We start from the raw sequence: 57,671 nt of genomic DNA on the forward strand, positions 1-57,671 counted from the left end.
TTTGTCAATCACACTAACCTAATCCCGCACGATATAACTAATGTTATGCGCCTCGAGGAAATCCTTGACCGGCGTATCATACACTTCTTTGAAAAATGACGAACTGTCCGCATCTTCCTTAGGCGGTGTCATCACAAATGCATTTTGACGATCAGAACGATTCAATGCAACATAAGCTCGTTCCCCTGACGCTTTATCTTTCAAATCAGAATGGAAAATTTCAAACATCTGGCGCATTTCCAACCGCAATTGACGTTCACTCAATACGCTTGTGACCGTTGTGAATGCCGTACTATTCAATGCTGGTAGACCCCAGTCAGTCAGTTGTGCGTCAAACGCCTTGTACAAACGAACCAGTGCCCGACGGACCTCAAACGGTGTATTGATTTTTTTAGCCATCATCACATCGTACAGCTTTTTAGCAGCTGCATAGGTCTTCGGAAAATTGGTACCTAATTCCTTTTCATGCTTACTGATGCCATTCCCGTAAAATACGAGTGCATCCAGTAACACGAGCAAACGTAATGCATTTTGGGCATCATCCTCAGCGCCTGTTTCAGGTTCAGGATCAATCGTCGCAAAAATCCCGTTATAAAATTCATCACTGACTTTGTCGTCAATCAAACCATGACCCGCCAAGGCTGGAAAAATCACTACATGATTCACGATATTGAATAACTGGGTCGACATGGCCATCAGCTGTTCATCCAACTCATCGTCACCAAACGTGAGGTTAAATTCAATCTGAGGAAAACCTTGCAATAACATCAACAAGTGACTCAGTTCATGAGCCGCTGAATACTGGGGTGCAGTAATATCGTCAACCCAGATTAACAGGCGGTCTTTTAACACATGTTGTTCAACCTGATCATCACGAACGTAACCGGCGTGTTTGTCACCGAACTGGACCATTACCGTGCCGGGAAACAGCTCGTTGACTTGGTCCAACAATGTTTGGACCGCTGGCGCTAATTTAATGTCTGCCATGTTTACTCCTTTATTTCTACATAAAATTCATTATTGGTTTCACATTTAATCCCAAATTGTTTAATCCTAAATTACGGTTGGTTACTTTAAGTTTCCGCGTCCGGTTGTCCGCGTTGAAGCCACTGTGTGGACCGGTTCGAGCCCGCAAGTTCATGGTCTCTCACCTCGCCTTGAAGCCTCCAAAACCGAGTCTTCAAGTTCGTCCGTGATGTAAATTCAGCAAAAACCGCTTCATTAACATCACTTTCACAGCTTTTTCAACGCGGACAACCTCCAGCTACAGTAAACAACTTACTTGCAGGTGCCATTAACTATACTCCACAAATTTCGAACATCACCGCGATTCAGTAAAACCACAGCCCGTTACAATCAGCAAATCATCGCCTGTCTGTAATTTAACGTATACATAGCCTGAACACTGTTATATCAACTGAAGGGCGGCGACATTGGAACCAAGTCGTGAAAATGGTGTTAATTCGGCGGGGTTCCGAATTTACAGCATGGACGGTCGCGGAGACTCGGCTTCTCACGAGGCTCAGCGGCGAGGTGAAAGACTTTGATTTTCAGAAGGCTTGAACCGGTCCCACGACGGCGTTCCAATGTCGCCAACCGGAAGCGGAAGCAATCACACAACTACCCTTGCTGATTGAGCTTGGTGACGATTGCTTTGGCTAAGGTAGCGGATGGGTGGGCGTGTGTTTTGAGCGCTTCGACCACCACTGGTACCTGCTCCGGTGTCGCACCTGCTGCGACCGCTAAGTTGCGGTATTGCAGCTGCATATGACCTTGTTGAATACCTTCGCTGACAAGCGCTCTCAGCGCTGCCAGATTTTGGGCCAATCCCAAAGCAACTGCCAGTTGGTTTAGCGTAGCGACATCCTTGACCTGAAGAATCTGCTGATTCAGTTTGGCCAATGGCAATGACGCCGTCGCCCCGCCAACAACACCTAAATGCATCGGCATCGTTAGCGAGCCAACCAACCGATCACCAGCCAATTGCCAACGAGACAGGCCACGATACTGACCGTCTCTGGCTGCGTACGCATGCGCACTGGCTTCAACGGCCCGCCAGTCATTACCGGTCGCCATCACAACGGCGTCGACACCGTTCATTATCCCTTTGTTGTGCGTTGTTGCCCGACTGACATCCAGCTGAGCAATCTGGCTAGCTGCAACGATTCGTTTAGCAACCGTTAGCCCAACCGCCGCATTATGCTTCGCTAAATTGGCGACTGGCACATTTACCGCTGCCGTGACCAAAGTCTGTTGACCATCGTTTGCTAAAATGCTCATCACCGGATGTTGTTCAAGGACATCCTGTAAATGATGGCCGAGAGCCTCCAACATGCTATTCATAATGTTGGCGCCCATGGCCTCACCAGTATCGACAAACAAATCAACGCTGACAAAGCCCTCTCCCAGCGCACGTACGCGCAGTTTGCGAGCACCACCACCGTACTTAACGATGCTTGGATGCGCTTGATTAGCCAGTGACAGCAATTTTGCTTCATTGGGCGTCACAAAACGACTAATTTCGGCCACCGTCACCGTTTGAAAGACAATCTGCCCCATCAGTAAGTTGGTATCCGTCCGTGTTACGATGCCGTCACCGCTGGCAGCCATTTTGCCACCATAACTAGCGGCTGCAATGACAGAGGGCTCTTCCGTTACCATTGGCACCAGATAGTCGTGACCATTCATGCGAATAGTCGCGGCCAATCCTTCTGGCAAATGATAACTCGTCAAGTAGTTTTCTGTCAGCAGGGCATCATCCTCGCTGGCATTATCGGCCAGCATTTGCCGTTGAATCGTCGTTAGGTCGCCTAACTGACTGGCAACTGTCAGACGTTGCTGCCACGTCAAACGACGAAATTGAGCAAGCTGCTCTTTCATGGCTTGTTTCTCATCATCTGTCATGCGATCACCCGTTATACCGTGGGTGCTTGCTGACATACTCGGACACGATGCCCTCACGCACACCACTTTCTGAGAAAATGACCCGGTCTGAATCAAGCAGTTGTAATAATTCAACCAACGGCAACATGCCGCCAACGATAATATCAGCCCGATCATATTCAAGGCCATCGATTGCCTGTCGCTGTTTGTTATTCTTCGAAATCAGTCGGTCAAACGTGTTGAACACCGTTTCTGTTTTCAAACGGTACCCGTGAATATCTTCAACACGGGCCATTTTCTGAGCCTTACGGTTGATTCGTGCCAACGTTCGGTTTGCCCCTCCAAGTAACACAATTGGTAAATGCATCGCCTCGTTCAACCACCAAACATCTTGCAGGCGTTTGCGAACAAATACTTGACCAGAGAACAAATGACCAGCGGTAATGACGTCGCCAAAATGAAATTGTTCAGACAAATTAACGGCGCCAAATGGCACACTAATTAAGTTCTTGGCCCGCCGTTTAGCGACATGAATCAATTCACAGCTGGCACCGCCAGTATCCAAAATGAGACAGTCATCTAATGGCAACGCATTGATGGCGCCTAAGAAATCGTAATAGGCTTCGTCATCCCCCGACAACACTTGAAGAGACAATCCAACCTCGTGTTTCACCCGGTCAAGAAATTCTTTTTGGTTGACCGCTTGACGAACTGCCGCCGTAGTAATCGCCCGAACAGTCAGATTAGGGAGGTTTTCATACACTTTTTTAAAGTTAACCAATGCGGCAATAGTCCGATCCATCGCCACTTTAGTCAACCGTTTTTCAGCACCCATGCCCTCAGAAATACGGGTGTCTTCTTTAATCCGACGAACTTCTTTAAAGGAGCCGTCATCTTCAATCTGAGTGACACCCATTCGGACAGAATTAGAGCCCAAATCGACAATCGCTAAATTTTCCATCCTTGGTTACCTCGTTCTTCATCAAACTTGCTGTCACCATTATACGAGCATGGCTAACGGCTGACTAGCGTTGTGTAAAGTAGTTGATGCCCATCGCGTCACGAACTTCTTGAAGCGTTTTGTTAGCAACTTCATTGGCATGAGCCGAACCATCTTCAAGAACTTTGTAAACGTAGTCCAGATTAGCAGCGTATTCTGCGCGCCGTTTGCGAATCGGTGCTAACGTTGCTTCCAACACTTCGTTTAAGTAACGTTTGATTTTGACGTCACCGAGACCACCGGCTTGGTACTGCGCCTTTAAGTCAGCAACATGGGCCTTGTCTGGGTCAAAAATATCGAGGTAGGTAAAGACAGTATTTCCTTCTACGTGACCAGGATCGCTCACTTTAATATGTTCGGGGTCTGTATACATCGACATGACTTTCTTGGTGACCGTGTCGGCGTCATCCGACAGATAGATCGCGTTGCCGAGTGATTTACTCATCTTCGCGTTACCATCTAAGCCAGGAATCCGGCCTTCCCCCTTTGGTGGGAATACGCCTTCTGGTTCAACCAAAATATCTTTGTGGTAAGCACCGTTAAATGAACGAACAAGCTCCCGTGCCTGTTCCAGCATTGGCTCTTGATCATCACCGACCGGTACCGTTGTTGCCTTGAACGCTGTGATATCAGCCGTTTGACTCACTGGATACGTCAAGAAACCAGCGGGAATACTCTGGCCGAAACCTTTTTGACTGATTTCTGACTTGACGGTTGGGTTTCGTTCCAAACGAGCTAAGCTGACTAAGTTTAAGTAGATCATGGTCAACTCGTTGAGGGCAGGAATCTGCGACTGAACTAAAATCGTCGACTTCTTCGGATCGATGCCAACGGCCAAGTAATCTAGTGTCACTTCTGTCAGACTTTTACGGATTTTTTCTGGGTCACGCGCGTTATCTGTCAACGCCTGCATGTCAGCAATCATAATAAACGTTTCGTAATCACCGGAATTTTGTAACGCAACCCGGTTTCTCAAAGATCCTACATAGTGACCAATGTGCAACTTGCCTGTTGGCCGGTCACCCGTTAAAATTATTTTTTTCTCATTTGCATTTGCCATATTGGTCTCCTTTTTTCGTGCTGACGTTGGAAACAAAAACCGTCCCATGACGCCAACACAAATACTGTATTGTCATCATAGGACGGTTACCCGCGGTGCCACCTATTTTGGATGCGTGGCGCGCAAACGCACACTACATCCCGCTTTATTAATGTCATTTAGTTGATTGACCCTGATAGCTAACTGCCCACTTCGGTCGTGATGACTGGCTCTCAACATCTCAGTCTCGCTGTAGTTAGACCTACTCTACGGTTAGCGTGGTAAAACATGGTCAATAAATTAATTATAACGGCTTTCGTGAAGCCTGTCAAAGCCCAGTCTCACAGTCACACAAACTGTAATTCAACATGATTGACACAAACCTTTTTCGCGCATAAAATGGTTTGCGTTTAGTTACCAACAATTTGGATGCACTTAGGCTTTTAATTCAAACCTTAGGTAAAATGTCTGCGTTCTGTCTGTCAGGGACGCCGTTTCATGGGACCGGACTTAGCCCCCAGAACGGTCTAAGCCCTCGACTTGAAGCCTCATAAACCCGAGTCTTCAAGCTCGTCCCGCAATCCTAAGTGGCCCAATCCGCCACCAAGGATTGCCTTCACGAAACTCTGTCCCTGACCGACTCCACTACTGTTACAGTTGCCCGAGTTCAACACACTGTTACAAGTGCTCACTATTACCACAAAAGGTAATGACGGAACGTCGGCTCAGTGTATTGAGGCAACACAGCGGTCGCTGGAGGGCGATGGCCGTGAAAACCTGCCGTGAAGGTGTTGTTAGTGCGGCGGTTTAGGCCGGATTTACAACACGGACGCGCTTGAAGACGCGGTTTTCGGCTTCAAGGCGAGGTTGAAAGACTCCGATTTTAAGGAGGCTTGATCCGGTCCCACAGCAGTTTTCACCACCACCAACCGGAAGCGGACTTTTAGTTTTAGATTGAACTATTTATTTTCATATGAGGTCTCAGGGCTTCATAAATAGACTTGTCACTGATCACACGGAGGCTAATTATTTGGATAACGAAGAACGACAGCATGAACAGCAGCGTGTAGATCAAGTCATGGACGAGATCAACCGCCAGTTGGTCGACAATCAGCAACAATTTGAACGAGCACACCACGAAACTAGCGCCATTCAGAAAAACTATGCTGAAAACGCATCAGTCAACACGTTTGAAGTTGATGATGCAATGGAAACCAATGCACAGCTGCAACAGCAACGACAATTAGTTTATCTGGCCGTGACTAACGAAGCGACCATTCGTCAACAACTCGACAATTTAAAACAACTCAAAGAATCACCTTATTTCGGACGAATCGACATTCAGGATGCCGGCGAATCCAAACCGGAATCTTTATACATTGGGACGTTTTCACTCACCAACGAAGCTCAGGACTTTGTTGTCTACGATTGGCGGGCACCCATTTCCAGTATTTATTACAACGGTACACTCGGCAAAGTCGCCTACACGACACCAGCTGGCAAACAAACGACAGATTTGAAGAAGAAACGACAATTCACCATTAAAGATGGTCAGATCAAAAACATGTTTGATACCAACGAAACGGTTGGTGACGAAATGTTGCAGGCTGTTTTAGGACAACAAAACGACGAAGTGATGCAAAACATCGTCGCTACCATTCAAAAAGAGCAAAACGATATTATTCGTGACACCCGCTCTGATTTATTGGTCGTTCAAGGAGTAGCCGGATCTGGTAAAACATCGGCCATTCTACAGCGGATCGCCTTTTTGCTCTATCACAGCCGTAACGGCGGTGATAGTGAACTGCAAGCCGATCAAATGATCCTCTTCTCCCCTAACCGTTTGTTCAGTCACTACATTTCAGAAGTGCTCCCTAGTTTAGGGGAACGTAATATGCGCCAGGTCACCCTGGACGATTTTCTCACCCAGCGTTTGCAAGGCCTCAACGTTCAAACGTTATTTGAACGCTATGAATCAGATGCTGACAATACTAATCCAATGTTCCGGGATGTCCGTGACTATCTTGAAAGCACCGCGTTTGTTAAAGCTGTCACGGCTTATTGTAAACATGTGCCGACCCAGGACATTCGATTTAACGACATCCTCCTGGATGGTTCACTCTTCTTCACCAAAGAAGCGATTGCTGCTATTTACGCAGAACAACCAGAGACGATGAGTACGACTGGTAGAATTCTCGCCACCAAAAACAGACTCATTAAAAAGCTCAAACGGCGAATCCGCACAGACTCAAAAGACGACTGGGTCGCCGAAGAACTCGATAATCTGGACACTGAGCACTATCACGATTTGCTAGGTGAACGGGTTGGCCGATTCAAGGAGCTCGACGATGAAGTTGAGTTTGCTTCGCGAGAAATCGTTCGCAAACGCTACGAGCCAGTATATGATGCATTATTCAATAATTACTTTCTCGATGTTTATCGCCAGTACGATCATTTTCTACAAACGGTAACACCCGCAAATGTTGACGCTGATCACTGGGACATGCATGAACAAGATTTCGACACAAACATTGAATATCACCGCATCAGTTTAGATGACGCAGTGCCACTGCTGTATCTGCGAGATCTTATTACCAGCGGCGGTCAAAATCGTAGCATCGCCTATTTATTCATTGATGAAATGCAAGACTATTCGATGACACAAATGTGTTACTTCCGTCACGCATTTCCGAAAGCTAAGTTCACCCTTCTCGGGGATAGCGAGCAGGCCTTGTTCAATCGTATGCAGCGGCCACAAGAACTATTGGACAATCTTGCCCAAGCGTTTAATGCCAAACGGCCAAACTTAATCACGCTGAGCAGAAGCTATCGTTCCACCCTACCAATCACTAATTTCGCTAAAGGGTTGTTGCCAGATGGTGACCAAATTCAAGCGTTCAATCGTCCCGGCGACTTGCCGCGGATTTTATTGCGGTATAATGAACAGGATGCCATCAGTGCCACCAAGGAATTGGTACAAGCAGAACTCGATACGTATGGCACCGTCGCGATTTTGACGAAGGACGTTACCACCGCCCAGCAAGTCTACCGTGAGCTTCACCGTGACTTTCCAATCACCCTGCTAAATGATATGGACCGCACATTGCCCAAAGGGGTCATTGTACTACCCGTTTATTTAGCAAAGGGACTCGAGTTCGACTCCGTCATCGCCTACGATGTTTCAATCAGCAATTACCCAACCGACGATGCCATCGGAATCCTTTACACGATTGCATCACGTGCGATGCACCACTTGTCATTAGTCACCGTTGGTGAAGCAAGTCCTGTCATTAGTCACGTGTCTCCCGAACTACTGTCCATTGAACATGAGTTATAAAATCCGTTTTAACTATTGATGAAATTGTCGTTCCAGAAAGAGGTCTCCCATGAAATTAGACTTTTCCGTTGCCGTCCATAGCCTGCTTTATTTGGACGAAAGTCGGCCACGTAAAATCACGAGTGCTGAGCTCGCCAAGTCACTTCAACTGAATCCGGTGATGATCCGTAACATCTTGTCCGTCTTGCATAAGCAAGGGTACATTGAAGGTTCTGTGGGGAAAAACGGTGGTTACCTTCTTCAACGGCCACTGTCCGATATGAATGTCGGCGAATTGTACGACCTCACCATTCCGCCGACCATCAGTTATGCCCGCTTTATTACCGGCGATTCTAAGGGATTAACCAAAAGTGACACGGATGCGACGGATATTTCAGCAAATATTGGCGAGACCCTCACGGATTTGTTTACCTTGGCGGATACCGATTATCGGAAGTTCTACCATCGCTTTACCATGACCGATCTAAAGAACGATATGCATGACCATGGTTATTTCATCAATCTAGTTAACAAACAGAATTAAACAAAAGCAGCGCCACTAAACTTTCAATCTTAGTTTAGTGGCGCTGCTTTTGGTATTCATATCAATTTTGGTACGTTGCGCTGACCTGAAACGCCCGTCCTTGAAGCCTCAAACGCCGGCAGTACCGCATCGTACTCGTTACACTGCCTTGAAACGCCGTTCCATGAGGACCGGTTTCAACCCGCCAAGAACGCGGTTTTCTACCTCGATTCTGAGCCACAAACCGTCTCAGAAGTCGTCCCACACCACTAAATGGCCAAAACCATGCCATTAAGTGGTGTCGACACGGAACTCTATTTCAAGTCAGCTCCACTCACATAACAGTTAAGAGGTTTTGCCGAATCATCAATGCTTAACTTCATGCTACTAAGCTTCTATGTCAGCTGAAGGGCGTCAACAGTGATACCGAGCCGTGAAAGTGGTGTTAATTCGAATGGGTCACTCGAATTTACAGCACGGACGGTCGCAGAGACTCGGCTCCCCACGAGGCTCTGCGGCGAGGTGAAAGACTGCGGTTTGCAGGCTTGAACCGGTCCCACGGCGAGTGTGTCACTGTTGGAAACCGCAAGCGTCAGTCAGCCTCTACACGCACTGATTATTTGGTTGATGTGGGAACTGCTGTTGAATCGTCCTTGCTCAACGCCCACCGCAACAATAGCGGTGCGGCCAATGTCGAAAAGACGATTACAAAAATCATGTCAACGTAAAGTCCGTTTGCTAACAAGTGGGCATCAAAGCCAATCTGTGCTGTAATTAAAGCCATTTCACCACGGGCAACCATCCCCGTACCAACAACCCGGCTGCCACTTTTTGAGAAGCCAGTTAAACGCGCACCAATCTCACCGCCCCACCATTTAGTGACAACAGCTAAAATTGTCATCAAGACAATAAACGGTAACGACGAAATGAAGTGTGCAAACGTCACGTTCAAACCAATACTAACGAAAAATACTGGTACAAAGAACGCGTTGCTGATTGGTTCAATGTGGTCGTCGATGACCTGCTTAACATGTGTTTGGGCCACGGCAATGCCAGCAAAGAATGCGCCAATCGCCCCGGACAAGCCAACAACCTCGGCTAAGTAGGCCATTCCCAAACAGATAACCACAGCTGTTACCGTGCGGGCAGTCGGAATCAATAGCCGCTCACTAATGCGCATTAGCATCGGCGCAATCCATTTTACGAGCAAGTACGCCGCAACGAAGAAACCAACCTGGAACAAGAATTGAAGCCCCATATTAGTGTTGCCATGCTCGCCTGCGCCACCGCCAATCAGGGCAACCATCAAACTTAGCAACAGCACCCCGATAATATCGTCGGCGACGGCTGCACCAAGGATAGTCGCCCCGGCACGTGTGTCCAATGCGTGAAATTCACGTAACACCACCACAGAAATGCTAACCGACGTGGCAGAGAAAACCACGCCAATAAACAGCGCCTCCGTAAAGTGATAGCCAAACGCAAGGCTAACGCCACCCATTAAGACAACTGGCAGGATAACTCCACACACGGCCACCGCCAGCGCTGGGCGCAGCACCTTTCTTAACTGGGCAAGATTACTCTCAAGCCCAGCCATAAACATCAGTAAAATGACCCCAATGTTAGCAAATACAGATAACGCACTGCTATTTTGGACCCAATTCAAAACACCGGGACCAATAATGATCCCGATGAGGAGTTCGCCAATGACGGCCGGAATGCCGACCCGTGCGGAAAAGTGGCCAGCGATAGTTGTGGCAACAAGTATTAAAATCAGCGTTCCAATAAACGCCATAGGCTGTACTCCTTTACTTTACAAGAGGTAATCAATATCTGAAGCAGGTGATGGGTAAGCCATAATCTGGTTTTCAAAGTCACCAGCCGTGGCATGCTGATTGATTAAAAATGTCAGATAATTAATCATTTCATCGGCAATACTACTCAAGACCGCCGCACCGACAAGTTGCTGTTTGTCATTCAACACAACCGTCACTTTAGCTACTGCATCGTGAATGCGGTTATAGGTGTACCAGTGCGTCATGTCGATTTTCTTCACCGTTAGTGATGACTCTTTGGCCGCAGCCGTCACATCCACACCGACCTTGGCTAACTTCGGCATGCCAAAAACCAGCGTCGGAATGGCTGGATAACTAATTGGTGCATCCGCCTGCTGACCAGTCAACTGTCCGGCTAAGTAGCGTGCATCATAGCCAGCAACTGGGGTTAGCTTAGGTACTGTTCGTTTGGCAACAACATCGCCGAGCGCATAAATATTTGGATTAGTAGTCTGCAAATGATCGTTCACCTGAACCCCATGAGCATCTGCCTCTACGCCGACAGCCGCCAGATTCAGCGTATCAACGTTAGCGACCCGACCTGTTGCACCAATCACGGCATCTGTCGTCAGCTGAAAATCGTGACCATCCGTCAACACCAAACCATCATCGGTTTTATCAATCTGAGCAACATCAACGTTCTCATAAATATGAACGCCAGCCGTCTTTAACTGAGCAACTAAGTCGGCAACTAAATCTGCCGGAAAGGCGCGCAACGGTTTGTCATTGTGCAATACGAGTGAAACGTCAGCACCAGCCGCATTAGCGATGTCAGCCAGCTCAAACGCGATGTAGCCGCCACCGATAAACGTTAGCCGACGTGGTAACTCGCGCATATTTAAAAAGTCAGTACTCGTCCCAACATATTTCGCACCGGGAATATCCAACCGTCGTGGCCGTTCCCCCGTTGCTAAGACCACTTTGTCAGCCGCAACTTCTTCACTACCAACCATGACGTGACCATCATCAGCAAACTGTGCATGGCCCGTAAACGTCGTAATGGCAGCCTGCTTTAGGCCACTCAAAGTGCCACTCGGAATACTGTCAGTATAGGCAAACTTATTGCGCATAAGGTCTGCCCAATTAATCGTCGGGTCGCCGTTCAGTCCTTGACCATTCATATGCTCAGCTGACCGTTTAGCTTCGACAGCAGCTAATAAGATCTTTTTAGGATCACATCCGCGGTTCGGACACGTGCCTCCCCACAGATTTTCTTCTGCAATAGCAACTGTTTGACCAGCCCCCTTAAGGGCGTATGCCAAAGCTAAGCCGCCGGGGCCACCACCAATAATCAATGTTTCAACGTGTGTCATAATCTACCTCCAGTCTTTCAAACATTCGCAACCAAAGTGTACCGATTTTTACGTCGAGACTAAAGTATTATGCTCTGTCTTAATTCTAACTGTGGGTCAAAACAAACTCGTATCAGCGTTGTGTCAATTAACTTAGGCACCCGGATGAACGGCCAAGGTTTTATCCAGTTCACTGACCATGTACTTTTCTTCGGTCGCATCATCCCAGTCTCGCTCCGGAAATAAGATATAGCGATCAAAGAAGTAACTCCCTAAAATAGACAGCAAATAACGAAAAATAATTCGGAACGGCCAGTCAACGAGTTGCCCTCGATCCTGAGCCGCTTTGATAATTGTTTTAAACGAGTTCAAAAAACGCTCTGGGGCGATCGATAAGTACTGCTGACGCAGATCCGCGTTGTATAAAATTTCACTGAGAAACACTTTCAATGCATCTTCGTTGTCTGAGGCAAATTTCATTCGGTTGCGGACAAAGAAAACAAAGAAGTCATGGATGTTATCCGTTTGTTCACGAATGGCCTCACTGGCTAATTCGTTTAACAAATCAGGCACGACCTCACGCACAATTGGATCCAAGGCCTCGCGTAAAATGTTGGCTTTAGACTTAAAGTGTTTGAACATTGTGCCTTCAGACTGATGCGCTGCCTCAGCAATTTGACGCGTACTCGTGTTGGCGTAGCCCTGTTTTGCGAATAATTGGATGCTGACGATCAGAACATCCTTTTGTTTCTGCGTTAAGTTTTTATTTGCGTTCACTAAATCAGGAAATTCATCAAGGATTTTTTTATCTGCCATTATTTCTTCCATCACTTTCCCAAATTCACTACTGCTATCATAGCAGACCTCATGAGCTCCGAAAATGTCATTTTGGTTGGTTAAAGTATTTACACTTCTTGCGAACAGAAACTTGCCGCTCCCGGTTGCCCGTTTTTGAAATCGTCTGTGGGACCGTCTCAAGCCCGCAGTTCACGGTCTTTCGCCTCGACTGGAAGCCACCTAAACCGTGTCTTCCAGACTGTCCTGTGTTGTAAATTCGCAAACCCACCGAATTAACAACACTATCACCGTCGATTTCAACACGGACGCCCTACCGCTCATATCCCAAAATCGTCGAACAAACGTTGCATTATGTGACTGAACCATACAAAGATTAAATCCATGACATTTGAGCCTCAATTGCTAAGGAAAAGTTCACAACTGATGTGGTTAATTTGCAACATTGACCCCGTTATCTTCTGAACATACGCAAGCACAAAAAATATCTAGTGGAGACGGTAAGAGGCAGAGTTCCGTGTCGACAACACTTAATGGCATGAAGTTGGCCATTTAGTGTTGTGGGACGACTTCTGAGACGATTTGTGGCTCAGAATCGAGGTCGAAAACCGCGTTCTTTGCGGGTTGAGACCGATCCCCACGGAACGGCGTCTCTTACAGTCGCAACGGCAAGTTATCATCAATAAAAAATAATTTTTTGAATTGTTACAAAAAATGACACGCCGCAAACGTGTCATCTATTTTTTATTCAGTTAGATAAAACCATTAAAAATCAATCGTGAAACACCTATGCTTGCTTAGCTGAATGAACGGATCGGTAGCCAAAGTAGAATTGAACAATGGCCAAGATAACCGCCAACCAGTTAACTGCTGCAAACCAACCGGACAAGCTTGCCACACTGGCTGCGCCATAATAAGCCCAGAACCCCCAGACAACCGCGACGACATTGATCCAGGCAAATGTCTTCATCAATGACTGATTGCTTGTTGCAAAGAATGTCCAGATGCAGTTAATGACGAACCAAACAGCTAAAATCCAAAATGATGTTGCAAACATGATAATCCCTTCTTTGATTTTAATTGTCGAGCGAGTGATTACTCGCCTTTCTCAACAACATCATTGTAGCACCTTTCAATCCGGATACAACCGTTTTGAAAGATATTTTTGCATTTATTTTTAACATTCAAAAAGCGACTCCCTATGAGCTTGCCACCGGCAATTGACACACATGAAGTCGCTTCATTTCAGTCCAGTCATTTAGTTATTTTCATCCTCATCGCGTTTACGCTGACTCAGATAATTGACGATGTTTTGCGCATTGATGAACCCTAATTGACGGTCACCATCCACTACGCGCAAATACTCACAGTGGGCCAAATCGTCAAATGCTTCACCCAACGTTTTATCAGATGAGATGTCAATTGGCGCTGTGTGCCCGTCAGGCAACGTTGCCACTGAAAAACCCATCATGACCATCTTACCTACGTACACGTCATACACGTTGTGCGCGACACTCTGGGAGAAGAAAGCTTCAACAAACTGATTGGCTGGGTGTTGAGCAATATTCGTAGGTGTATCCACTTGAAGAATTTTTCCCTCACTCATAACTGCAATGCGGTCACCTAGTTTAAGGGCTTCATCCATATCGTGGGTCACAAATATAATCGTGTCGTGCCGCTTTGCATGGAGGTCCAATACTAGGTCCTGCAATTGTGTGCGTGAGATAGGATCCAAAGCTGAGAATGGCTCATCCATTAAGACAACTGGTGGTTCAGAAGCAATCGCCCGACAAATGCCAATCCGTTGTTGCTCACCACCCGATAATTCACTAGGCATCCGATCCCGGTATTTTTTCGGGTCCAAACCGACTTGATTCAGCAATCGATTAATCGTAGCATCAATCTCTTCACGTTTGACCCCCTTCATCTCGGGAATGACCGCAATATTTTGAGCGACGGTCATTGTTGGAAATAGAGCAATTTGTTGAAGCACATAACCAATGTTCCACCGTAACTCTTGCAATCCGATATCCGTAATGTTTTCATCCTTGATAAAAATCTTGCCACCACTCTGCGGCTGTAACTGATTAACCATTTTCAAAGTCGTGGTTTTACCGCTACCGGAGGTACCAACCAGGACAAATAATTCGCCGGCGTTGATGGTTAAGTTCAAATCTGGAATCACGACATTGTCGTTAAAGGACTGCTGAACATGTTCAAACCGAATGATGGGTTCGCCGTCTTTCAGCTCATTGATGCTGTTTTCATCAACCGTAGTTGCCATTATTTAGCATCTCCCTTCAGCAAGTGGTGGTTAACCAAGTATTGACGCGCCACTGTTTTAGCCGACTTCTTTTCGACATTAACTTCATAGTTCATTTCCTGCATATCCTTTTCAGAAATATGGCCTGCGAGCTTGTTCAAACTCTTTACAACGCCTGGATACTTCTTAGCTAAGGATGTTTTCATCAACGGCGCACCTTGATAGGACGGGAAGAAATGTTTGTTATCCTTCAACGTCGTCAAATGATACTGTCGTAATTCACTATCCGTCGAGTAAGCGTCGACGACATTGATGTTGCCGTTATGAATGGCCTCGTAGCGTAATTTTGGCTCCATTGACTGAGCTTTTAAATTCAGGCCATAGGTTTTATTCACACCCGGCAAACCATCTGGTCGATCAATGAATTCAAGCGTCATCCCTGGTTTCAGCTTATTTTCTACTGTCTGCAAATCACTAATTGTGTGAACATTCCAAGCCTTTGCGTCCTGCTCACGAATAGCTAGTGCAAACGTATTGTTGTAGGCCATTGGTTTCAAGTAGCTGAGTTTAAATTGTTGCTGCATATTTTTTTGTGCTAATTGGTACGTTTGATTGGCCGTTAATCCCTTATCAGATTGTGGCTTTTTGACCAAACTTTCCAAAATAGTCCCCGAAAATTCCGGATAAATATCGATTTGATTGTGGTTCAAGGCGTTAAACAGAAAGCTCGTTTTCCCGAAATTAGGCTTTAACGTAACGTGGACATGTTTGTTATCCTGCTCAATCAAGTCTTTATACATATTAATTAAGATATCTGGTTCGGAGCCCAGCTTACCGGCAATCGTAATGTTATCAGCCGGTTGGCGGACGGCATTCGCGACACCGACACCACCGATGCCAAGCAGCAAAACAACCAGACCACCGATTAGATAGCGTGGACGCATGTGTTGTAAACGATTGATGAGCCAGCTCAAAATAATCGCCAGCAGTGCCGAACTAATAGCTCCAATTAACGTCAATGCGGTGTCGTTACGGTCAATCCCCAACAGGATAAAGGTCCCTAAACCACCGGCACCAATCAACGCTGCCAACGTTGCAGTCCCGATAATCATGACTAACGCTTGACGAACCCCGGAAATAATCACTGGGGCGGCGATTGGCAATTCAACCTTGAATAGCTTGCGTGTTTGCCCCATGCCAAACGCATCAGCAGCCTCTTCAATAGACGGATCAATGTCATCAATCCCGATATATGTATTCTGAAAGATCGGGAGCAACGCATAGATGACCAACGCAATGACCGCTGGGACAGTCCCAATCCCAACAATGGGAATCAGTAATCCCAATAATGCTAGTGAAGGGATGGTTTGCAACACGCCGGCGATTTGCAACATGAATGCCGCAAATCGTTTGTGGTGTGTTGCCCAGATGGCCAATGGAATGGCAATGGCCATCGCAATCAGCAGTGACACCAGTGAAATCTCAATGTGTTGCCACAATGCAGTTAACAGTGCCGAACGCCGATCAACCAGCGTTTGAAAAAAAGCATCCATAAGTATAAGTCCTCGTTTTCCGATGTGAAATTCTGTGCTTTCAAACTTCACAGCTCGTTCTGATAAACGCAACATTTACTTTACAAGTCGAACATACGTTTGTCAAACAATAAGAAAAAAGCACACTATTTATAGCGTGCTTAATTATAAACTTACTTATTTTCAAGACCCAAACAAAAGGCTTGTGAGAATGATTATTTCTTTTTAATCACTTACGCGAGCAAGGAAATAGCGCTTCTTACCACGACGTACAATAACAAATTTGCCATCAAACATTGATTTTGGATCAACGTCTGCATCAACAGAAGTTTGTTTGTCACCATTAATAGTGATGGCGCCGTTTGTCACGTCTTCACGAGCTTGCCGCCGCGATTTTTCAATGCCACTGTCTGCTAAAAAGTCGACAATATTTTGAGTTGCACCGGTCGTTTCAACACTTGGGAAAGCCTTGAAGCCCTGTTCGATTTCGTCAGCGCTTAACTCCTTCACATCGCCTGAGAACAGTGCTTGCGTGATCTTTTCAGCCTGTTTCAAAGCTGCGTCACCGTGGACAAACTTAGTCACTTCTTCTGCCAAACGACGTTGTGCCGCCCGCTTCCAAGGTTCCTTCTTCACTTGTTCAGCCAGATCATTAATTTCGTTTTCATCCAAGAACGTGAAGTACTTCAAGAATTTCACAACATCATTGTCGTCTTGGTTTAACCAAAATTGGTAGAATTCGTAAGGCGTTGTTTTTTCAGGATCAAGCCAAACGTTGCCACCTTCGGACTTACCAAACTTGGTCCCGTCAGCCTTCAACAACAGTGGAATCGTTAATGCAAAGACTGGTGTTTCTGGTCCTTCCACACGACGAATCAAGTCCAAACCAGCCGTGATGTTACCCCATTGGTCACCACCACCGATTTGCAATTGCACATCTTGTTCACGGTACAAAGTTAAGTAATCGATAGATTGCAAAATCTGGTAAGTGAATTCAGTAAAGGAAATCCCCACTTCCAAACGGGAAGCAACAACTTCCTTGTTCAGCATCGTCTTGACGTTGAATAACTTACCGTAATCACGCAGGAAATCCAGCAATGATAGTTTGGACAACCAATCATAGTTATTAACCAACCGGAATTGGTCTTCCCCAAACAATTTAACCATTTGACCACGCAAGGCCTCTTGGTTGTGGTGCACTTGATCCATCGTTTGTAGGACCCGCTCAGACTTCTTCCCAGATGGATCACCAATAGAACCTGTTGCCCCACCGATCACGATCACTGGTTTGTGACCAGCCAACTGGAATCGTTTCAAAATCATAAACGGAATCAGGTGACCAATGTGCATCGAATCACCGGTTGGGTCAATCCCACAGTACAAGCCAATTGACTTCTTGTCGGTTAATTCACGTAAGCCCTCTTCATCACTGGTTTGGTTAATTGCGCCACGCCATTTTAATTCATCAATAATATTCATTCCGTATTCTCCTTCTCATTTTTTCAGTCTATTAGGGCACAAAAAAAGTCCCCATCACTGGCTAACATTAGCCAAGTTGACAAGGGACGAATTTATTCCGCGGTACCACCCAAGTTATTGCATCGCTGCAACCACTCTTCACCGGTATCGGGGTGCGCCGAGATAACAATCACAAACGCTGTACTTCGCGTATTCAATATCACCGGTTCACACGACCGCCGGCTCTCTGGGGAGGAATTGAAGACACTACTCGGTTGTCAGTTTCGACACTAACGACCACGTTTTCGTTATCAAATATTGTTGTCATTGTACTGACTGATTGGCGTTGATGTCAACCATGGATTTCAAAAAGGTTTGTCTTGTTTGGGAATGCTTCCGCTTCTGGTTGCTGATATTGAAACTCCGTTGTGAGGACCGGTCTTAGCCCGCGTTGCGGTCTTCAAGCTCGTCCGTGGCCTAAACCCAGCAAACCCACTGGGTTAACGCCACTTTCACAACTCCGCTTCAATATCAGTGCCCACCAGCTACATTCAAGCAATAACAGACAAATTCTAGGTGCCAAATTAAATACACTTTATCCAGTAATCATTCGATTGCGGACAAATGCAACAATCCGTGTGATAGCCGGCTAGAATCGGAAACTCACTTTTATTTTAGCGATGAACTAAACAGAGCTGCATGGCGTCAGCATTGGAACCAAGCCATGAAAATGTTGTTGATTCGGTGGTTTGCCGAATTTACAACATGGACGGTCGAAAAGACTCGCGGTCCTCACGAGGCTTTTCGACGAGGTGAAAGACTCCGAACTTAGGAGGCTCGAACCGGTCCCATGGCGGCGTTCCAATGCTGACAACCGCAAGCGGCAGTTAAAACTATTTTACATAGAAAATATAGTCAAGCGTCGTCGGATTCTCTTCAGGCTGGAAGCGTTGTGGATCGTAGCGTTCGTATACATATTTCAGATTAGTCCAGTCGTCCTCCGTCATCATGTGACGGGTAACCAATTCTTGGTGTGCCGTTTCCATCGCGCGTTGACCAAACAGGTCGCCAGTGTCAGGATTGCCGTTAACCCACGCAACTGCGGCAGAACTTTCTGGCACCGCAATGGCTTGGAAGCCTTCTGGCACCTTCTGACCCTTACGGAACCATTTGCCGATCCAGTAAGTTGTCTCGTCGCCGTCAATAACCAATAAACCGATTTTTGCTGGGTCTAATGGTTTGTTGATGGTTTCCAATTGTTTGAACTTATCCGTTGTTTCCCAGTCTAGCCACGCATAGTTGTATGAACCATGTTCCTGCTTTTTGTATGGAAGTCCAAATAGTTGGCGAGCTGGTTCTGTAACTAAATTACGATGTGTAACTTTCATGTTAGTGCCTCCAGTAATAAATTTCGTTTGTCGTTCTTGCTAACTAGCGAGTCGGCGTAATGATTGATGCCAACGTTCTGTGTTGACGATCCAACCGCCACAGATACGTGGCTGCACGGGCCGGCATTGTCGGATCAATTTGTTGGCAAACAACATTTGCAATCACCGCTGTTGCTGGTCGATGCAAATAATCGCCCAAAATACGCGCCAAGTGAACATCAAAAAGAGCCTTACTTTTATCCATCCCCGTTAGTGACTGCTTTAAGTCTAGCACGATAATCAGTGCTAATGCATTCACCTTTTTTGGTCCCATGCCATGAATAGGTGTCAAACGGGCTTCCAGCTCCTCGTAAGTAGTCGTTGAAATGAATTTTTCGGCATCGCCGTTTGCCTCCCTGTCCAAAGTTTGACCCAAACTGGCTAAGTTCTGCGCCATAGTTTTCGGAAAACGGTGCAATGCAGGCTTTGTTTCAATCGCCGTCAGTAATTCCGAGTGATGAGTAGCAAACCATGCGGCCGTCCAATTCTGTTTTCCAATCCGGTCCCGTAATCGTTTGGGCAGCTGCCAAGCTCTGGTTGCAGGCACAGATTGATCGACAATAACGCCACATAGTAAGGCAAATTTGTTCGTCAACAACCATTCGCTATCCTCTGACGACAAATCGAAATCACCCATAAATGTATCTGGCAGATTCGTCTGATAATCACGTTGCAACATCATCACAGCCTGATCATCCAAGATAGGCGTGCGCATGCGCTGTTACCTCCTGACCAATTTCAGCGATTCGGTCCGCTTGAAAAACTTGTGGCACTAAGTAACCCACGCTAAGTGGCGAAGCATTAAAACGCGGCACAACTTTGCAAACGATCCCACCATCCTGAACGTTATAGAAAAACAAATTGTAACTATCACAGCGACCATGAAAATAATCCATCAAAATATAGTGCGTCAGCACGCGTACTGCTTGCGCCAAATCACCGGCTGCTTGAATATTCGGGATGCGTACGTTAAATTCAAGAAATCCCAGCAATGGTTCGTTTGCCACGGCTAGCTGCGCTTCTCCCAACTTCAAAAATGTCTCGCCACCAAGGTTGGGCGGCGTTACATGTGCGTAACCGTCCACCTTATCCAAGCCAATAATCTGCATGTGAGGATGCGCCAACGACCCGCCAGAGCGTGGTCCATAATTTTTATACATAATTACAGACTTATATTGAGGGTCTCGTTGCAGCTCCGACCACTTACGTAAAGAGAAATTCATAATGTCCGCAGCTGTTGACTGATCATAGTTAGACCAATCGCCCAAATGATTGCTAGATTCAATGATAATTGTTTGTAACGAGTCGGCTAGCACCCGAAACTTATTTACGAGCCAAATGCGGTCCGCTTCCCGATCCAAAATGTTTGTCAAATGGGCAACGTCACAGAATGGGCATGCCGCGTTCTGGTGAACGATATTTTCCGGCTTGCCTTGTGCGACATGGGTAATAAACGAAAGTTGTTCCTGTGTCATGTGTTTCCTCCACATCAACTTATCAAAGTGAATTATTACGTTATTATACCGCGATTTCATCACACGTAATATTGATTGAGCTTGACCTTCACTGTCACAAATGACCAAACGTGCTACACTGAAATGATGAAAAATGACAATGCACAAACACAAGCAGTTCTTGATATTATCCAGCATACGCCGACGTTAATGACCATCCTCCATGTCATTGCCGCTCAGCATCTTGTTCAAGGCGCGTTGGCGGCGGGGAGCATCCGCAACACGGTGTGGCAGGTTTTGAGTCATCAACCAGTCCAACTGTCATCTGATATTGATGTCGTATTCTTCGATCCCAAACGGCCCTACGAAGATAACCTCGCGATTCAGAATCAGTTAAAAGCGCATTTGCCTCAATATGAGTGGCAGGTCAAAAACGAAGTGTACATGAACACTCACAACTTTACTGATGCGCCACCGTTTACTTCCGTCGAAGATGCCATCGGCCATTTTGTCGAAACACCCACCTGCGTCGGTGCCTATCTCGACGAAGCCGACCAACTTCGTTTGATTGCACCACACGGTGTGGCGGACCTGCTAAATTTCATCTGTCGTCCAATACAAGCCTACCAGCAAGACGCCGCACACATGGCGATTTTTAATCAACGAATGGCCCAAAAACAGTGGCAACAAAAATGGCCACGGCTCGTCATTTCAACCCACTAAAGCCACCACACTAACAAGCACACTATTTTATCTCCGTTTGCAACCATGCTACACTGACGATAATCGAGCTCGTTTAACAGATTTACCAACCAAACGTCTAAAAACGGGCAAAGTTTGCATTTCGAAACAGGCTTTGATGCCGTTTCATAGAGTGTCGTTCTATGCTTACAGTGAACGTGAGGTGATTTCACATGCAACTCGTACTCGTTAATCGTCAAACAAAAGTTAAAAAGATTATCAATGACTGTGAATCCATTGCCCTAATCGATGCTGATCAACAAACGCATCTCCCCCAATACTACGTGCCAAATGCACGGCAGCAACTTGGTGCCGTTGCGTTTGTGCTCACCCGAACACGGCAGGAACCGTGCACCTTTAAAACCAGTCAGTGGGAAATTCGGCTTGATTAGCCCGACCAATACACACTAAAAGACCCATCATCGCAGCTGTAGCAATTCGTTACAGGCCAACGATGATGGGTCTTTTAATGTTCAATAATACTATTCTAGTGTTTCAATGAATCGTGCTTACGACGAAGACCAAACCAACCAATCAGCGTCGTTAAACCAAGAATACCTAACAGTGCTTCAAGTTCACTTGCTTCGTTGGTGTCCGGTAAGTGCCGGCCAACATACTGTGGATCAACAGGTGATGAGGCCTGGTTGCCATTAGTCAGCTGACCATTGTAGCCACGTGCACCGTTGACTCCGGTTGTAGCCACACGAGTACCAGTCGTTGATGACTGACCGTTACCCATTTTGCCATTGGCTGACAATTGGTCATTGCTCAAACCACCATTTGTAGACGAGGAACCGCCCATTGCTGACGGGTCTGAACTACTGTTATGCCCGGTTGGGTCACCAGCCGTCTTTGGAGGTAGCAACGCCTTTAGCTGAGCTTCAATGTCAGCAGCCTGCGCAGCCAAGCTATCCGCAAACTCGCGTAACTTATTTGCTTGATCCAACGCCTGACTAGCAGCATCCGAATACTTCTTAGCGAGCGTTGGGTCATTTGCTGCCAATGCTTGCTTAGCAAGCTCTTCATCCTCAGCAGCTTGTTTGGCCAACGAATCAGCTGCACTAGCAGCACTATTAGCTTGGTTAACTAAGGATTGGGCTTTGTTTTCAAGTGATGACTGACCCTGACTGTGTGCCTGGTTAGCCAAACTTGCTAACCGTTCAGCATCACTTTGAGCAGTAGAAGCTTCACTAGCGGCCTTTGACGCGGCGGAGGCAGCCTCACTAGCCGCAACACTGGCATCATGGTGGTCTTTGTTAACCGCTTTGTTAATATCTTCAAACGTTGCATCAACCCGGCTTCTGAACTGAGCCGCAGCAGCGCTCAAACCAGCAAGCACTGATTGCGCACTCTGAGCTTCTGAAGCAAACTGACTGGCCGTCTTCGGATCATTCAGTTTGGCGGCGCTCAACGCACTGGACTCAGCAGCACTGGCCAATAAGTTTTCAGAAGCAGCAGCCGATTCAGTACTGTTCAACTGGCTCATCAATGAATTAGCTTCACTGGCAAGTGATTGAACGGTGCTATTTTGTTGATCCGTTGCAGCCTGACTAGCAGCCACCGTCGCACTTTGCTGTGTCGACTGAGTTGCGCTGGTAACTGCACTCTTAGCCTGATCAGCAGACGTAGCCGCACTGGTAGCAGCACTACCGTATGAACTAGCGGCCGTGGAATCGATGCTAACTGCTTTGTTGATGGCAGAGTTCGTCTGGTTAACCTGTCCCAATAAGGTATTTGCAGAAGCTGTCGCATTAGCGGCAACTTTTTCAGCACTTTCAGCCGATGCCTTATCAGATGCTGCGGTAACGCTGTCATTTGTGGATGCTGCTGTGGAAGCAGCATCCGCATAGCTCTTAGCTAATGAGGCAGCAGACTTTGCGATAGAATTCTGATTGTTTAAAGCAGTCATTGAACCTTGGTTCTGCTTATCCATTGACTGCACGTCACTATTGGTCAAATCCGTCTTAGCAGCGCTGGTTGCCCCTGCTTCTGCAGTGCCTGCACTCGTCGTTGACGAATTCGTAGCACTCGCATTGGAGTTAGCTGTGGAAGCTGCAGCGCTGGCACTTGCGGCGGCTTCGGAGGCAGCCAAAGAATCAGCTTTTACTTTAGCGGCAATTGAACCGTTCAAATCCTGCAAAACCTTTTCGGCAGATGCAGCAGTGCTTGCTGCTTTAGAAGCAACTTTTTCAGCTGATACTGCAGAGGCGGCAGCTTCCGAAGCTCCCTTAGCGTCATTCAACGCAGCATCTGAAATTGCTGCCTTGGCATAGTAGCTTGCACCACTAGCCACTGCAGCTGCTGAAGCGGCCGTTGACTGTGCAGCAGCTGCTGACGTGGCCCAATTTTGAACAGTCGTATCAGATTTATCAGTGGATGCGGCACTCTGCGCTGACGTATTCGCATCACTGGCAGTCTTAGATGCATCGGAGGCCGTCTTGTTATAACCTGATGCATTATCTGCAGCGTCACTGGCGGTTTTAGCCGAAGCGGCAGCAGCCACACTATCATTGTGTACCGTCTTAGTTAAGTCCGCTAAGCCAGCTGCTACAATCGGTGCAAGACTAGCAATACTCGTGGCAACACCGCCCACAGACGACTGCATCTTTTCTGCACTATCCGCGTAATCACTCGCTAATTTGACATCATTGCTCAATGCAGCATTACTAGCATCCGCAGAGTATTCTGACGCCGCCTTATTCAGGCTTTGCATCTCTGAAACCGCACTTGCCAGTGACGATTGCAACGACTGCAAACTCTTCATGCTTGATTGAACTTTATCATTCCTAGTATCAGATGCACCTAGATTTGCTAAACTACTTTGCGCTGCGGAATTTGCATTTGCACTAGCCGTCGAATCAACAGTATTGGCAACACTGTTGACAGCACTATAGGCACTCGCCGCCGAAGCAGCATAGTTTAATGCCGCAATTGAGTCTGTTTTGACTGCGTTAGACATCGCCGTATATGCAGACGAAGCTTGATCCCGCGAATTATCAAGGATGTTTTGCACACCTGCCATAGCTTTATCCATTGATAGTGCTTGACTACCTAATTTTTGTGCAGTCACAGCATCATTACTAGCTGCCGCGTTAGAAGCTGCTGAAATCAAACTCTGTGTTGCCAAAGCTGCTGAGGCCAGTGCCTCGGAGGCATTAGAAGCATACGCTGAAGCTGCTGCTAATTTCTTCTTATAATTCTGGACTGAATCATTTTTGAGATCAGTAGCCGCTAATGATGTTCCTTCACTCGCGTACTGACTAATACTGTCCACACTTGAAGTCATTGAAGATGCACGATTATTAATATCCTGATTAGCCGTCTCAACTGAAGTTACTTGTTGGGAAGCCATTGTGCTATCAATGACAAGCTGTTTAGCTGCCAGATTAACAACGGAATTAGCAGTTGATTCCATTTCATTCGCAGATGCTACATACTGGGAAAATACTCCACTAAGGTAAGCCGCACCATTGTATCCAAAGTAACTGGCGGTAGTGGCATTATTTTGAGCAGCAGCAGATAATGCATTGTTAACCATGTATGGATAAGTACTACCATATTCATTAGATGCGTCCGTATAATATTTATTTGCGGCAGTTAGAATTCCTTCCATGAGCGCCAAGGAACTGGAGATACTATCATTCGAAAGCAGGGCTGGCTCAGCACTAATCAATGAATTGGTCTGATCAACGTATTCGCTAACTGCCTTCGCCTGATCGCTAATAGTCTTTAGTGTACCAGATGCATACAACTGTGTGTTAACCACAGACTGAGCGGCTTGACTAGCTGCAGTACTATCCGAGGTGACCAAACTTTTTACATTGGCGTACGCTGACGTAGTAGCACTGGCCAATGAATTAGCCTGGCTGGTATACTCTAGGGCAAGTTTGTTTTGTGCGGTAGCCTGATCCGCAAAGCCCTTGGCAGCAGCTTGATCATACAGAACCGCAGCACTAGCAGCTTGACTGGCGTAATTTGAAGCTGCCTCACTAGCGGCTTGCGCTTGTGAAATGAGTTTATTTGCCTGAGCGCCATTAGCAGCGGCGGCTTTGTTATCACCTACAACAGTATCATTATGCACATCTGTATTCGCAATTCCTTCAATCATAGAAACATTGCTTTGCGTTTGTGTGTTAGCAGCTGTAACCTTTGGAATTTCACCGGCTGCATTTTGAGCCTCACCAGCTGCACTATTGGCTGCATTTTGAGCAGCCGTACTGTCAGCGTCAACCCAGCTCTGAATGTTGTTCAAACCTTGTTTGGCGTTGGCCAAAGCTAATGCTGTTTTATCTGCCAACGTCGTAGCCTTTGCAGCCTGTTCTGAAGCTACACCTGCCCACCTTGCCAGGCCAGCAGTATTGTTAGCAAGGCTAGCAACGTTGGCAAAAGTTTCGGCTAAAGCCGCACTGTTTGCAGCCGTTTCAGCTTCAGTGCTGTCCGTGGCAGCTGTTGCAACATCGGCCTGAATTGAATTATTAGCAGCTGTTACACTGCTGTTCTGTAAGTCTTTACCACTTAAGTTAGCGGCGCTCTGGGCAACGTTAGCAAGATCTGTCCGAGAAGTATTTTGTTGAGTCGCTGCATCATTTGCCTGCGTCGCATACGCACCTGCAGCCGCATAGTTATCAGTCTCAGCTTGACTACCAACTTTGCCAATCAAATTAGTGATTGTTGAAAGCTGTGTTTCCACCTTAGCTTTCGCGGTCTCTGCAGCAGTTTGCTGAGCCTTTGCCTGATCAGCAAACCCATTAGCTGCTGTTGTATCACCTGCTGTTTCGGCAGATGCGGCTTTAGCTGCTAAAGCTTGAGCTGACTCAAAGGCAGCAGCTGCATCATTTGCAGCAGTTTTAGCCGCTGCCTGAGCCGCTGTGGCTGATGCAACTAGTCCATTAACGTTACCCGAATTGACGTCGGTAGCGGCTGCATTTTTAACACTTGTTAAAGCATCATTAACGGTCGTCAAGGCCTCATTGGCACTGGTAGCAGCGTTGCTAGCCGCTGTGACAGCCGCATTAGCCGCTGCCGTATATTCACTAGATGGTGCCGCAGTGGTTGCGTTAGTCGTACCTGTAGTATCAGTTGTCGTTCCAGTAGTGCCATTAGTCGTCCCTGTTGTCGCGTCCATGCGAACGATTTCAGCAGGCTGGCTAGTGGCGGCCAAGGAAGACTTGAGTGTATTCAATTCATCATTAGTGATTGCAGCGGCAACGCTGACCACCGTCAAACTTTGTGAAGCCGTACTAGTCTGATCACTGGTTGTAGAAGCCACCGTTGTCTGTTTCGTGTCTGTTGAGTCAGCGACGGTTTTGTCAGTCGTGGCAGTGGTTGTTGGGGCTACTGCGTTGGTCTTAACAGAAGCAGTCTCTGTTTGACTGGCTGAACTAGCTGGTTTAGCGCTAACAGTAGAGCTGGCAGAGGTTGCTGTACTCGTAGCATCACTTAGTGTTGCCCGAGAGCCTAATGTAGCTGGGTTAATCAGTGTATTCGTCACCGAACCCGGTGTCTGCGCTGGCGCAGAAGCTGGCACAGTCTCACTGCTTACGTTGCTGAGGGTGGCACGAGAAGTCAATTCTGAGTCGGTCGTTTTACTCGATTGACTAGCCGTTGCATCACTCTTAGCAGTCTCAGAAGAAACAGAGGTAGCAACTGATGTTTGACTACCACTCTGTTCACTTTGGGCACTTGCTTGACTAGTTGTTTGCGTCTGACTGGTTGCAGTCGAAAGGACCGCCGAGCCAGCAGATATCGTATTAGTGGCTGACGCAGAACCGGCTTGCGTTTGAACTGTCGTCGGTGTCTGATCGGCATGCACGTCATCCTGAGTCATTGCCTCGACTAGCCCAAAGGTCAGCAAAGTTAAGCCCGCAAAAAGCCACTGCTTACCAGCCTTATACATCTTATAATGTTGCTTTTGTGTGTCGGGAATACGACCTAGGCGATTTTCAGTCATTTTTAGCAATAACCTCCCACTATCTTTTGACTAAATTAACAGCGATACAATTGAACATTTAAAACTCAAAAATGTAATTTAGTTATATCTATTAAATGATTATAGTCATCGTCGATTATTAATGTAAAGTAATTGTGTTTCGCCTGTTCTAGCGCTGTTTTGAAGAAAAAACAATTGTGCGCAATACAGTTAATTAACGTCCTTAATAAACGCCGCTAGATTGGGCTTTGTTACGATATTGAGATGCTTTACTGAATAACAAGTTTTAGCCAGTAAAATATCTAGTAAATTGACAGTCGTTTTTGTCAATTATATTCTTAACATTTCCTTAATATTTACCGATTATAAATTCTATTCGTCGCTCTTTACGTACAAAAAAGCGTGTCTCATTATGGAAAAATCCATAGCGAGACACGCTTTTAGTCACATTTACGTATGTTTTAATGCTTGTATAAATACGTAAATGTGCCATCTTCATTCTTTTTAAACGTAAATTCATGATCCTGAGTATCTTTTGCTCGCCAGCGCGTTACACCATAGTGAACAGTATCAGAATCTTGCAAACGGGAAACGACGCCACCAACTAGCTCACGGTCATCACTAAATGATCCCCTGAGCACCCCTTTTAATACCGGTAAAAAGTCTTCTACATTAGTTATCATGACGGGTCACTTCCTCATCTCTTACTGTATCAATAGTGTAACAAATAAGGGCGAGTGTGTGAACGCTTTCACGAAAATAAAATTATTAATTCTTCATTATCAGTATGTCAATTCGTAAAGTTACTGACGCCAACTAATCAGTGGCGCCGCCGGATGAGCGCCCATGCCAGCACACCGGCTAAAACAGTAGCCCCGCTTCCGGCTACGATAGCAACATTACGCCACGTATTATCCGGCTTCACTTCAACGGACGACCGGTTTAAATGCTTGGCTTTTTGTGCTGTGACCTTGAAATTCTTGCTAAACTGCCACCGTCGCTTCTGCGCGACTGCGGTAATCGTTAGTGTATAACGACCAGCGCTTAATGGTCGGTTCTTCAACCATACTGGAAACTGCATCACCGCATTGGGTGCCAACTGATAACCAACTTGCTTGGTTGTATACAACGCTGTCTGACTGCCAGCCTTTTTAACCTCACCCGTTACTTTCAGCTGATTAACAAAAGTAGCAGTCTCGTTGTGAATGGCGCCGCTGACAACATTACGTGCATTCACTTGCTTAGGTTTCACCGTTCCTAATGACAGTTTGGGCGATACCTTGTTCACACTGTTATGCAAAACAATGGCGACCACAAACTGATAGCGATTTTGAATCGCCACTGCCTGTTGCTTATTTGACGGTGATGTCGCGTCATCGGCGTCTGCATCACTCAGCGTCAGTCCACCTGCTAATTGCCCATCAAAATGATGTTTCGGCATAGCTACCTGCATCCGCACTTGGTCATCCCCATTTGGATCAATCGTGATCGGCTTGGCGGGCAGTTTCACTACTTTAGCAAAATAGGCTGGAACGCTGTCATCCAGTCGTTCATTATTCTTTCCATACTCCACCACCCCATTTAGGTTCGTTGTGGCCTGCGCTAGGCCAGTTCTCAAATGTAGTGGTGTTTTCTTATTGTTATGAATGTTGACGACCAGTGTCGTTTGTTCACTAGGTCCCATTTTAAGATCAAAGTACGTTACTTTTTGATTCACCTGTTGAGTCGGCAAAACGGGCTGTACCGAAAAGGCCAGCCCGTCTGCCGAGACGTGAATGCCAAGCAACAGGGTCGTCAACGCAACGAATAGCCCTAATAGCCACCGCCACCGTTTGCCGATTCTCTTTTGCGTCATTTCATTCACTCCCAAATATTAACTTTCATCTTCACTAGTTACCTTGATCGGCATTAACTGCCCCCTGAGCCCCACCCGGAACCGTCGTCGGGGTTGGGGAATTTGGGTTACTACCATTAGTTGGAATATCCTCTAGTGACCAGTTCAAACTGGTTGTATAAACATCTTCTTCGGGATATGCACCAGTTGGCACCGTCAACTTAACGCCAGGGTTGTCCTTCGTGCCCCAAGCGTCCGTCCACAGACCATAACCACTGCCAGCTAAAGCATTCATGACAACAGCTTGATTACCTGGTAACAGGGCCTGGTCTGTGACACTAACCTCATTAACTGATAGACCTAAACCACTACCAGCTCGTGAATTCGTCAAACTAATTTGAGCGCCGGTTAATTCTTTTTGAGATTTGGCACTCTGCAATTGACCTTGTTCAGTCACTTTGAGTGTCCAGCCCTTTGGATCGCCGGCCCGCTTATCGGTTACCTGAGCAAAGTTGGCTGTTTTATTAGCATTATCCATTGAGGCAATATACGTTTGCTTGGCTGGTGAAATCTTGTGGGCGCCAAAGTCAAAGTTTGAAACATAGTCCAGGGTTAAGGCACCCGTGTTACCAGTACCAGGGTTACTACCATCGCCAGGTTTGGACGGGTTATCTGGGTCAACCGGTGTTTCAGGTGTTTGGTCATCCTGTGTAAATGCAACGGTTGCTCGGGTAGTTGCCGTCGATGTTTGTGCGGCCATCGCAACGGTCGGCACTGACATGCCAAGACCAGCTGCAGCAAGGCCAAGCGCGGAAAAGAGTTTAATTTTTGTTGATAATGACATATTAATGCTCCTTCTTCTCGTTATTTTTATTTGGTTCAAGTAATTTAATTATTTGCGACACCATCTGTCACATGCCACGTCACACTGCCTGAATAGGCCTCACCTCCCTCGGTGCCAGTCGGGACTTCTAGAAACAAGCCGGTCTGGGCATCCCAATGTTGTGAAATATTCGTTACTGCTGTATATAAGTGATAATCGACGTCATGAATAACCTCGCTAGGATAGTCTCCTTGGGTAGCGACCAAAACTTGATGATTGTTGACTGGTAGATCTCTGCCTTGCCGCACATAATGCATGGCATCCTGTAACACATCGCGTTCTGGATCGGATAATTGCTGTGACTGATCCGCCGATACCGTTAGTGTCCACGATCTTGTTCCCTCGCGATTGTCGACAACACTTAATGTGTTAGCGCCAATTTCATCACTATTGACCGGTAAGATTCGTGCTGGCAACTTTTGTCCCCAAACCTTTTCCGCATCTAATGGCTCATCAGTCGGGTTAAACGTAACCGTGTGTGGTGCGGCAATGGATAACGTAGTAGCCGGTTTATTGGGGACATCTAGAGACAGCACATAATGCAGTGGGTCACTAAAATTATTACTTTCGTCACCAATACGAATGTTGAAACCGGACAGTTGATCACTATATTGCGGCATATATTGAGCTGGAATAGTTACGGTAATCTTTTGACGATTAGTGGCTGTGGCGACCGTAACTTCATCAACTGCTTGATATTTACCCGACCATAATTCTAGATAGACCAAGTAGCGCCCCGCCGTAGGTACCGTCAAGAATATCGGTAATGCCAACGAGCCACCCGTGTAGTGAACGTAATTGCCAGCAAGCGGATCACCATAATCAATCACCGGCGCGCGATTATCGTCAACCGCCCGTGTTTGCGACGAAGTCTTAGCGTGATGGTCGCTAGGTTGTGGTGTTGATTGGGCTTGAGTAGACGATGAAGCTGTTGATGTTTGAGTCGTTGACTGTTGAACACTGCTCTTATCAAAATTTGCAGCGTTCTTTGATTTTGCTTCATCATCTTGAACAACCTTCAAACTTGAAATGCTCGAGCTTCCTGTTAACGTACCAGTCGACAATGTACCGGCGCCAGCGGTCTCAGTTGGCGGTAATTGAACGTGCGATTGGTCTTTATTACTGTTAACTTCACTGCCTTTAACACCAGTTTGCGACTCACTCTTTGCCGTCGTACTGGTCTCATCACTATCACTCGAAGTTGTGGCATTGGCACTTTGAGTCGACATTACTGATATCTCCTGAACGGCCAATTGATGCTGCTGGCTATCAAACACCTGAATCGCGCCAGCGCCTGGCGTTAATGTTTTAACAGCAATCGTCCAACGTTGCGTTTGGTGCGCAGAAAGTGTCAGTGTGGTTTGTGTTAACTGCTCATGCCAACTTAAGGATGCAGTCGTTTCGTCACCAGTATCAGCGATGAGTGAAGATGGCAATCTTAACGTTATCGTGGCATTTTGGTCCGTATCATTTTCCGTAACAAACTGAACTTTTTGCGGATTAACTTGAGCACCTGTCGTAAACGTCACAACCGGACCACTAGCCGCATTTATTCGGCGACTGGGTGTGATAAACAACATCACGATGATCAACAACATACTAATTACACTTAGGCGACGCCAACGTATCATCTGTGCATGACTCCTTTCGCTTTATTGAATGGTTAAATTGTACTGGTTAATGGCATTAACAAACCGTCAACTTTGACTAACGTGATTTCATAAATGGGCAATTTGATTTTAGTCAGCTAACAAACTTACTGGCGTCGGTGGCACACTAGTCAATATTCTGACTGCTACCGACTATGAAACCTATTCATTTTGAAATCATTGGCGACGTAAAAAAGTTAAATTCCCACATATGGGAATTTAACTTTTTTAACTTAACTGTGGCAGTCATCAATTAGTGTTTAACCCGCGATCATTTGTTGCAAAATAGCTTTTAAATCATTCTCGTTCCCCAACGCTGAAATCTCGTAGCAACTTTGATTCTGTTTAATTGTTTGACGATTTTGTTCGTTCATGACAATTAAATCGTAATGATGACGCTCATCGTAAAGTTCCCAAGCGACTTGAACAGCCGGCTCCAGTACATTAATTAGCCGTTTGGCAAATAATGCTGTCAGCTCCCGACTAGTGCCAAGTGCCAAACCAATATGACGCGTTGGCCGTGTGGTCGAAGTCAGTAAAGCGTAAAAAGGCAATAGATATTGCGATAGATAACGCCAGTGATCGTCGATAATACGGTGAATCGTGCCAGTCGTCGTTTCCAGCAACGTCGCTTTCAGTCGCGCCATCGCGACCGCCCCATTGCATGGCATGTTCACGGCTAACGCATGGTCAAAACTCAGATCATCAAAGTGATCAATACTGCCAATCCCAATCATGGGAACCACCAGCAAACTAAATAACTGTGCCACGCTAATGTGCACGATCTGTTGAATATCCTGAACATGAGCAAAATGTAACTGAATGCGGCGCAAGTTGTCATATAGCTCTCGATTTTGTGACCGGGTAATGCCAATCCAATCATCCAACTGTGTATCCGCGATGACCGCCCCACAATGAAGCAGTAGAAACAGCGTTAAGTTTTCCCGTTCACTGTCTGTCAATTGCAGCGCCGTTCGATCGACAACTGCCTTCAGTTTGGTTCCGTCGGTCAGCTGTTCATCTAGCGCAGAGACTTGGTCACTGAATTGGGCGAAGTTGACCTGAACGTGGTCCATTACCGATAACCACTGAGTTAATCGGTCCGTCATTGACTCGTCAATTCTGAGACCACTTTCTGTCAGCCGTTTGATCAACTCATCGTGATTGACTGCCTGCTTTGGCGTGACATGCAACTCACGAAACAGTTTGTAGTAAAACCACGTCACCTGAAACAGTGTCCCCTTCAATTCGCCACGATAAATCGTCAAGCCAAATTCCTTAAGGAGACCATTCGCCTTGGTCACCTTACGCGCCGTTGTTTTCTCACTCAGGTGCAGTTCGTTAGCCAACTGCCACGCTTGAAAATGAAACTCGTGCTGATAGAGATACAGATAAATCTGATACATATCCGACCGCAACACCTGGCGGTCAAACATTAAGCCGTCCAGCGTCATTTTTCCCTGCATGGCAAACATCACGTGTGTTTGGTCAAACGTCAACGTCAATGCGCCATCATCAATATCTGGCCTAAGATCTTCCATGATCTTTTGTAAATGACGACTTAACGTTGCTGGCGATAAGCCGAGCGTTTTCATGAGCTTGGCTCGATTCGTTTGACCATCCGCTAGATAAATGCTCTCAAGGATTCGATAAGCTTGACGATCACCCTGATTCAATAATTCAGTTCGATCCACCTTGTTCACTTCCTTAACTCAATCAACTCACATCGGCTCAACACCCGTCCGTTCAACATAAAAGACACACCCACACGAATGCGCGAGTGTGCCTAGGCTAAAATGGGGGCTTATTGATTTGGCACGCCAGCTGTCAACGTCCATGTAATGGTGGTACTGTACGTCTCGCCACCGCCAATACCATACGGCACTTCTAGAAAAAGGCCATTGTTACGATTCCAGTGTCCCGAAATGTTTGTTTGCCGACCACGGGCCACATTATTGGCATCATTGACGGTTTCACTAGTGTAATCATTACTCGTTGCCACCAGTGCTGAGGTGCCTTCAATGGGCTGATGCTTGCCATTACGCGCATAGAATAATGCATTGGTGAGTGGCTCATGATCTGCTCCAGTGAGTGGCTGTACTGCTGTCGCCGTCAAGGTCCAGTTTTGCTTTTTGGAATAAGTGTCCAACACCGCCAACCGATTGTCGCCAACGCCGTTTTGACCAATTCCTTGTGGTCCCTCAATCGCTGCTGGTAATTGATGGCCCCAAGCTTCGTCGACGGTCAATTTATCCTGGCCCTGATTAAAATTGATATTGCCAGGCGCCACCACTTTCAGCGCGCCATTCTGCTCGCCAGAAACGTTTGATAACAGAATTAAATTAATTAACCCCGTTTGATGACCAGATTCATCCGTCGCAAATAAAGACACGGTATGAATCGAGTTATCACGCGGAATGACGTTTGCGGGAATAACAAAATTAACCGGCTGTTGTGCACCTGTCTTGGTGAACGTTTGTCGACCTACCCACTGATTGATTCCCCACCAGAACATCACGTAAAAGTTAACCGTCCCGGTTCTGGGAATATCCAGGAGCATTGGTACCGTGACATCATTGCCGTTAAACGTGATTGGGTTGTGGGACACCGGCTTCATGTTAAACGAAATTGGCAGACCGGGGCTCACTGCGGCACGACTTGTCGCCGCATTTTTGTCCATGACTGCTGATCGATCTTGATTAGCCATCGACATGCTGCTGCCATTAATGGCAGAACTGCTCGCTTCTGAATCATCGCTGGACGCTTGGCTTGCCACATTGACTGGCAAACGTGACTCCATTTCAGATTGCGACACTTGCATTTGCTGACTGCTAGCCTGTTGATCACTTGATTGAGAATCAGCAACCGGTGCCGCTAAGCCTGGATTGGACAATAAGGCTAAACCGGCTATAAAAGTCACTAACGCTCTCACCAGCCGCTGTTTGTTACTGGTCATGTCATCCTCTCCCCCTAACGCGAAACATCGGCTAACGTTATTCACGTTGCTTATTTTATCGGAAAGACATTCTTTTTCGCGCTCATTTTTGGTTCTTGAGACGACCATTAATGAGTGAAAAAACAAGTTTGCCCAGCAATCATCAGGCCCCTTTCGGTCAGTATTTCAATCAAAAAAAGCAAGCCACAAAGGTCTGCCTTTCATCCATAATTTAATGTCAATAAACACTGTTATATCGGGAAAAATAGCCTTTCAAACAGTTGTCACCATACATAGCGTCGTTCACTAATTGAGCAAACGTTTGAGCCAACGATGCCGCTATTGATCAATCGTGTTTTTCTAATAATTCCTTTAACCGTGCGCGATTCGCCGATAATCCCGTTCCGTCCCCAACTCTGTAATCTTCTCAACTGGCATGTCAGTTAAGCTTGAAACCGTCGCAGCGGTTCGTTCATTCATAACAACAAGATCAAATGACAGCCCAGCCTGATAATCACTGATGGTCACCGCTAACGTTTGCGTCAAAACATCCATTAACGCCCGTTTGGCAAACTGTGTCACCGTTGTTGAAAAGCCTAACGCCAGCCCAACATGCAGGGGTACTCGCCGTGATTGAACCACTAAGTAAGGCCACAAACGGCGCTCAATATACAGCCAGTGACGGCGAACAAATTGATTGATCCAAGCGCTTTCCGTGTGTGTCAGTTGATACTGAACGCGGTCAAACGCTCGCCAATCAGTACTTCGGAAAAAAGTTTTCGTGAAATAATGGAAGCTGACATCATCGAAGATTTGCACGTCGCCGACAGTCACCATTGGCACAATGAAAATGCCGGCAAGTCGTTGTCCTGTGAGCATCTCTGGTAACGGTGCGCCCAACCACGCTTCACTTAATGCCTGCTTACAGGCAGTCACCAATTTCACTAACCTAATGATCGATGTTTCTTTGGTCGACAGCAAAGACTGCCACATCTGATCTGTAAACATAAACTCACTGTGTAACAAGATGAACAGCAACATCGCCTGACGCTTTGCTGCCGGCCATTCAGATTCTTTTTGCAAACACTCAAAAATTGGTGTGTGCCGCATAAATCGTTGACTATTTAGTGGCGCTTCACGGCGATATGACCACTGATTATTCACACTATGTTGCACAATGGCTAACCAGTCTTGAAGCCGATCAACCATATGGTCATCTAAACGAAAACCTTCATTATAGAGCCAGCCCTTCATCAAATCGAAATCATCGCTGGCAGGCAGGCGTTCGCCAATTGTTCGCCAAAAATTAAAATAGAAGAATTGCAACTGAGTTAAGTCGCCAACCAGCTGTCCGTTTATCACCCTCAGATCAAATGGCGCTAGCAACCCGTTAAGCGCTTTTAACTTGCGATATAGTGACGCTTCGCTCACGTGCATAACGTTCATCAATTGAGGCGCTCGGAAACGCAGTCCGTGTTGATATAAAAATTTAAGTAATACCACGTTATCGGCCGTCTGCAATTGCTGTTTGACAAGTAAGTCATCAATTGTGACCGTTCCTAACAACTGGAAAATCACTTTAGTGCCGTTGACCTCAAAACGAACTTTTTTGCTGCTTGTCCACGGTGACAGATCATGCACTAAGCCGGTCAAATAACGTTTAACACTGGACAATGGCGTCTGGAGCCGCTGACTGATTCCTGCTAGCGTACTCTCCCCATTCTCCAGATACACGTCCAAAATAATGCGGTATGCTAACCGGTCACGTTTGTTCAGTAAATCTTCTTTATACATCCTGCTCCCTCCAAGTGCGCCCAGCTTATCACAGCCCAGCGTTTTCAAACGGAAACAAGTGGTTGATGTCACCAATAGTGGAACACTTTCTTAAACCTTTACTGTTCGTCAACTCAACTAACCGGTTGTTCTTCTTTTAAAGGATTTGTGTCTACAAGATGTTTGCAAAAACTTTTTCGAAACAGCTAATAAGGATGTGAGCTGAAGGGCGTCCGCGTTGAACCCGACTGTGAAAAGGTTGTTAATTCGGTGGTCTATCCGAATTTACAACCGAGGACGGTCACTGAGACTCGACGGGTTCACGAGGCTCGGTGACGAGGTGAAAGACCGCGAACTTCGGGCTTGAACCGGTCCCACAGGAGGGTTCAAAAGCGGACAACCGTAGGCGGAAACATTGCTCCTAAATAAAAAATCACTCACCAACAGCAATGTAGGTAAGTGACTAAGAAAATATCAATATTATTGTTCAGATAAACGTTGACGCATCCATTCACGCCGCTCGTTGGCCGGTGCGACCAAGTTTGCACGTTGAACAGAAGGATCCGTCATGACGGACTGATAAATGGAATGCAGCAATAATAATGCCACAAAGATCAACGGGAATCCCGCAATCGTACAAATAGCTTGCACGGTTTCAAAGCCACCCACTAGCACAATTCCCAGTGAGAAAACAATGAAGATAATTACCCAGGCCATCCGGTTCCAACGCGTTGGTTGTTCAGTACCTGAAAGTTTCAGGCTGGTGAACGAAGATACGATAAAGGCCGAAGAAGAAATGGTCGTTGCCAAAAAGACGAAACATGATAGACAGAACATCACTAACATAACCATCTTCATCGGTAACGTTTGAATCAACGCTGCCAATACTGATGCCTGACCCTGTGTGTTCAAGATGTGAACTAGGTTAACCGTGCCAGTTTGTTGTAACCATAATGCGTAGCCACCTAAGACCGCGTAGAAGCTTAAACAACCACCGACACCGTACGTTAACATGCCGACAATCACCTGACGGATCGTTTTACCGCGAGAAATACGGGCGATAAACAAACCCATGACAGGCATGTAAGACAACCACCAGCCCCAGTAGAACATGGTTTGGTGTTGCGCAAAACTGTTGACACCAGGATTAGCTTTGTTAAACGACATTGCGGTAAAGTGTTGCACCATCAGGGCCAACGTTTGCCCCTCGCCGCCAATCAGTTTCATGGTAGGACCGACCAGCAAAACGATAATTAAGAATCCAATCGCAAGGTAAATGTGCCATGCTGATAGTTTCTTAATTCCTTTATTTAAACCGGCGTAAACAGTCAGTGCGAATAAAATAAACAAAACAACGAATAAGGCCAATTTCAAATAAATGTTATCTGGCACACCGGTGATGGTGCTCAGAACTTTGGCAATGACAGGAATTTCCATCCCAATGGATGAGCCAATCCCACCCATAATCCCAAAGACAACCAGAAAGTCGATCAGTTGACGCAAGACGTGACGTGTCCGGCCAGGTCCCTGTAACAACGGAATCGCCGCACTCAAACGTTGAACATGCTTGCCCTTAACGTGCATCGTGTAGGCAATCGCAATGGTAGCAGTGGCGAAAATCATCCAGGCCATTGGACCCCAGTTAAATTCACCAACAACATTTGCATAAACGTAAGCTGCAGATGAGAATGGCTTGGCACCAAAGGCTGGGTGTTGCAGGTATTGTAACGGGTCGGTAGCACTCAACATTAAAATGCTGGCGTCAATCCCTGTTGCAAACACCATGCTCCCCCACTGGAAGCCGTTGTAGTCAGCCTTAACACCAGGCTTACCCAACTTGATGCGCCCGTATTTAGACATCACTAACGCCATGAAGAAAATGAAGTTAATGACGTAAATCAAGACGTACAACCATTCTGTTTTCGTCGTGAGAAATGACAAGACCGCGTTCATCGTTTGCTGAACGGCTGAGCCACCAATGATTAACACCAGGGACACGATTCCAAACAGAATCATGGTTGGTACAAAGACAGCTCGATCGACATTCTGACGCTTTAAAATAATAATCCTCCTAAGTTTTGGGTGAGCGTGAGCAGGCACTTTAAGCACCTGCGAGCGCGATATGGCTGTGTGGCAGTTTCCCACCACAACACTCGCCTATTTTTACAAATCTAAAATTCTTTTCCACACAAAAACGCTGTGCACCGACACCGAAGTGAACCACCTGCACAGCGTTAAAAATTGGCTAACGCCGAATATACAAATGAACGTCAGTCCTCACAGTCACCTGCCAGGATTGATCACTCTAAACTTTTTGTGTGTTTAATTCTGCCGCTTCAACTGAAGATTTAGCCTCAGGCACACGTTTGATAATTCTTGCTGGATTCCCAGCAATGACAACATTGTCACCGAAACTCTTCGTGACAACTGATCCGGCACCAACGACCACATTGTTCCCCAGCGTAACACCTGGCAACACGGTCACGTGACCGCCAAACCAAGCACTATCGCCAATAGTAATCGGGGCACCAAGTTCGACATCCGCATTCCGCTCTTCAGGCGTTAACGGATGGATTGGCGTGTAAAGCCCAACGTCTGGGCCAAAATAACAATGACTCCCAATGGTAATGGGACACGTATCCAAAAAGGTATTGTCATAATTGGCGTAAAAATGATCCCCAATGTGAATGTTCCAGCCGTAGTCAAAACGGAAGTTGCTTTCCACAAAGAAGTGCGGGCCACTGTCTGCCAACAAATCCTGAAAACCGTGGTTACGTTTGTCATTGTCCGGTTCTGCATTTAACGTCTGCAATTGCTGACGGATTTCCACTCGGCGGGCAATCAGTTCAGAATCAAACTGATTGTAATTTTCGCCGGCAGTCATGATTTCGCGTTGTGTTTTCATTGCTTTCATGTGTATAACGCTAGCACTAATTCCGTTTTCATGCAAAAGCCGACAATCTAAAAATGCCCGTCTAACCGCATTAGTAAGCGGCTAGCAGGCAATTAAATTTGTTTTTGAAACCTAACTTTTTCATTCAAATTAACATATTTTGATTATTGAATAATCAGACTTTTATTTATGAATTAGTGCCATTTTTAACCAACGTAACCTCATTGATTGGACCGTACTTGTACAGTTCAAGCTAATTGTTTGCGCCTTTTTCTAACAGTTTGCCCACAATCGGCAATTTGCCGAACTGATCGGCCCCGTCGTTTGGCACCACAATCGTGTTCGCATTGGAATTAGCTAGCTGTGAAAAGGCGTTGATTGACTGGTTCTGGAAGTACTTGTCATCTGCGTTTGCTAACCCAGCTTGGACAGTGTCAATCCGGTAACGTTCAGCATCGGCGCGAGTCCGTGTGGCGGTGGCCTCTGCAGAAGCAGTGGCCATTAATGCATCGTTTTTAGCCTTATTCGTCAATTGAATCGAGCGGGCTTCCCCTTCAGCCTGAGCAATGGCGGCCACTTTTTCACGGTCAGCAGTCAGCTGTTTGTCCATCGCGGCCTGAATGGCCTTAGATGGTGTCAGTTCGTCAATGTTGATCCGATCGACATTAATGCCGTAAGTGTTCGTTAAATCACCAATAGCTAACGTCAATTCCTGGTTGATTTTAGCAGTGGAACCCAGCGCCTCATTCAAATCCATGCGGCCAATAATGTCCCGCAAATGACCACGCACGAGTTGTGCCATTGATTCTACAGAATCCGTGTTTTCATATTGGTATTTAACTGCGTCAGTGACATGGAAGTTAAGCGTCAGACTGGCCGACACGTCCGCATTATCCTTCGTGATAATGGAGTAGTTAGGCAGTGCTAACGGTTCCATCGCCAAACTGACGTTGCGAATCTTTTGGAAAAATGGCAGATAAAAATGTAGTCCTGACTCTACGCTATGACCGTAACGTCCCAACGTTTCAACTAATCCCTGATTATTTTGAGGTACAATTTTAAATCCAAGCATAATAATTTCCCCCTTCAATGTGCTGAGTTTAGTCAGCGTTGTCCTAGTTTCGACATCTCTTTGTTTTCAACATCTAAAGCTGTAATCCTGAAAAAACTGGCAACCTACGTGATTTTTTTCAACGTTAGAATATTGCCATTACTTTCCAATACGGTGTAGCTTGCCTTGGCATCCACTGGATCGTTGTTCTCAATCAAAAAGCGATAGTAAATCCCCGACAACTCTACTAATCCATTCTTTTGATTCAACTGTTTCCCCGCAATTGCTTGGCCAATAATTTGACGATGTTCAAACGTGGTCTGTTTTGCACTGGCTGCAAGGATGGTCACAATGTGGGCATTTACACTCCGATTTTCACGATCAGCCGCTGCAGCCAAACGGTCATACAAATCTTCATCGAGTCGTAGCAAGAACCGTTTTTCCTTCGGTTTATCCGCCATCGTTTCGCCCCTTTCAATATCGATTCAATATTAATTTGATATCATGGTGATATTGTAATGCCATTCAAATAAAAGTTCAAGCTAATACACCTATAAATAGTTACAAAATGCTAAAGATTATCATGCTCCTTAGTCGATCCGCACTGAAACGCCTATATTAAAGGCTTCAAAAAATCGGTTTTTACAAGGAGTCTTTCACTATGGATATTCGTTCAGCAAATTTAGAAGATGTTATCGCCTTAATGTCACTTAATTCACGTGCCTTAGGTTATTCAACTGATGAGGCAACCACCGTACAGGCCTTAAAACGCGTTCTCAAACAGCACGACATTTTGTTGGTCGCTGAAGACCACCAGCACGTTGTCGGCTACGTACATGCCACCGCTTACCAAACACTTTATTTCGCACCATTACTAAACATCCTTGGCCTAGCTGTGTCACCCGAAGCTCAACATCAAGGCATCGGTCAACAGCTCATGCAGCATCTTGAACAACTAGGCAAACAGAATGGGTATGCCGGCATTCGTTTAAATTCAAATACTAAGCGAATCGATGCCCATCAATTTTATGAACACCTTGGTTATATCAGCAACAAAACGCAAAAACGCTTCTTTAAGGCCTTAAATTGACGCCTTTGGGACGTTGCTCGTTACGTTTGTTAATTATCATAAATGGATGGAGCAATTTGTTGGCAGTTTCAGCTGATTACGATTAGTTTATTCATAACTAAAGGCTGCACTAGCACAACATTTTATGCCGCTACGCCGAACAGAGACGACGTTCTGTGAGGACTGGTCTCAACCCGCAAAAACCGCGGTTTTCCACCTCGATTCTGAGCCACAGACCGTCTCAGAAATCGTCCCACAACACTAAATGGCCAACCCCCATGCCCATTAAGTGTTGTCGACACCGAACTTTGTCTCTGTTCGGCTGCACTCATGTAACATTTAGCTGTTTACTGGTAGCTTACAGAACCAGCTGATGAAGCAAAGAACAGCTACATGAGCTGGAGGGCGTCAACATTGATACCGAACCGTGAAAGTGGTGTTAATTCGAGAGAACTATTCGAATTTACACCACGGACGGGCGCAAAGACTCGGCTCCTCACGAGGCTTTACGGCGAGGCGAGAAACTCCGGCTTTCAGGAGGTTCGAACCGGTCCCACGGCGAGCGTGTCAATGTTGACAACCGCAAGCGCCATATCCATCACACATAACGTTTGCACACCAACAGCCTTTAGTTGATGATCATACTGGAGGTGTCCACATGGCACAGTCAACGGAAAAAGTCACACTCAGCAACATGTTCAGGTTCGTCTTCGGCCAAGTCCTCAACCGAAAATGGCTGTTAATCCTAAACATCGTCGCGCTGACAGTCATTTCATTATTGGAATTCGTCATCCCCCAATACACGCAATACATCATTGATCACGTCATCCCCAAACACGACATTGGCCTCCTAACCGAAGTGGTTCTCGGCTTATTGGCAACAGCAATTGTTCTTGGGGTGTTGTCGTATGTATCAACGTATTACATGGGCGTCATGAGCCAAGGCGCAATCACAAACTTACGCACCGAACTTTATCAGTCCACCCTCCAGCTAGACACCCAATTTTTTGAATCTAGTAAAACCGGGGATTTGATGGTGCGTTTGACTAGCGATATTAACAACCTACAAAGCTTAATTTCAGCAAACATGCTGTCGATGATTGGCAGCATTATCACCTTTATTTTCGTCTGGATTTATATTTTTATCCTCAATTGGCAAATGGCGATTGCCATCACGATAACCTTTCCCTTTATGTTTTTGATCTACCGTATTTTTCGCAATCGCATCCATAACGCGTTTCGAGCTGCTCGTGCTTCGCAAGCACAGATGTCGAATCAAATGCAGAATACGTTAACACAAATCGACCTCATCAAAAGCTACACCAATGAAGAATTTGAGGAACGGCGGTTTGGCACGTTTGCTAACCAAAACAAACAAGACATGATTCGAGCGACGCAAAACCAAGCCCTCTTTTCACCACTCATTGATTTTGTGAATTATCTTGGTACGGCCATCATCCTCGCATTTGGTGCTTACTTTGTTATTCACCATCAGCTAACTGTGGGGCAACTTGTCGCTTACTTGGCTTACATTGGCATGCTTCAAGGACCGATTCGCGCCTTCACTCAAATTCTGAATCAACTACAGCAATCGTTAGTTTCTTATGGGCGTGTGATGGACATCATGGCGTTGCGACCAATTATTGTCGATCAGCCAAACGCAGTGCCGTTTCCAGCAATGACTACAGGCGTGCAACTGAAAGATGTTTCATTTACCTATCCGGAGTCAGATCAACCAATTACCGGTGAGATTCCGGCAGCCGTCAGTCATGTCAGCTTCAACATTCCGTTTGGCAAAACAACGGCACTTGTCGGTCACTCCGGTTCAGGTAAAACTACCCTGACAAAACTGATTGACCATTTATACAATCTTGATGCCGGTGACATTTTGTTCGATGGCCGTCCCATTAGCCAAATCCAATTACAGTCACTGCGCGAAAATATTGCCATCGTTTCCCAAGACATCTACATGCTAGATGGCAGCATCCGCGATAACGTCCGCTACGGCCGTAGCAACGCCACCGATGATGAAATTTGGCAAGTAATTGAAATGGCCGACATTGCAGACTTCGTTCACGGTCTCCCACAGGGGCTGGATACGCAAATTGGCGAACGCGGCGTCAAACTGTCTGGTGGTCAAAAGCAGCGCTTGTCAATTGCCCGCGCTTTGTTGAAAAATGCCCAACTCGTCATTTTAGACGAAGCCACAGCCAGTTTGGATAACGAATCTGAAAAGACGATTCAGCATGCGCTTGAAAACTTGATGCAGTCGCGAACTTCTCTCGTCATCGCCCACCGACTTTCAACCATCCATAATGCGAACCAGATTATCGTGATGGATCATGGTCAGGTGGTGGAACGAGGCACGCATACCGAGCTGCTTGCGGCAAACGGTCCTTACGCCAAACTTTACAATGCACAGTTCAACTGATTCTGTCTGCTACGGTCAAAAGACAGCAAAAAGGACTCCGATAAGAATTCCTCAACGTAATGAAGAATTCTATCGGAGTCTTTTCGTTTGGACAAAACTTTATTTGTTAACGTGATGTGCTTGATAGTAACGACTGTATGCATCGACACCCTTCATCGCTTCGACAACATCAGATGCCTCAACGGTAAATGGCATCTGCACCATAGTGTCGTTTGGTGCCGTGGATAACTGACCAACCTGCATCAACTCTTCATCACTGACATCGGGAATCTTCAAATCAGCAAACGTGGTTGGCAGACCCAATTCGAGATCGAACTTCAAAAATTTATCAAACCGTTCCTGGTCTGCACCTTCGAGATAGAGTTGCGTTAATGTCCCAAACGCAACCTTTTCACCATGAGTTAAGTCATGAATTGGACCATTTAAGGCAGTTAAACCATTATGGATGGCATGTGCAGCAGCCAGACCGCCACTTTCAAAACCAACGCCACTCATCAGTGTATTGGCTTCGACAATCTTTTCCAAAGCTTTTGATGCTGTGTGATTATCGACTGAGGCAACAGCCTGCGTGCCATAAGCAAACAACGTTTCCTCACACTTGGACGCAATCGCGTTACCAACCATCGTTTGTTTGGCACCCAACATTGTGCTGCCAGCGCCACGCGCCACCGCTTGGGCTTCCACATTAGTTGCCAGTGCATCAGCAATACCAGATGTCAGCATCCGTACCGGTGCATTGGCGATAATCTTGGTATCAACGAGCACTAAATCAGGATTCTGCGCGTAAAAACGGTAAGCGGAAAAGGTACCCTCGTCCGTATACAGCACGGAGAGTCGTGAACATGGCGCATCTGTCGAGGCCAACGTTGGTAAGATGGCAACTTTAACGCGGAGATTGTCAGCAATCGCCTTAGCGCTGTCCAATGCTTTTCCGCCGCCAAGACCGATAACTAGGTCAGCACCAAATTCTTTGCCAATTTCGGTCACCCGGTCAATTTCGCCAACTGACGACTCACCGTTAAACGGCACGTACTCCACGTTGACGTCATTATCTTTCAAGTAGTCAACGTATTTCTGACCAGCAATCTTGTACGCCGTCGAACCGGCCAATAACAATGCTTTACGGCCCAAACGGGTAATGTATGAAGCACTATCAAATAACACATTTTTGCCCTGAACATATGTTGCAGGACTGCCAAAAACACTCATCATAATGTGTAAACTCCTTTGCGATTTTACTTACAAAGTCAGAATACACTTAATCTGTTGAGCCCTGCAACTTTGTCTAAAATAAACTCACAAATGAGCTAAGCAACCGAATTATCGACCTGCCGAACTTTCTCTAGCACCTCATCAAGCTGGTTAACCGCAACTTCGTAATCCGGCATTTGATTCTCGCACTGTTCGTCGAATTGTTCCAAACCACCGATAGCAAACGGATATTCGAATTGATAAACGGCTTGATAAGCGCTAACAAAATCCTTCCTCAGTTTGCCACTGTCCGTTCCATCAAATTGCAGTGCCAGGTCAATCGTTCTGAAGTCGGTATAAGCCAGTTCAAATTGAATGGCCCACGCCCGAATGAAATTGTGGCCTGCTTGAATATAAGTAAAATGATCGTTTGCCGTCGCCATTAAGCGATTGACTGAATCCTGAACATCTACCATGTTTGTCGCTCTCCTTACTATGAGTGGCCTTCCGCCACCCTAACTGAATCATCGTTAACTTAATTTTAAAAATGCACCAATATCAAACAGGCTTTGCGTAAATCCCGGAACAGTATCCGGGCGGTTCCAGTCACGTTGCAGTTCACAAGCCAATTGCGCAATTGTCACGGGTTGAGCACCCTTAGCAGTCATTCGTGCAATTGCCGTTTCATGAGCCACGGTGGATGTACCGCCCACCGCATCAACAACCGGAAATACGTCATAGCCTTCTTTTAACGCATCCAATACCGGAAAGGTCAAACACGCTTCAGTCCACAGTGCCGCGATGATAATCTGATGTTTGCCCGTCGCCTTAATTGCCCGGTTAAAATCAGCATCTTCCCATGCATTAATAGATGTTCGGTCGTAACTGGGCACATTTGGCAACAATGTCTTCAGTTGTGGAATTGTATCCTGATTACGTCCCGTTTGAACGTTGACGGTGGATAAGATCGTTGGAATCTTGAAGTTGTTAATTAACGATTGTGTCGCCACAATATTACGAATTAGCTGAGCGCGATCCATTGAATTAACCGAATTGATTTGGGTCGGCTGAAAATCAACCAACGCAAACACACTGTTCTCCGGATTGAGTAATTCATCATCAGTTGCAGAACGCTTTGCCATACTAGTCATATTGACATTCTTCCTTTCATTCCTCCGTTTGAAATCGATCAGTAGCCTAAAATTATAACTACTAATTGACTTAAAAAATAAGCCAATTAATGTAAATCAGCGAACATAACTGCTCGGTTGCTTTGGCAAGTTGGCTAACTTAATTAAATAGGGCTGGAAATGGTCAAAATGCGGTGTGGGACGAGGAAAATGGGAGCGCAAACTGATTTTTGTAGATCTTTTTTCATAGCGTAAACACGAGGTCAAGGCTCAAAAGTCTGGGCACAAAAAATGAATATTGCACAGGCATAATCACCTGCACAACATTCATTTTTAACTATCATTCATATTTTTATTTGATCCTGCCGATTAATCTTTTGACAATGCATCGTACGCCGCATCATTGACCGGTTCCAGCCACTCAGACGTCCCTGTGGTAATGGCGACGTGGCTAAACCAGCTGTCCTTCGTCGCACCGTGCCAATGCTTAACGCCATCGTGAATGGTAACAACATCGCCTGAATGCAGTAGTTGTGCTGGTTGACCATCCTCCTGATACCAACCTTCACCACTAGTAACAAGCAAGATCTGATAACCATTGTGATGAATATGCCAATCGTTGCGGCATCCCGGTTCAAACGTCACATTGCCAACGTTCACATTGACATTATCGTCTGCACTAACCAATTTTTTTAAGTAGCTTTGACCGATAAAATACTTCGCATAGACTTCATTTTTATCACCTTGGCCAAAAACATTTTGTATCTCAAATTTTTCGTTTGCCATTACTTATGTGTCTCCTCTTCATCTGACCAAATTTCCTTAACTCGGTTAAATGCCGACCATGCCTTAGGCCACCCAGCGTAAAATGCAAGGTGGGTAATTTCAGCAACAATCTCGTCTTTTGTAATGCCGTTTTGTTTGCCAATTCTTAAATGAGCTTCCAACTGTTCTGTATTGCCGGCCGAAATAATGCTAGCAATCGTAATTAAGGAACGGTCATGAGCAGACAAAGCGTCTTCTTTGGACCAAACTTCACCAAATAAAACGTCATCATTTAAAGCGGCAAACTGTGGGGCAAAATCACCCAACTGTTTACGACCTGCTGTTTGTTTTTTAGCCATGTTAAGTTCCTCCTCGATTAAAAACATAGTGATTAACGTGATTGAATTCATTAAAACACTTAAAGTACACTTTAAGTAAAGACCTAAATTCCATAAAAACTAAAAAGAGCGGTCTAACAGGTACGTAACCTGCTAGGCCGCTCTAAATCAAAATTATAGAAAATCGTAATGAACACATTGCTGGGAACAAGCATTATAGAAATGACTGTGATTAATCGTCTTTTCGTTGATTATGAAAGTCCACCTATATTAGCTCGAGGGCGTCCTCATTGGCACCGAACCGTGAAGATATTGTTAATCCGGACGGTCAAAAAGACTCGGCTCTTCACGAGGCTTTACGGCGAGGTGAAAGACTCCGAACCTCAGGATGCTCGAACCGGTCCCACGGTGAGCATATCAATGGGGGGCAACCGCAAGCGGCATTCACCGCTATCATTTATTCCTCGTGATTCAAACTGGCAAGGTAATTGGCAAAACCTTCGTTATCACTAATATGCCCGTCTACTTTTCCCTGATACCAATCGATCTTGTCGCTTAAGATTGTCATGCTATGCTGCAACTCCTCAAACTCCTGAAGGAAACCACGCCGTACATTCTTCAATAACTGCAACCGTTTGGTGATCGTTGCATCGCCTTCGGCACGCCAAGCCACATACTGTTTCAACTGGTCGATAGTCATTCCCGTACCCTTCAAGTGCAACAGAAACTTGATCCAGTCCGTATCTGCATCCGTATAATAACGCAACCCGTTGTCCGAACGATGTGGTTTGACCAAACCCTCCTTTTCATAATAACGAAGCGTTGGGCCCGACAACCCGGTTTTAGCTGCAAATTCACCGATTCGATAGCGTTTTTCTGTTGCAACTGTCTTTGTCGCCATTAACAATGCCTCCTAGAGGTTAATATTTACATTAGTTAAAGCCAACTTTAACTAATTGCTCGCAGTCTTGTCCACTATTGTGTCAAAGAAATCAGCCATTGGCACCAAATAAGTTCAAAATCACGACGCCAATTAGAATGAAACCGATCCCAATCACATTAGCCAAATTAACTGGTTCCTTCCAAAACAAGACGGCCACTAACGTTGACAACACCACACCGATGCCAGCCCACAATGCGTAGGCAATGTTGAGATCCACTGTTTTCATGCACACCGCCAGAAAGTAAAAGCAGGTACCATAGGCAATTAAAGCCCCTAAACTGGGCCATACTAATGTAAATCCAGATGATGCCTTCAATAAATTTGTGCCAATCAATTCACCAACAATGGCTAAAGCCAGATATACGTACCCCATTGTGACCACCCCATAAAAATTCTCTCGGCCTTCATAATGTCGCTAAAAAAAGCCGATGTAAAGCAAAAAGCCACCCGCAACGAGGGTGGCCTCCTGATAAATTTTTGGTCCGATTTAAGCATTAATCAATTGTGGTTTTGTCTTCCCAATCATCACGTTATTTATCCACATGAAGTGAACCGTGATCTGATTGTTTGTGACTCTGCTCATTATGTGAAACCGATTGTGGCGAATCCATTTGCCGACGTGCCGGTTGAGACGATTTCTGTTGTTTCGGTTGCTTACCTTCTTGATCATTAATGTGATCATCGAAGTAAGTTTGCAACCGCCGTAGTTCATTAACCTGCGATTCAATCGAACCCAACATCTCTGTTTGAATCTTCTGAATCTGCAACATGTTCGGCTGATCCTGTTGAATCATGTGGTCAACCTTGGAGTGCAATACCCGAATTTCCTCTTCGGACTTTTGGTTAACATGATAATCGTTAGCCGATTCCATCCGGTCATACTCTGCTGACCGGTTTTGACTCATCATAATGAGTGGTGCCTGAATTGCGGCAACCATACTCAAGAACAAGTTCAAAAGAATAAACGGATAAGGATCGAAGTGCGCACCAAATAGGTGTAATGAATTAACAGTAATCCACAATAACATAATGAGAACAAAGGAAATAATAAAAGGCCAGCTACCCCCGAAGTGGGCAACAGCATCCGCAACCCGCTGACCAACTGTTAGTGAGTGTTCCAATTGCTGACGGACATCAACCACCTGATAGGTATCTTTTTGAAGTACCCGTGTAAGCTTTTGGTTCAGCTTATGATTCTGGCGATAGTCCTTCGCAATCATCTGATCCATCTTTAATAAACGGTAGTGGACCAAATGCTCACTACAGATAAAATCTTGGTTTGTCGCCTTTGGAAAGTCGAGACGAATCAACGCCCTCAACGGACCATCCAAATCTCCTAGGAAAACACCGTCTACGAGATCATATTCTTTATGATCAACGAGACAGTAAACCGTGCCGTTAAATTCTTGCATTAGACTAAAACACCTCAGTAAATGCTAAATTTCACGTGCGGCAAAGTTCACAGCATGGGTTAAATATCCAGTTATGAATTGCGAACACGCGGGACCGTCATCACTCGTTGAACATATATGATAATCTGCGTCTGACATAAAACCCACCTGCCTTTCCTAGGTTGACCTGAGTTATCGCTACAAACCCATTATAGGGGACACGCCCAAAAAAGTTCAAGCGAACCTACCCATTTCTGAGCGTTTTTTAATTAAGTAAGATAATTATGTTATAGTTACCTAACTTTTACTATTTGATGGTCATTGCATAGCCTGGCTTTAAGGTGTCATGAACAGCCTGATAACCCGCTTGTTGATAGTAAACAGTTGCCATTTTTCGCAAGTCATACGAACGCTGATCCAATTGGTCTTGACTTGGTGTTGCGTATCCGTTGCTCATCGTCAAACCCATGATGTTAGCCAGCTTGCTCGTCTGCGCAGTCTCGTCATGTAATGAATAAAAACTGACATCGTTGCCTGCAATATTGGCAATAAACATATCATCCATGGCTTTAGCCACTGGACTGTAGCTGTTAAACATAATGATTGGATGACCGTTGTTAGCGATCCAATGATAATAAAACGTTGCACCACCAGTGCTATTCTTGGTAGCAAATAAAGTTGCCGGATCCTGACCTTCCATGGCCCAATATGCCATGAATGTTAGACTAGCCTGATCTGCTTCCGATAACTGTTTCATCGTCGCGTTATCGGCAGGTTTGGCCTTTACCACATCTGCAATTGGCGTGGATGGCATTGGCAGGTCATCATCCGTAGCATCATTGCTATTTGAACTCTCCGCAGCGTCGCTAGCTGCTGAGCTTGACGACGGTGATGAAGAACTATCACCTGAATCATCATAGCTTGTCTCATCACTGCTAGACCCGCTAGTCGCTGAATTTGTTTCAATCGGTTGGGTGATTGAATGGCTCGTTTCAAACGGACTAGTTGCCCGCGGAATTGCCTTAGTGACGGCGCCTAGACCCAGCCAGAGTGAAATGATTAGCAATCCAATAAGTAACAAACGCCGCAGACCAAACAACTGGCGCCGCATGACTGCAGGGATTGCGTAAATATCATGAGCCGATTCATTTGCCTCTGCAACTTGAACTTCGTCCACTCGTTTCAGCAGCAAAAAGCGCAGTAATGATGCGCCTAAGACACTAAAGATCATCAAGACTAAGGCCACGTTTCGTGTCGACGTGTGGTCACTGAGAAACCAGTTCATTGCCGCCCGGCCGTTTGGAAACGTCGTATACAGGTTGAACTGCTCACACAAGGCCCACAAGGCCATGAAACCGGCCAGCACAAACAGCCCAATCATTATCCGCCGAAGGTACATCACGTGTTGGCGACGATAAATCGTCCGTACATAAAAGCGTTGTGCACCGGCAATTTGAGTCGGCGTCGCCATCTTATCCGCCGTTTGGTGCCAACGAACTAAGCGACGTTTGACTAGCCAAAGAGTGGTAGCCACCGCGGCTAGGCCCAGCACAACAATCACTAAAATAATTAACCATATTACCTGCCACACTTCCACACGGGCACTTCCTTTTTCGAAATTCATTTTTTAGGCAAAGAAAAGCGTTCATCCCAATTTGAAATGAACGCTCTAAAACTTATCATAATTGGTTATAGTTCGGTTGTTTCTTTAACTGTTGTGTCAGTGTTCGACATGCGGCGTGCAAGCTTCACATCACAAACAACTAACCCAACGGTTGTAACAGCTAATAATCCAATTGCTAACAAGGTTTCCATAATAATCACCCTCGCTTTGTCAGTAATTTTGTATGAGTATATCATGCTTTAGGTCAAACACCTAATGTTTTGCACAAACATTTTGAATCCGTTTACATAACCGCTCTTAATATCGCTAACGACACAACTCCGACGAGCACAATCCACAGCAGGCTTTTAGTAATAACAGCCGTAATCACAGTGGGAACCGACGCAAACAAGTTTTCATAGTTCACACTCGGCAAATGACCCAGATGTTGCGTAAACAAATTTGTTACCCACAGCGCAGTCATAATCGTGATGGGCACGAAACTCAGTAATTCGACCACTAACGGCGGCAAACTATGATTTTTTAAAAGCACAAAGGGCAACGTTCGTGATAACAAGGTCACAATGCCACAGCCGACAATGGTTAAAAGTACATAACTAGTAGAAAGCATGTTTGATAACCACCCCCGTCGCACAGCCTAACAGCGTGCCCACAACAAGCAACAGATTCCCTGGAATGAAAATAAGCCCCAAATAAATAATGACTGCTTCAGCCAGAATCACGATCAGTTGCAGTGACTTAGCCAATGAACGATCCGCGATAACTTGCAAATACAGTAACCCGATAAACATGGCGACTAATGCGAAATCTAGACCGAGTCGCTCTGGATGGGCAACCAATTGCCCCAGCAGCGCGCCGACACCTGACGCGATCATCCATGTAAAGTAAGCAATTAAATTAGCAGTATTAAACCACTCAAATGACATTTTGTGTTCTGTATAATTCACCTTATTCATGCTCAACGCGAAACTTTCATCGGTCAATAACGCGCCAATGAAAATATTGCGCCACATGCTATCTTTTTTGAAATAAGGTGCAACTACCGTACTCATTAAGATCATCCGCGCGTTTACCAAAAAAACGGCGACCATGATTGACACCACCGGATTATGAGATACCAGCATGCTCACCATGATAAATTGGGCGGATCCAGCATATGTAATGGCGGACATCAACACCACCATGAGCACACTCAAACCCACGGACTGACTCACCACGCCAAACGCTAAGCCAATGCCAATATAACCAAACACAGTTGGCAACGTATCCTTAATTGCTGTTCTTATATCGAGCTCATCTGTCATGAAGCTAATCACATTCCTTTACGTTCATTTATAAGCTTAGAATTCTGGCCAGTCTTGGTGATCAGCCATCCATGCTGACCCCATAATGCCGTATTCATATTGGTCAAACCACTTGCCATCTTGATAAAGGCCCTCGCGGTTCACAACTTCACGTTTGAATCCAACACGTTCATAGGTGTGCACGGCCGCCGCGTTATTGCTGTTCACACCCAAACGAACTTTGTACAATCCCATTTCAAAGAAGGCATAGGCTAACATACAATTAATTGCGTCAGTACCGTATCCATGACCACGTTCAGCCGGATCAACGATGCCAATTCCCAATTCACCCACCTGGTTTTTCAACTGAATCTCGTCTAACTCAACCCAACCAACTGGGCTGTCATCAGAAAGTTTACGAACAAACAGCATCATGCGATCTGGTTCATTATTAGCCATCATTTTAACGAAAAAATCGTGAGATCGAACTTTTGCTAAATCCCACTCACTGCTCCGTGCAAATGCACCAGCCCACTGATGTTGCTGAAAGTAATCTGCATCACCCTCCTGCGCCTCAGCGAGTCTGACCAGCCTGCCTCTTAATACATCTTTCATTTTGTTGCCTCCGTTAGCGCACGCCATTCCGTTTGCAAAATTCCGTAACTGTACCGGTCAATTCGTTGGCCATCTTGATATAATGCGCCAACATTGACCCCCTCACGTTTAAAGCCAACCCGTTCATAAATGTGGATGGCCCCGGCGTTATTGCCATTGACTTCTAAATGAACCCGGTGCATGTTCAACTCGTCAAACGCAAACTTCAAAATAATCTGCAACGCATCCGTGCCATAACCGTGACCCTGCTGGCTTTCCACGATGGCGATGCCCACTTCTGCACCACGATTCTTCAGTTGAACATCCCCAAGTGAGATCCAGCCAACCGTCGCTTCCGTATCGTTGGCCCGCACCACATACACGAACTCATCGGTGCCCCAGTGTTCACCCTTAAGATCTTCTTTATAGTCCTCTGGCAGCCATACTCGTGACATGTCCATGCTCAGTTGTCTGAACCAGCCATCAGTCCACTGTTCTTGCGCAAATAATTCTGTATCGCCCTGGCGCAATTCGGTTAAATGAACCAACTTTCCACTCATAAAATTACTCATCATTCGTTTGCCTCCAGATTGTCTGCCAAGCTTGCCTGCGTTGCCCTTAGTTCAAACACTTCACAGCTCATTAATAACCGATTACTAAACTGATAGTGGTCCTGGGCACCTTCTTCACGAAAGAACGCCTCGTGAACCCGGCGCCAATATGCTAACGTACGATCACCCTCACCTTCATGATAGGCATGTTCCGCGGATACCTGCTGATAAGGCATTATCTCCGAAACGACATTCTGAATAATCGCGACTGGCTGATTGTCACCGTTTAAAATTATGTCATAGTCACCAACTTGCGTGACCGCTTCACCCTCAATAAAAGCGGATGTCGTCGCCGTCTTTTTACCTTTAACCACTAAGTCGGCTAATTCGTTTGCCATTGATGTTGTCATCCCAAACGACCATGCTTCCGGTTGTGGTAGTTGCCGACCAATTGACTGACAGTATGCTTGCCAGAATCTTTTCACTGCCGTATTAGTTTGCTTCATGAGTAAGTCCTCCATTGTTGGAATGTCGATATGGTGAATGCTTTTAGAAAATCCGCAGTCCTTGCTCAACTTCTCCTAGGGCTTCGGCATCACTCTATAAAAAAAGCACCCGGCTGCTTGCCGAGTGCATAACCACCATGACGACATTCAGTCCTACGTTAACGTTTAAAAAAGTGCACACTGGTCCCCTTAAACGCAGATACATACGAAATTGTAAATGCATTTGCAAACCAGTTAGCAAACGTTAATGCAGACATTGCAATGTCCTCCCTCACATAATTTACCGAAAATTGCTTGAACCTTACCGAGCTTCGGCATCACTCTTCTAAACGTGCACCTTACTTCTGAATCCTGTGCATAAGCCACAAGTCAAAGCGTTCGGAAAACCACCGAATCATTCGCCTTGTTTCTTATTGCTCGGATTCAACCCGAAGTAAGGCATCACTCTTCTAAAACGTGCACCTGTCGCTCAAGGCCCTGTGCATAACCCAAAGCTGTCATCCTACAAGCAAAGTGCGCTTGCACGCTGCCACCTTTACGTTATTGCTCGAACCTTACCGAGCTTCGGCATCACTCTTAAATTATAAACAGTTTAGCATTCTCATTAGTTTCTAAGCAAGTTGTTTTTTACTTTTCTAAAAACAGTAAAAAAGAAGCTGTGACACAAGTCCGATTTGAGAACGAGCATTAACGTAAGATTGACCTGTTCCCGAACTTTGGGAATAGGTCAATTTTGGGTTAAGCGGAATTCTCAGGACTTTGGAGCGCGATATTGCTCGTATTATTCGTCCCCAAAATAAACTTATGTCATAACCTCTTAAGACACAATATATTCAACTCTGCTTTAACGCGTCTTCATCATCAGATCCAATGACTTCTGCAGTGAAGCAGCTTCCTCACTATCAGCAGCAACGCCCATTTTTTCAACTGTTTGGCGGATGTTTTCAGCGACCACTAATTTCATCGCCTTATCCACACTGGAACGAACGGCAGCCAGCTGAACCAAAATATCCTGACATTCACGGCCTTCATCCATCATGCGCAACACGCCGTCCATTTGACCACGCGAACGCTTTAAACGATTGGTAATTTGCTTGCTGGCCACCGTCTTTTGGGCTGCGTTTGGCACATTCATCATGAGCAAAAACCTCCAAATTAATTTCATCCATTATACCCCACTAGGGATAATGTTTGCTAATCAAAAGGTTCCCGTTCATTGAAACCGGCTACTTTGCAATGTGAACAAAATCAGCCAATGCTAACCGTCCTGGCGCAACCTTATTGATTTTATCATCTACTTTGGCGTGTCCTAAAGCCACGCCCATGACGATTTCTTGATCACTTGGAATATTTAATGCTGACCGTAACACATCGGGATATGCGATCAACGCATACGCTGGCATACTGTCCACACCACGATCCGTGGCACTGAGCATCAACGTTTGCGCAAACGACCCCGTGTCAAACAATGAATACCCCGTGGCGTTGTTCGGAACGGTAAAATACATAACTACGGGCGCATTGAACAAGTTGGCGGCTGCTTGTGTTGTCTGTTCTTCAACATCCGTTGGCGTGTCAGCAATTGTTTCCGCCATTTTTTCGTTCCAATCGGCCATTGCTTGCTGGCTACGTGAGGACCATTGCCCACGGTGAGCAATTGCCAAGTCAGGCGTGCCATTCTGACCGGCCAGTACGCGTTGTTGATTAACCGCACGAATTTGGGCCAGTGTATCGCCAGTAGCAACGTAAACTGACCACGGCTGAGAGTTAGCCCACGAAGGCGCCTGACTGGCATCCTCAATAATTGCCTTAATGGTGTCTAAATCAATGGGCCGATCACTAAAATCTCGAACTGAATGACGACCATAGATTGCTGAACGTGTTTCCATTTTTAAAGCTCCTTTGTCACCTTTAAATTAACGAATTACATCATTCGTTATTATTCTGTCAAATACTTTTCTAACTGCGCTTTCAACAGTGGCTCTGGCCGGAAACCGACCAACTGATCGATAACTTTGCCATCCTTCTTAACAACTAGCGTCGGAATTCCTTGAATCCCAAACGCTGCTTGAACCTGCTGATTTTCGTCAACATCCATCGATGTAAATTTCACTTTGCCGTCATATTGTTCCGCCAGATTATTGATTACTGGCTTCAGCATCTGACACGGTGGGCACCACGTTGCTGAAAAATCTGTAATAACAAGTCCCTTGTCTGTTTCCTGATTAAATGTTTGATCACTAATTTCTGTCACCATGTTAAGCGGCCTCCGTTTGCTTACTTTAAATAAGAACGGTTATTAATATACCCCCATATGTATTTTACGTCAACTACAACGCTTATCTTCCGTAAAAGTTGTTTTAACATCATTGATAACATGGTTTAATTGCCTAAAAACGACGGTAACATGCCCGCTGGGGTAATTACCGTCGTTTCTGAAGTGCTAACCAATTAAGCGCTTTTTGTAACTGCTTGTTTGTATTCGCAATACCTTGTTGCTGTAACTTGTCCACCGCCCGTTCTGGAGAAAACAAAGCGATCTGAGCAACTTCGGCGATCTGTGGTTTCACAGCTGACAATTTGAACGCTCCGCGAAAGGCAAACCAGTCCTCCACCCAATCCGATCCTCGAAAACTATCGTGCCAGTTTAAATCGACCAACGATGTCAGTCCCAATTCTTCATCTATTTCTCGCTTAATTGCTGTTAATGCTGATTCTCCACGCAAAGCAGAACCGCCAGCAGAACAATCCCACGCTCCGGGATGATTCAGTTTGCTCAAACTTCGTTGTTGCAGCAATACCGCCCCATCTTGGTCAAAGATAAACGCATTAACGACAAGGTGGTAACGTCCAGCAGGCACGCGGTCACGACGTTGCTGTTTGCCAACGATATTTCCACGCTCGTCATACTGGTCCCACCATTCATCAACCGTATCCGTCGTTTTCATACAAACATTCCTTTCCAAAACTATTTATAGCCTGTGATTTTTGCTAAAGTTCTGTAAAATGGGACATAGTCACAATTATTTTACGTCGGCAATACCTACATAACCATCACGAATTATCTTTCTAGAGGGAAGTTTTATGAAATCAGAAACAACTCACCACATCACCATCCCCACGCAAGTTGCAGAACATTTGAATGTCAAACCGGGTGACAAACTGCAATTGACGCTGCCGGATGACGACAACGAACAGGTTACCATTCGTCCGGACAAACCAGCGCGTGAACATCAGACATTGCCAACTCGGTGGTTTCTGTTGCCGTCCATCTTAGCCAGTGTCTTATTCTTCGCCTATCTGTCAAACCAAGGGATCAATCAAATCGCACTAGCCGGCACTAATTCTAT

The 57,671-nt window shown here is 45.9% G+C and carries 52 protein-coding genes (1 of these 52 only partly in view); 7 read left to right on the forward strand and 45 right to left on the reverse strand.

Annotated features, from left to right (window positions below; translation table 11 throughout):
* Positions 1-18: 18 nt before the first annotated feature.
* The 4 genes from LDK34_RS10855 to trpS all read right to left on the reverse strand — a co-directional run bounded on the left by LDK34_RS10855 (position 19) and on the right by trpS (position 4,943).
* Positions 19-987 carry an IpaB/EvcA family protein gene (locus tag LDK34_RS10855; protein WP_178942077.1) on the reverse strand — a complete coding sequence of 323 codons (969 nt, stop codon included), beginning with the start codon at positions 985-987 and terminating at the stop codon, positions 19-21.
* 633 nt (positions 988-1,620) lie between these two features.
* Positions 1,621-2,904, reverse strand: coding sequence for a hydroxymethylglutaryl-CoA reductase, degradative (locus tag LDK34_RS10860; protein ID WP_178942076.1), 1,284 nt, complete (start codon positions 2,902-2,904; stop codon positions 1,621-1,623).
* A gap of 4 nt (positions 2,905-2,908) precedes the next feature.
* The gene (locus LDK34_RS10865; protein ID WP_017260534.1) at positions 2,909-3,844 is read right to left on the reverse strand and encodes a Ppx/GppA family phosphatase; all 936 of its coding nucleotides are present in this window, start codon (positions 3,842-3,844) and stop codon (positions 2,909-2,911) included.
* A 64-nt stretch (positions 3,845-3,908) separates the two neighbouring features.
* Positions 3,909-4,943 (reverse strand): tryptophan--tRNA ligase, encoded by a 1,035-nt coding sequence (trpS, locus tag LDK34_RS10870; RefSeq protein WP_178942075.1) that lies wholly within the window; start codon positions 4,941-4,943, stop codon positions 3,909-3,911.
* 1,009 nt (positions 4,944-5,952) lie between these two features.
* On the opposite strand from trpS, the gene helD reads away from it, so the two are divergent.
* Positions 5,953-8,259 carry an RNA polymerase recycling motor HelD gene (helD, locus tag LDK34_RS10875; RefSeq protein ID WP_284144518.1) on the forward strand — a complete coding sequence of 769 codons (2,307 nt, stop codon included), beginning with the start codon at positions 5,953-5,955 and terminating at the stop codon, positions 8,257-8,259.
* Between the two features lie 49 nt (positions 8,260-8,308).
* Positions 8,309-8,782: an Rrf2 family transcriptional regulator gene (locus LDK34_RS10880; RefSeq protein WP_161003731.1), complete on the forward strand. Its 474-nt coding sequence runs from the start codon at positions 8,309-8,311 to the stop codon at positions 8,780-8,782.
* Positions 8,783-9,377: 595 nt separating this feature from the next.
* Here the strand turns inward: LDK34_RS10880 and LDK34_RS10885 are convergent.
* The 10 genes from LDK34_RS10885 to LDK34_RS10930 all read right to left on the reverse strand — a co-directional run bounded on the left by LDK34_RS10885 (position 9,378) and on the right by LDK34_RS10930 (position 20,838).
* On the reverse strand, positions 9,378-10,556 hold the full coding sequence (locus LDK34_RS10885; protein WP_178942073.1) for a cation:proton antiporter: 1,179 nt from the start codon (positions 10,554-10,556) through the stop codon (positions 9,378-9,380).
* A gap of 18 nt (positions 10,557-10,574) precedes the next feature.
* Complete coding sequence (locus LDK34_RS10890) at positions 10,575-11,912, reverse strand: dihydrolipoyl dehydrogenase family protein (RefSeq protein WP_420871574.1); 1,338 nt, start codon at positions 11,910-11,912, stop codon at positions 10,575-10,577.
* Between the two features lie 129 nt (positions 11,913-12,041).
* Positions 12,042-12,704, reverse strand: coding sequence for a TetR/AcrR family transcriptional regulator (locus LDK34_RS10895; RefSeq protein ID WP_178942071.1), 663 nt, complete (start codon positions 12,702-12,704; stop codon positions 12,042-12,044).
* Between the two features lie 766 nt (positions 12,705-13,470).
* Positions 13,471-13,740: a hypothetical protein gene (locus tag LDK34_RS10900; protein WP_017260541.1), complete on the reverse strand. Its 270-nt coding sequence runs from the start codon at positions 13,738-13,740 to the stop codon at positions 13,471-13,473.
* A gap of 201 nt (positions 13,741-13,941) precedes the next feature.
* Positions 13,942-14,967: an ABC transporter ATP-binding protein gene (locus tag LDK34_RS10905; RefSeq protein WP_236941834.1), complete on the reverse strand. Its 1,026-nt coding sequence runs from the start codon at positions 14,965-14,967 to the stop codon at positions 13,942-13,944.
* Complete coding sequence (locus LDK34_RS10910; protein WP_178942069.1) at positions 14,967-16,499, reverse strand: ABC transporter permease/substrate-binding protein; 1,533 nt, start codon at positions 16,497-16,499, stop codon at positions 14,967-14,969. The genes LDK34_RS10905 and LDK34_RS10910 overlap by 1 nt, the downstream gene beginning before the upstream one ends.
* Positions 16,500-16,703: 204 nt before the next feature.
* Entirely contained in the window at positions 16,704-17,957 is a 1,254-nt protein-coding gene (gene tyrS, locus LDK34_RS10915; protein WP_178942068.1) for a tyrosine--tRNA ligase, read from the reverse strand.
* 872 nt (positions 17,958-18,829) lie between these two features.
* Positions 18,830-19,324: a hypothetical protein gene (locus LDK34_RS10920; protein ID WP_017260545.1), complete on the reverse strand. Its 495-nt coding sequence runs from the start codon at positions 19,322-19,324 to the stop codon at positions 18,830-18,832.
* A 43-nt stretch (positions 19,325-19,367) separates the two neighbouring features.
* Entirely contained in the window at positions 19,368-20,078 is a 711-nt protein-coding gene (locus LDK34_RS10925; RefSeq protein WP_178942067.1) for a hypothetical protein, read from the reverse strand.
* Entirely contained in the window at positions 20,056-20,838 is a 783-nt protein-coding gene (locus tag LDK34_RS10930) for a DUF4931 domain-containing protein (RefSeq protein WP_236941835.1), read from the reverse strand. Before LDK34_RS10930 ends, LDK34_RS10925 begins: the two co-directional genes overlap by 23 nt.
* Before the next feature lie 126 nt (positions 20,839-20,964).
* On the opposite strand from LDK34_RS10930, the gene LDK34_RS10935 reads away from it, so the two are divergent.
* Positions 20,965-21,540, forward strand: coding sequence for a nucleotidyltransferase family protein (locus LDK34_RS10935; protein ID WP_178943435.1), 576 nt, complete (start codon positions 20,965-20,967; stop codon positions 21,538-21,540).
* A 191-nt stretch (positions 21,541-21,731) separates the two neighbouring features.
* Positions 21,732-21,950 (forward strand): hypothetical protein, encoded by a 219-nt coding sequence (locus LDK34_RS10940; protein ID WP_161003742.1) that lies wholly within the window; start codon positions 21,732-21,734, stop codon positions 21,948-21,950.
* Between the two features lie 95 nt (positions 21,951-22,045).
* On the opposite strand, the gene LDK34_RS10945 is transcribed toward LDK34_RS10940, so the two are convergent.
* The 12 genes from LDK34_RS10945 to LDK34_RS11000 form a co-directional block, all read right to left on the reverse strand.
* Positions 22,046-27,508: a KxYKxGKxW signal peptide domain-containing protein gene (locus LDK34_RS10945; protein WP_236941836.1), complete on the reverse strand. Its 5,463-nt coding sequence runs from the start codon at positions 27,506-27,508 to the stop codon at positions 22,046-22,048.
* Between the two features lie 440 nt (positions 27,509-27,948).
* On the reverse strand, positions 27,949-28,170 hold the full coding sequence (locus LDK34_RS10950; protein WP_017260551.1) for a hypothetical protein: 222 nt from the start codon (positions 28,168-28,170) through the stop codon (positions 27,949-27,951).
* A gap of 137 nt (positions 28,171-28,307) precedes the next feature.
* Positions 28,308-29,342, reverse strand: a complete 1,035-nt coding sequence (locus LDK34_RS10955; RefSeq protein WP_178942064.1) for a WxLIP family cell surface protein — start codon at positions 29,340-29,342, stop codon at positions 28,308-28,310.
* Positions 29,343-29,376: 34 nt separating this feature from the next.
* Positions 29,377-30,165: a WxL domain-containing protein gene (locus tag LDK34_RS10960; RefSeq protein WP_178942063.1), complete on the reverse strand. Its 789-nt coding sequence runs from the start codon at positions 30,163-30,165 to the stop codon at positions 29,377-29,379.
* A 44-nt stretch (positions 30,166-30,209) separates the two neighbouring features.
* Positions 30,210-31,835: a hypothetical protein gene (locus LDK34_RS10965; RefSeq protein WP_178942062.1), complete on the reverse strand. Its 1,626-nt coding sequence runs from the start codon at positions 31,833-31,835 to the stop codon at positions 30,210-30,212.
* 278 nt (positions 31,836-32,113) lie between these two features.
* Positions 32,114-33,547, reverse strand: a complete 1,434-nt coding sequence (locus LDK34_RS10970; RefSeq protein ID WP_236941837.1) for a helix-turn-helix domain-containing protein — start codon at positions 33,545-33,547, stop codon at positions 32,114-32,116.
* A 110-nt stretch (positions 33,548-33,657) separates the two neighbouring features.
* On the reverse strand, positions 33,658-34,809 hold the full coding sequence (locus LDK34_RS10975) for a WxL domain-containing protein (protein WP_178942060.1): 1,152 nt from the start codon (positions 34,807-34,809) through the stop codon (positions 33,658-33,660).
* Between the two features lie 351 nt (positions 34,810-35,160).
* Complete coding sequence (locus tag LDK34_RS10980; protein ID WP_178942059.1) at positions 35,161-36,582, reverse strand: helix-turn-helix domain-containing protein; 1,422 nt, start codon at positions 36,580-36,582, stop codon at positions 35,161-35,163.
* 459 nt (positions 36,583-37,041) lie between these two features.
* Complete coding sequence (locus LDK34_RS10985) at positions 37,042-38,577, reverse strand: BCCT family transporter (protein WP_236941848.1); 1,536 nt, start codon at positions 38,575-38,577, stop codon at positions 37,042-37,044.
* A gap of 289 nt (positions 38,578-38,866) precedes the next feature.
* Positions 38,867-39,466 (reverse strand): sugar O-acetyltransferase, encoded by a 600-nt coding sequence (locus LDK34_RS10990; protein ID WP_178943433.1) that lies wholly within the window; start codon positions 39,464-39,466, stop codon positions 38,867-38,869.
* A 241-nt stretch (positions 39,467-39,707) separates the two neighbouring features.
* Entirely contained in the window at positions 39,708-40,526 is an 819-nt protein-coding gene (locus LDK34_RS10995; RefSeq protein WP_178913771.1) for an SPFH domain-containing protein, read from the reverse strand.
* 104 nt (positions 40,527-40,630) lie between these two features.
* On the reverse strand, positions 40,631-40,966 hold the full coding sequence (locus LDK34_RS11000) for a type II toxin-antitoxin system antitoxin (RefSeq protein ID WP_017260562.1): 336 nt from the start codon (positions 40,964-40,966) through the stop codon (positions 40,631-40,633).
* A gap of 200 nt (positions 40,967-41,166) precedes the next feature.
* Between LDK34_RS11000 and LDK34_RS11005 the strand changes: the two genes are divergently transcribed.
* Both LDK34_RS11005 and LDK34_RS11010 read left to right on the forward strand, forming a co-directional pair.
* Positions 41,167-41,595: a GNAT family N-acetyltransferase gene (locus tag LDK34_RS11005; RefSeq protein ID WP_178942058.1), complete on the forward strand. Its 429-nt coding sequence runs from the start codon at positions 41,167-41,169 to the stop codon at positions 41,593-41,595.
* Between the two features lie 637 nt (positions 41,596-42,232).
* A complete protein-coding gene (locus LDK34_RS11010) occupies positions 42,233-44,005 on the forward strand; it encodes an ABC transporter ATP-binding protein (protein WP_236941838.1) in 1,773 nt (590 codons plus the stop codon).
* Between the two features lie 99 nt (positions 44,006-44,104).
* Here LDK34_RS11010 and LDK34_RS11015 read toward each other — a convergent pair whose 3' ends face one another.
* From LDK34_RS11015 to LDK34_RS11100, 19 genes are all read right to left on the reverse strand, one after another.
* Positions 44,105-45,217, reverse strand: coding sequence for a glycerol dehydrogenase (locus LDK34_RS11015; protein ID WP_178942056.1), 1,113 nt, complete (start codon positions 45,215-45,217; stop codon positions 44,105-44,107).
* Positions 45,218-45,312: 95 nt separating this feature from the next.
* The gene (locus LDK34_RS11020) at positions 45,313-45,672 is read right to left on the reverse strand and encodes a hypothetical protein (RefSeq protein ID WP_178942055.1); all 360 of its coding nucleotides are present in this window, start codon (positions 45,670-45,672) and stop codon (positions 45,313-45,315) included.
* A gap of 54 nt (positions 45,673-45,726) precedes the next feature.
* Positions 45,727-46,347 (reverse strand): hydrolase, encoded by a 621-nt coding sequence (locus tag LDK34_RS11025; protein WP_178942054.1) that lies wholly within the window; start codon positions 46,345-46,347, stop codon positions 45,727-45,729.
* 348 nt (positions 46,348-46,695) lie between these two features.
* The gene (locus tag LDK34_RS11030) at positions 46,696-47,112 is read right to left on the reverse strand and encodes a cupin domain-containing protein (RefSeq protein WP_178942053.1); all 417 of its coding nucleotides are present in this window, start codon (positions 47,110-47,112) and stop codon (positions 46,696-46,698) included.
* On the reverse strand, positions 47,112-47,450 hold the full coding sequence (locus LDK34_RS11035) for a carboxymuconolactone decarboxylase family protein (protein WP_178942052.1): 339 nt from the start codon (positions 47,448-47,450) through the stop codon (positions 47,112-47,114). Before LDK34_RS11035 ends, LDK34_RS11030 begins: the two co-directional genes overlap by 1 nt.
* Positions 47,451-47,886: 436 nt before the next feature.
* Positions 47,887-48,330 carry a MerR family transcriptional regulator gene (locus tag LDK34_RS11040; protein ID WP_178942051.1) on the reverse strand — a complete coding sequence of 148 codons (444 nt, stop codon included), beginning with the start codon at positions 48,328-48,330 and terminating at the stop codon, positions 47,887-47,889.
* Between the two features lie 91 nt (positions 48,331-48,421).
* A complete protein-coding gene (locus tag LDK34_RS11045; RefSeq protein ID WP_178942050.1) occupies positions 48,422-48,745 on the reverse strand; it encodes a DMT family transporter in 324 nt (107 codons plus the stop codon).
* Positions 48,746-48,902: 157 nt separating this feature from the next.
* Positions 48,903-49,784, reverse strand: coding sequence for a DUF1003 domain-containing protein (locus LDK34_RS11050; protein ID WP_178942049.1), 882 nt, complete (start codon positions 49,782-49,784; stop codon positions 48,903-48,905).
* Positions 49,785-50,070: 286 nt separating this feature from the next.
* Positions 50,071-51,360 (reverse strand): hypothetical protein, encoded by a 1,290-nt coding sequence (locus LDK34_RS11055; RefSeq protein WP_178942048.1) that lies wholly within the window; start codon positions 51,358-51,360, stop codon positions 50,071-50,073.
* A gap of 92 nt (positions 51,361-51,452) precedes the next feature.
* On the reverse strand, positions 51,453-51,578 hold the full coding sequence (locus tag LDK34_RS12620; RefSeq protein WP_263863213.1) for a hypothetical protein: 126 nt from the start codon (positions 51,576-51,578) through the stop codon (positions 51,453-51,455).
* 92 nt (positions 51,579-51,670) lie between these two features.
* The gene (locus LDK34_RS11060) at positions 51,671-51,997 is read right to left on the reverse strand and encodes an AzlD domain-containing protein (RefSeq protein ID WP_236941839.1); all 327 of its coding nucleotides are present in this window, start codon (positions 51,995-51,997) and stop codon (positions 51,671-51,673) included.
* Entirely contained in the window at positions 51,984-52,691 is a 708-nt protein-coding gene (locus tag LDK34_RS11065) for an AzlC family ABC transporter permease (protein ID WP_178942047.1), read from the reverse strand. Before LDK34_RS11065 ends, LDK34_RS11060 begins: the two co-directional genes overlap by 14 nt.
* 36 nt (positions 52,692-52,727) lie before the next feature.
* Complete coding sequence (locus tag LDK34_RS11070; protein WP_178942046.1) at positions 52,728-53,285, reverse strand: GNAT family N-acetyltransferase; 558 nt, start codon at positions 53,283-53,285, stop codon at positions 52,728-52,730.
* A complete protein-coding gene (locus tag LDK34_RS11075; RefSeq protein WP_178942045.1) occupies positions 53,282-53,839 on the reverse strand; it encodes a GNAT family N-acetyltransferase in 558 nt (185 codons plus the stop codon). Before LDK34_RS11075 ends, LDK34_RS11070 begins: the two co-directional genes overlap by 4 nt.
* On the reverse strand, positions 53,836-54,321 hold the full coding sequence (locus tag LDK34_RS11080) for an ASCH domain-containing protein (RefSeq protein ID WP_178942044.1): 486 nt from the start codon (positions 54,319-54,321) through the stop codon (positions 53,836-53,838). Before LDK34_RS11080 ends, LDK34_RS11075 begins: the two co-directional genes overlap by 4 nt.
* An 844-nt stretch (positions 54,322-55,165) precedes the next feature.
* On the reverse strand, positions 55,166-55,459 hold the full coding sequence (locus tag LDK34_RS11085; RefSeq protein WP_178942043.1) for a metal-sensing transcriptional repressor: 294 nt from the start codon (positions 55,457-55,459) through the stop codon (positions 55,166-55,168).
* Between the two features lie 88 nt (positions 55,460-55,547).
* The gene (locus LDK34_RS11090) at positions 55,548-56,210 is read right to left on the reverse strand and encodes a nitroreductase (RefSeq protein WP_178942042.1); all 663 of its coding nucleotides are present in this window, start codon (positions 56,208-56,210) and stop codon (positions 55,548-55,550) included.
* Positions 56,211-56,260: 50 nt separating this feature from the next.
* Positions 56,261-56,578, reverse strand: coding sequence for a thioredoxin (gene trxA, locus LDK34_RS11095; protein ID WP_178942041.1), 318 nt, complete (start codon positions 56,576-56,578; stop codon positions 56,261-56,263).
* A gap of 166 nt (positions 56,579-56,744) precedes the next feature.
* Entirely contained in the window at positions 56,745-57,269 is a 525-nt protein-coding gene (locus LDK34_RS11100) for an NUDIX hydrolase (RefSeq protein WP_236941840.1), read from the reverse strand.
* Between the two features lie 136 nt (positions 57,270-57,405).
* On the opposite strand from LDK34_RS11100, the gene LDK34_RS11105 reads away from it, so the two are divergent.
* Positions 57,406-57,671, forward strand: partial view of an AbrB/MazE/SpoVT family DNA-binding domain-containing protein gene (locus LDK34_RS11105; RefSeq protein WP_236941841.1) — the beginning only. It continues 913 nt past the right edge of the window; only the first 266 of its 1,179 coding nucleotides appear in the window; its start codon is at positions 57,406-57,408; its stop codon lies beyond the right edge, outside the window.

The sequence above is a fragment of the Furfurilactobacillus milii genome (assembly GCF_021654115.1).
GTDB classification, from domain to species: Bacteria; Bacillota; Bacilli; order Lactobacillales; family Lactobacillaceae; genus Furfurilactobacillus; species Furfurilactobacillus milii.

Coding starts and splice junctions, on each gene's coding strand:
- LDK34_RS10895 (WP_178942071.1), bottom strand. CDS start 12,704: ATGGCAGATAAAAAAATCCTTGATGAATTTCCTGATTTAGTGAACGCA.
- LDK34_RS10885 (WP_178942073.1), bottom strand. CDS start 10,556: ATGGCGTTTATTGGAACGCTGATTTTAATACTTGTTGCCACAACTATC.
- LDK34_RS10910 (WP_178942069.1), bottom strand. CDS start 16,499: ATGGATGCTTTTTTTCAAACGCTGGTTGATCGGCGTTCGGCACTGTTA.
- trpS (WP_178942075.1), bottom strand. CDS start 4,943: ATGGCAAATGCAAATGAGAAAAAAATAATTTTAACGGGTGACCGGCCA.
- LDK34_RS11085 (WP_178942043.1), bottom strand. CDS start 55,459: ATGATGAATGTGCCAAACGCAGCCCAAAAGACGGTGGCCAGCAAGCAA.
- LDK34_RS11100 (WP_236941840.1), bottom strand. CDS start 57,269: ATGAAAACGACGGATACGGTTGATGAATGGTGGGACCAGTATGACGAG.
- LDK34_RS11080 (WP_178942044.1), bottom strand. CDS start 54,321: ATGAAGCAAACTAATACGGCAGTGAAAAGATTCTGGCAAGCATACTGT.
- LDK34_RS10960 (WP_178942063.1), bottom strand. CDS start 30,165: ATGTCATTATCAACAAAAATTAAACTCTTTTCCGCGCTTGGCCTTGCT.
- trxA (WP_178942041.1), bottom strand. CDS start 56,578: ATGGTGACAGAAATTAGTGATCAAACATTTAATCAGGAAACAGACAAG.
- LDK34_RS11025 (WP_178942054.1), bottom strand. CDS start 46,347: ATGACTAGTATGGCAAAGCGTTCTGCAACTGATGATGAATTACTCAAT.
- LDK34_RS10985 (WP_236941848.1), bottom strand. CDS start 38,577: ATGATTCTGTTTGGAATCGTGTCCCTGGTGTTAATCATTGGTGGCTCA.
- LDK34_RS11030 (WP_178942053.1), bottom strand. CDS start 47,112: ATGGCAAACGAAAAATTTGAGATACAAAATGTTTTTGGCCAAGGTGAT.
- LDK34_RS11005 (WP_178942058.1), top strand. CDS start 41,167: ATGGATATTCGTTCAGCAAATTTAGAAGATGTTATCGCCTTAATGTCA.
- LDK34_RS11040 (WP_178942051.1), bottom strand. CDS start 48,330: ATGGCGACAAAGACAGTTGCAACAGAAAAACGCTATCGAATCGGTGAA.
- LDK34_RS12620 (WP_263863213.1), bottom strand. CDS start 51,578: ATGGAAACCTTGTTAGCAATTGGATTATTAGCTGTTACAACCGTTGGG.
- LDK34_RS11070 (WP_178942046.1), bottom strand. CDS start 53,285: ATGAAAGATGTATTAAGAGGCAGGCTGGTCAGACTCGCTGAGGCGCAG.
- LDK34_RS10955 (WP_178942064.1), bottom strand. CDS start 29,342: ATGACGCAAAAGAGAATCGGCAAACGGTGGCGGTGGCTATTAGGGCTA.
- LDK34_RS10920 (WP_017260545.1), bottom strand. CDS start 19,324: ATGAAAGTTACACATCGTAATTTAGTTACAGAACCAGCTCGCCAACTA.
- LDK34_RS10945 (WP_236941836.1), bottom strand. CDS start 27,508: ATGACTGAAAATCGCCTAGGTCGTATTCCCGACACACAAAAGCAACAT.
- LDK34_RS10905 (WP_236941834.1), bottom strand. CDS start 14,967: ATGGCAACTACGGTTGATGAAAACAGCATCAATGAGCTGAAAGACGGC.
- LDK34_RS10990 (WP_178943433.1), bottom strand. CDS start 39,466: ATGAAAACACAACGCGAAATCATGACTGCCGGCGAAAATTACAATCAG.
- LDK34_RS11010 (WP_236941838.1), top strand. CDS start 42,233: ATGGCACAGTCAACGGAAAAAGTCACACTCAGCAACATGTTCAGGTTC.
- LDK34_RS10965 (WP_178942062.1), bottom strand. CDS start 31,835: ATGATACGTTGGCGTCGCCTAAGTGTAATTAGTATGTTGTTGATCATC.
- LDK34_RS10980 (WP_178942059.1), bottom strand. CDS start 36,582: ATGTATAAAGAAGATTTACTGAACAAACGTGACCGGTTAGCATACCGC.
- LDK34_RS11050 (WP_178942049.1), bottom strand. CDS start 49,784: ATGCAAGAATTTAACGGCACGGTTTACTGTCTCGTTGATCATAAAGAA.
- LDK34_RS11015 (WP_178942056.1), bottom strand. CDS start 45,217: ATGATGAGTGTTTTTGGCAGTCCTGCAACATATGTTCAGGGCAAAAAT.
- LDK34_RS11075 (WP_178942045.1), bottom strand. CDS start 53,839: ATGATGAGTAATTTTATGAGTGGAAAGTTGGTTCATTTAACCGAATTG.
- LDK34_RS10975 (WP_178942060.1), bottom strand. CDS start 34,809: ATGACCAGTAACAAACAGCGGCTGGTGAGAGCGTTAGTGACTTTTATA.
- LDK34_RS11000 (WP_017260562.1), bottom strand. CDS start 40,966: ATGGCGGATAAACCGAAGGAAAAACGGTTCTTGCTACGACTCGATGAA.
- LDK34_RS10995 (WP_178913771.1), bottom strand. CDS start 40,526: ATGCTTGGATTTAAAATTGTACCTCAAAATAATCAGGGATTAGTTGAA.
- LDK34_RS11065 (WP_178942047.1), bottom strand. CDS start 52,691: ATGACAGATGAGCTCGATATAAGAACAGCAATTAAGGATACGTTGCCA.
- LDK34_RS10900 (WP_017260541.1), bottom strand. CDS start 13,740: ATGTTTGCAACATCATTTTGGATTTTAGCTGTTTGGTTCGTCATTAAC.
- LDK34_RS11090 (WP_178942042.1), bottom strand. CDS start 56,210: ATGGAAACACGTTCAGCAATCTATGGTCGTCATTCAGTTCGAGATTTT.
- LDK34_RS10950 (WP_017260551.1), bottom strand. CDS start 28,170: ATGATAACTAATGTAGAAGACTTTTTACCGGTATTAAAAGGGGTGCTC.
- LDK34_RS11060 (WP_236941839.1), bottom strand. CDS start 51,997: ATGCTTTCTACTAGTTATGTACTTTTAACCATTGTCGGCTGTGGCATT.
- tyrS (WP_178942068.1), bottom strand. CDS start 17,957: ATGAATATTATTGATGAATTAAAATGGCGTGGCGCAATTAACCAAACC.
- LDK34_RS10940 (WP_161003742.1), top strand. CDS start 21,732: ATGCAACTCGTACTCGTTAATCGTCAAACAAAAGTTAAAAAGATTATC.
- LDK34_RS10865 (WP_017260534.1), bottom strand. CDS start 3,844: ATGGAAAATTTAGCGATTGTCGATTTGGGCTCTAATTCTGTCCGAATG.
- LDK34_RS10860 (WP_178942076.1), bottom strand. CDS start 2,904: ATGACAGATGATGAGAAACAAGCCATGAAAGAGCAGCTTGCTCAATTT.
- LDK34_RS10935 (WP_178943435.1), top strand. CDS start 20,965: ATGAAAAATGACAATGCACAAACACAAGCAGTTCTTGATATTATCCAG.
- LDK34_RS11035 (WP_178942052.1), bottom strand. CDS start 47,450: ATGGCTAAAAAACAAACAGCAGGTCGTAAACAGTTGGGTGATTTTGCC.
- LDK34_RS11045 (WP_178942050.1), bottom strand. CDS start 48,745: ATGGGGTACGTATATCTGGCTTTAGCCATTGTTGGTGAATTGATTGGC.
- LDK34_RS10930 (WP_236941835.1), bottom strand. CDS start 20,838: ATGACACAGGAACAACTTTCGTTTATTACCCATGTCGCACAAGGCAAG.
- LDK34_RS10925 (WP_178942067.1), bottom strand. CDS start 20,078: ATGCGCACGCCTATCTTGGATGATCAGGCTGTGATGATGTTGCAACGT.
- LDK34_RS10855 (WP_178942077.1), bottom strand. CDS start 987: ATGGCAGACATTAAATTAGCGCCAGCGGTCCAAACATTGTTGGACCAA.
- LDK34_RS10880 (WP_161003731.1), top strand. CDS start 8,309: ATGAAATTAGACTTTTCCGTTGCCGTCCATAGCCTGCTTTATTTGGAC.
- LDK34_RS11020 (WP_178942055.1), bottom strand. CDS start 45,672: ATGGTAGATGTTCAGGATTCAGTCAATCGCTTAATGGCGACGGCAAAC.